Source organism: Pseudomonas sp. 1 R 17, from assembly GCF_900067035.1.
Lineage (GTDB): Bacteria > Pseudomonadota > Gammaproteobacteria > Pseudomonadales > Pseudomonadaceae > Aquipseudomonas > Aquipseudomonas marginalis.
In genome coordinates, this window is record NZ_FKLB01000006.1 from 1 (window position 1) to 56,177 (window position 56,177).

Sequence of the window (56,177 nt, forward strand, 5' to 3'; positions counted from 1 at the left end):
CCGGCGCCGCTGCCAAGGCCGGCGGTGCTTCGCGCTGGTTGGGCCCTCTGGCCGGTATCGCGGCCGGTGGCCTGCTCGCTTCCATGTTCATGGGCGGCGGCTTCCAGGGCATGCAGATCTTCGACATCCTGATCATGGCGGTCATCGCCTTCCTGGTCTTCCGTTTCATCGCCGCCCGTCGCCGCAAGCAGCAGGAGCAAATGGCTCCGGCCGGCGCGCCGATGCAGCGTGAAGTGTTCGAGCAGAAGCCAGCCATGGGTTCGATCTTCGGTGGTTCGGCAGCGCCTGCCGCAGCCCGCCCGGTGATCAACGCACCGGCGTGGTTCAACGAAGAGCGTTTCGTCGAAGCGGCCCGCAGCCACTTCCAGTCCCTGCAGCAGCACTGGGACGCCAACGAAATGGACAAGATCTCCGAGTTCGTGACCCCGCAACTGCTGGAGTTCCTCAAGCGCGAACGCGCCGACTTGGGCGACGGCTTCCAGTCGACCTATATCGACGACCTGCACGTGCAACTGGAAGGTGTGGATGATCGCGCCGACAAGACCATCGCAACGTTGACCTTCAGTGGCGTGTCGAAGACTTCGCGTTTCGACCAGGGTGAAGTGTTCAGCGAAAGCTGGAACATGGAACGTGCCCAAGGCGACAACCAGCCATGGCTGGTCGCCGGTATCCGCCAGAACGGCTGATACCCACGCGCTTGAGCAAGCCGTAACAAAACCCCGGACCTGTCCGGGGTTTTCTATTTCACGGTTGCACTTATGGCGAGCTACTGTATAAAACGCCCCTATAAACCGCGCCATCAGCAAGAGGATCCCGGCCGTGGAAGAAATCATCGAACAATTGCGTGAAGCCAATGAACCGGTTCCGGTTCCTCTGGAGTTGCCTGACGAAGATCAATTGGTGGAAATCGAGGAACAGCTGTTCATCGACATCCCGTTTGTCTTTCGTGAATTCCTGCTGACCGTCAGCGATGTGGTGTACGGCAGCCTGGAGCCGGTGACCGTCACCGACCCGCAATCCCACACCTACCTGCCGGACGTGGCTGCCAACGCCTGGGATGCCGGTGTTGACCGCAGCATGATCCCGATCTGCCAGGACGGTGACGATTACTACTGCGTCGAAGAAGACGGCACCGTGGTGCTGTGGTCCGGCGAAGAAGAACTCGTCACCGAAGAGACCTGGGAATCGGTGTGGCACTGGGCGCGGGACGTCTGGCTGGAAAGCTGAGACCTGACCCCCGTGGCGAACGGGCTTGCGGTGGTGAGCGGGCTTGTCCCGCGCCGGGCCGCATAGCGGCCCCCACTAGTGTTCCGGCGTATCCTTATGGTTATCCAGCGTCTCCAGCAAGGCGACCTGCATCCGCGTATGCACACGGATGAACCATCGCCAGAGCACGGCCGCCACCGCCGCCGTGACCACGGCAATCAGTACCAGCAACTTGTTGGTCGGCAGAATACTGGCCGACAAGGCTGCCAATAGCACAAAGATCACCAGCAGCGACAAAATCGGGATCAGCTCCGCAATCACCCGTCGCACACGCTGGGTATGTCGCCCGGCCATTTCCGGCTTCACGCTCATCTCCGCCAGCAACATCGACAGCGCCTTGAGCTTGCGGTACGCCGCAATCAGGAACGGCAACGACAACAGCAATGCCCCACCCCAGATCAACGCCTTCTGCCAGCTTGGATCAGTGATCCAACCTTCCAGGTACCCACCAATGCGCACCGCGAAAAAGCTTCCGGCGAAGAAAATCGCGATCACCAGCGCCAGGTTCACGCCCACCTGCAGGATGATCTTGCGGATCATCGACGCCAGCATGGCGCCCTCGCCTTGCGGCTGAATACTGCGTAACCATTCGCCGTACATGCCAAACACCCGGCTCATACGCTTGGGCATCACGGCGGCGATCTTCAATGACAAAGGGTCGGCGCCGCGAATCAGGTACGGCGTGAGCAGCGTAGTGATCGCCGAAACGGCCACCGCCACCGGATACAGGAAGTCGCTGGTCACCTGCAAGGTCATGCCCAGCGCGGCGATAATGAAGGAAAACTCGCCAATTTGTGACAGCCCCATGCCTACCCGCAGTGAGGTACGACCATCATTGCCGGCGATAAAGGCACCCAGGCCGCAGGACAGCATCTTGCCCAGCACCACGGCCACGGTGATCACCGCGATCGGCCAGGCGTATTGCAGGAGGATCTGCGGGTCGATCATCAAGCCGATCGCCACGAAGAAGATCGCGCTGAACATGTCGCGAACCGGCTCGATCAGGCGCTCGATCTTAACCAATTGCCGGGATTCGGCCATGATCGCGCCGATCAGAAACGCCCCCAGCACCATGCTGTACTCCAGCTTGACCACCAGCAGGCAGAAACCGAAACACAGGCCCAGTACGGTGATCAGCAGCATTTCGTTGCTTTCGAATTTGGCCACGTAGGCCAACAGGCGCGGCACCAGCAAAATACCGATGACCAACGCGACGATCATGAACAGCGAGAGCTTGCCGACCGTGGAGAACACCTCGCCGGAGCTCACCGTACCGCTGACGGCGATGCTCGAGAGCAAGGCGATGATGCCGATGCCAAGGATGTCTTCCACAATCAGCACGCCAAAAATAAGTTGGGCGAAGCGCTGGTTTTTCATCTTCAGGTCATTGAGTGCCTTCACGATGATGGTGGTGGAGGAAATCGCCAGGATCGCGCCGAGGAACAGCGAGTCCATGGTGTTCCAGTCGAACCAGCGGCCAATCTCGTAGCCGATCCAGATCATCAGGATGATTTCCAGGAAGGCCGCGATAAACGCCGTGGCCCCCACCTTGAACAGCTTGCGCAGGCTGAACTCCAGGCCCAGGCAGAACATCAGGAAGATCACCCCCAGTTCGGCGAGGGTCTTGATGGTGTCTTCGTCGTGGATCAGTCCGAACGGCGGGGTGTGCGGGCCAATGATGAAGCCGGCGACGATGTACCCCAGCACCACGGGTTGCTTGAGGCGGTGAAACAGGACGGTGACCACCCCTGCCACCAGCATGATCACAGCCAAGTCCTGGATAAAGCTGATGGCGTGCATGGCGAGGGGCTCCTTGAGGGTACTGGCGCTTTTCCCACTTCCGCACGCGCCTTTGAAAAATCGCAAAATGCGGAAGGAAAAGTCTGCCTTTATAGTAAGAAATGCCCTGAGATGGGCTTTTGAAGGTTAACACCGCGACTTCCGCCGGAAAGCCGGTGCAATATATGGAAACAGATCGGTGAACGCGTGACGGCAAGCCGCCCACCGGCGTCCCGTAAGGGATGGCGCTGCAAAGATCCCAGCACCCGCAGAGGTGCCACCCAACCAATGCCTACAACCCGTGAGTGTGCTATGGAACCCGGAAACGCCCAGCTGTCGATGACGGTATTGATGACCCCTGACATGGCCAACTTCTCAGGCAATGTCCACGGCGGCACCTTGCTCAAGTACCTCGATGAAGTGGCCTACGCCTGCGCGAGCCGTTATGCCGGTCGCTATGTGGTGACGCTGTCGGTGGATCAGGTGATTTTTCGCGAACCGATCCATGTCGGCGAGCTGGTGACATTCCTTGCGTCGGTCAACTACACCGGCAATACGTCGATGGAAGTGGGCATCAAGGTGGTAACCGAGAACATCCGCGAGCGCTCGGTGCGTCATACCAACAGCTGCTTCTTCACCATGGTGGCCGTGGACGACCAGCGTAAACCCGCTGCCGTGCCACCGCTGCAACCCCATAACAGTGAAGACAAGCGCCGGTTCGTGCAGGCCCAGCAGCGCCGGCAGATCCGCCAGGAGCTTGAGAAGCGCTACCAGGAAATCAAGGCTGACGCGCTGTAAGTCCAACCAAAAAATGTGGGAGGTTTGCCCCCCTCTCACATTGGGTTCTGTGTACTTACAGGCTGATCGGCGTCGCCTCGAAACGTACGCGAGGATGGGCGATGCGGTCCTGGGCGCGGACCAGTTCCAGCTCGTAACTGGCGCAGGCCTGGGTTTCCAGCAGCACTTCGTGCACCGCCGCGGCCGTGAACTCAAAAGCCGCCAACAGGCTGTCGCCCAGCAACACCCGCGCCAGGAACAGCCCCGACGTCAGGTCGCCCACGCCCACCGGCTGGCGCGGGAACGCCAGCAGCGGCCGACGCAGGTGCCAGCTGCCCTCGGCAGTTACCAGCAGCATCTCGAAACCATCCGGCAACTTGCCCGGGTAATCCAGGTGCTTGACCAGCACCGCCTTCGGGCCACGGGCCAGCAATGCCTTGGCCATGCCCAGGCAGTCGAACAGCGATTGCGGCTTGCGCCCGGCAAAGCTGTCCAGTTCCAGTTGGTTGGGGCACAGGAAGTCGGCCATGGCCGCCGCTTCATCCAGCAGGAAATCGCTGACGTCCTGCGGCACGATGCAGCCCTTTTCCGGATGGCCCATCACCGGGTCGCACAGGTACAGGGCCTTGGGGTTGATGGCCTTGATGCGCGCCACACCGGTAAGAATCGCGCGGCCCTGATCCGCACTGCCCAGGTAGCCAGACAGGATCGCATCGCAGTTGCCCAGCTCCCCGATGGCGGCAATGCCTTCCACCAGCGCAGGAATCTGCTGCGGCGCCAGCACTTCGCCCGCCCACTGACCATACTGGGTATGGTTGGAGAACTGCACCGTGTTCAGCGGCCAGACGTTCACCCCGACCCGCTGCATGGGGAACACGGCGGCGCTGTTTCCGGCGTGGCCAAAGACCACATGAGACTGGATCGCAAGCAGATGAGGTGTGCGTTTCATGCAGGAGATTTCCGTAAAGCCATTGAAATTCTGGCCGCGCAGTATGCGACTAAACGCAGCCTGTACGACAGACCGACGACACAGTTAAGCTGCTCTCACTTTGTTGGAGTTTTTCGCATGCTGACCCTGGGAAACATCTTCGTGTTGATGCTGCTGGCGACCGGCGCCGCCTGGGTATGGCACAACCACGGCCTGCGAGAGCGGGCGTTGGCGCGGGTCAAGCAGCATTGCGCCAAGCTCGATATCGAATTGCTCGACGGCGCCGTGGCGTTGAAGCGCATCGGTTTTGTGAAGGATGCCAACGGTCGGCGGCGTCTGGCGCGTATCTACAATTTCGAGTTCACCGTCACGGGCGAGACCCGTCACAGCGGGACCATCACGCAATTCGGCGCCCACAGTGCGCAGATCGAACTGGCGCCCTACCCGTTCGAGGTCAAGGAAGCACTGCCCAGCGCCAATGTGATCGAGCTGAGCCAATGGCGCCAGGACCACGCCACCAAGAACCGTCAGTAACGGCAGGCGGCCAGTGCAATCTGCAACGCGGCCACGTCCTGTGGTGCGCTGAAGATCAGTTCGATACGTGAGTCGCGACGCCATTCGCTGGGTTGCCAGGCGAACCGGCTGTTATCCACAGCGTTGGCCGAGATCCACCCATCACGGCTGTGGATAACCAGTTTGGCGCGGCGCCACTCAAGGGATGTCAGCCACAGATGCAAACGCTCGGAATCGAATTGCTGGCTCGGGTGCCAGCGCCAACCGATACTCCAACCGCCCTCCTGGGCCTGGCTCAGGCAAATCGGCACGCTCGGATCACTCCAGATAGCCGGCAATTGAGCCAGCCCCTTGGGCACCACGAAGTTATCCACAGCCGCTTCAGCCTGCGCATTCAAGCCTGGCAGTTTGCCGAGTGGCACGTACGCCTGCTGCGTCCAATAAATGTTCCGATCGGGTAGCTGTCGTTCGACGGCCTCGCGTTGCGCAGCATCCAACCCCTCATCCTTGTTCAACACCAACAGCCCGGAACTGGCCAACGCTTCCTGCTGCGCTGGCGGCAAGGGTTTGCCCGCTGCCAGCGCCTGGGCATCCAGTACCAACACACAGGGCTGAACCGCCAGCACCTGCTGCCACGGCGCTTCGCGCAACTGCTTGAGCAACTGCGCAGGATGCCCCAGGCCCGAGGGTTCGATAAACAACCGATCCGGCTTGGCCTTACGCAGCAACCGGCCCAGGCCTACTTGGAACGGCGCGCCATTCACACAACAAAGGCAGCCACCGGCGACTTCACCCAGGGCAATGCCATCGTCATCCAGGGTCAGCAATGCAGCGTCCAGGCCGATCTGGCCGAACTCGTTGATCAACACCGCCCAGCGCTCGTTGGCCGGACGTTGGGCAAGCAGGTGCTTGATCAGGCTGGTCTTGCCGGCGCCCAAGGGCCCGGCAATCACGTGGGTGGGAATGTTCTGCAGCATGGGTGCCATCGTTCGGACCGTGTAGAGGGTTTGATCCTACGCGGTTACGCGAGCCAATCCAGCGTCAGAATCAATCGGCGCTCATTCGCTTTCAACGCCGGGGAGCGATGGATGAGGCCGTGGTTTTCGTTGCCGTGCCATTTGGTGCCTTTGAGCAGGGCCACTTCACCGCACTGGATCTGTTCGATGCGCTGGCGCGGTTCGGCGTCCGGTTGGCTGAGCTTGCGTCGGTCCATCACCCCTTCGCGCAACCACTGGCTACCGATGCCGGCATAGGTGGTGATCAGCCGTACCGGCACATGGTCAACGTGGAAACGCGGGCACATGGCTTTATCCAGCAGCCGCAGGCGCACACCGATGCGCTTGGCGCCGAGCAGGCACGCAAAGGCGCTGACCAGCCACGACACATCGGCGATAAAACCTTCGTAGCCTTCAAGATCGCGGCAGCTGGACGCCAGACCGCACAGGTTCGGCTCGGCGTCTTCGTTGTTGAGTTCGATCACCAAGGACTCGGCCAACGGCTCATTCAGCGCAACCAGCAAGGCGCCGAACTCGGCGATATGCAACGGCAATTGGCGCTGCCACAGCGCCAGGTTCACGCCGTCTTCGAGAATATCGGACAGCGCCAGCGGGGTTTCACCACGGGTCTGGCGAACCACCTGGCGCAAAGGGATAAGCGGTTCCAGCATCAGGCGGCCTCTTCATACCAGGGACCAAACGGATCAGCCAGCAGGCGCCAACCTTCGACACCCAGGGCCAGTTCTTCATCGGTGAGCAAGCACGCGTCCAACTCGGCACGCATCCGCGCGAAGTCGATGTTTTGTCCGATAAACACCAGTTCCTGACGGCAGTCGCCAGTACTGAGCTGCCAGTTGCCCATGATGGCGGCGACGCTTTCTTCGTCCTGGGGCCATTGGCTTTTCGGCACAAAGCGCCACCAGCGTCCGGCAAACCCATGGCGCATCAAGCCACCGGCCTGGGACCAACTGCCCGCATCCTGATGCTTGCTGGCCAGCCAGAAAAAGCCCTTGGAACGCAGCAATTTGCCGTTGACCCAAGGCCGGTCGATAAAGTCGAAGAAGCGTTGCGGGTGGAAGGGACGACGTGCGCGGTAGGCCGTGGAGGCGATGCCGTACTCTTCGGTTTCCGGTACATGTTCACCTCGCAACTCCTGCAACCAGCCCGGCGCCTGCGCGGCACGTTCGAAGTCGAAGCGGCCGGTGTTGAGGATCTTGTGCAGCGGCACCTCGCCCATGACCATCGGGATGATTTCCGCCTGGGCGTTGAGACGTTCAAGGATCGCCATCAGTTCCTCGCGCTCATGGCTGCTGATCAGGTCGATCTTGCTGATCAGGATCACGTCGGCGAATTCGATCTGCTCGATCAACAGGTCGGTGATCGAGCGTTCGTCCTCCTCTCCCAGGGTTTCGCCCCGTGAGGCGAGGCTTTCGGCAGCCTGGTAGTCGAGCAGGAAGTTCATGCCGTCGACCACGGTGACCATGGTGTCCAGGCGCGCGATATCGGCCAGGCTTTGCTCGTTTTCATCACGGAAGGTGAAGGTTTCAGCCACCGGCAACGGCTCGGAGATCCCGGTGGATTCGATCAGCAGGTAATCGAAGCGACCTTCCTTGGCGAGTTTTCCGACTTCTTCGAGCAAGTCTTCACGCAAGGTGCAGCAGATACAGCCGTTGCTCATCTCCACCAGTTTTTCTTCGGAACGGTTGAGGGTGACGTCACGCTGCACCTCGCTGCCGTCGATGTTGATTTCGCTCATGTCGTTGACGATCACCGCCACGCGCAGGTTTTCGCGGTTGCGCAGGACGTAGTTGAGCAGCGTGCTTTTACCGGCGCCGAGAAAGCCGGACAACACGGTAACGGGGAGACGATTGGGCATCAGGTAATCCTCATCAGGGTTGGCCGGTCAAATCGCCCGTTTATGGCGTTCGCGCAGCTCTTCACGTTCTTTGGCTTCGATACACAGGGTGGCGGTGGGGCGCAGCAGCAGGCGTTGCAGGCCGATGGGCTCGCCCGTTTCGCGGCACCAGCCGTATTCGCCGCGGGCCAGCAGTTCGAGGGCGTCGTCGATTTTGTCGAGGAGCTTCTTTTCCCGCTCCAGCAGGCGCAGTTGCCACTGGCGCTGTTCTTCGGCGCTGCCCACATCGGCCGGGTCGCTGTTGGGCTCCTGCTCGCGCAGCACCAGGAATTCGCCCTCGATGCGCGCTTGCAGTTCATGGCGCTGAGTCAGCAACAGTTCGCGGAAAAAGCCCTGCTGGGCTTCATTCATGTAGTCGGCGGGCGGTTGGGCCAGCAGGTCTTGTTCGGTCATGGGGATCGGTTCACGGGCCAGGCTGTGTTTTTTATGTTATAGTATAACAATGCAAATAAGCCAATCCCCCTTGCTCGTTACGACGAAGGGCGCAATGCTTGAACACTTCCCAGTCCCGAGACACCCTATGAAATACCTGGTGTGCGCCCTGTTACTGGCAGTCGCGGGGCCTGCCTGTGCCGAAGCGCCAAGCTTGCTGGCCAAGTGCACGCGCAGCGCCAACCTGTTGGCCTGTGTGGACCCCCTGGGCAATGCCTACAGCGTGGCGACGGTGGGCACCACCACGTATTTGCGTGGTTTCGAGGTGATCGGGAAACGTTATTGGGCACAAACCAACAGCCGCTACGGGCAACTGACGTTCTTTACCGGTTTGGCGTCGGATGGAGAAGCATGGGTTGGCTACACGCGGCGCGTGGGCTGGACCACGATCAACCGGTTTTCCAGCTCCGGGGGCGCCACTGCCAAATTCACGTGCAGCCGAATTACCGGCTGTTAGGCCTGGGCATTCTTCTGTTCCTGAACCCAGGCCATGTAGCTGTTCATCGGCGGGTTCTTCTGGAAGTAATTTTTCAGGCCTTCGAACAAGCCATCCGCAACCGCCTGTTGATGGCGCGCCGTCACCAGGCGCTGGGCGTCCTGGGCATTGGAGATAAACCCGGTCTCCACCAGGATCGACGGCACATCCGGTGACTTGAGCACCGCGAACCCCGCCTGTTCCACACGCTTCTGATGCAGGCTGGTGATGCTTTGCAGGCTCCCCAGCACCGAGCTGCCCAGTTGCAGGCTGGAGGCGATGGTGGCGTTCATCGACATATCAAGAATCACCCCGGCCAGCATCGGGTCCTTATCCTTGAGATTGAGCAACGTGGTGGCGCCCAGCAAATCCGCGCCGTTTTCACGCTGGGCCATAAAGCGCGCCGTGGCCGAGGTCGCGCCGCCCTCCGACAGCGCATACACCGAGGCGCCCGAGGCCGTGAGCCGTGGCGCGGCATCGGCATGCACCGAGATGAACATATCGGCCTTGTGCTGACGGGCGATGTCCACGCGCTTGCGCAGCGGCACAAAGAAGTCGTCGTTACGCACCAGTTTCACGTCAAAACCCTTTTCGCGCTTCAAACGCTTGGCCAGCAGTTGGGCGATAGACAACACCACGTCTTTTTCGCGCTGGCCCTTGGACCCGACAGCGCCGGGGTCTTTGCCGCCGTGGCCGGGGTCGACCACCACGATAATGTCGCGCTTGGGGTGCGCCTTGTTCACCGCGGCCACCAAGGGCACCGCCTCAGCCGCGATTTGACGCGGTGCACGGGTGGCGCTGGTCAGGTCCAGCACCAGGCGATGGCCCTGCCCGTCCTGAGGCGGCAATACAAAGCTGTTGAGCTGCATCGGCGCGGCCAGGTCGAGCACGATGCGCGTATCCGCCTTGCCGAAATGCCCCGAGCGAATCGAGGTGATCCCGCTGTTCTTCAGCTCAAGTTGAGAAAAGTCACCACTGAGACCCGCGCCGCTCAGGTCGATGATCAGGCGTTCCGGGGCAGTCAGAGAGAACGTCTTGTATTGCACTGGGCCGCTAAGGTCGAACACCAGGCGCAGCTTGTCGTCCGAACGCCATAGGCGTGCATTGCGGATCTGGGTCGCGTGGGCGGCGAACGGCAAAGCAAACAAAGGGCTGGCCAGGAGCAGGTTGAGGAGCTGACGTCTGTGCATGACAAATACCGCAAATAGAGGAGTGTCCGTACTCCACATGAGTGAAAAAAGGCCGGGGCAGAAAATTCATCGTCGACTCTATTGTTATACTATAACATGTCGAATTATTTCCAACGATGGACCTGCTTATGAATGCGCTGACTCTGCCGGATATTGCCGCGCAGGCTTCACGCCAAGCCTTGCCACTCGACTGGGTGGGCATGTGCGGCATCGCCCTGCCGATCCTCATTGACGGCCAACGCCTGAGCGCCAGCGCCGATGCCGGCGTCAGCCTGGACGATGGCACCGCTCGTGGCATTCATATGTCACGCCTGTACCTGGCACTGGAGATGCTCGAACAGCAGCCCGTTACGCCTGCACTTCTGCGCAATGTACTGCAGCGGTTTCTCGACAGTCATGAAGATTTATCTAAGAACGCCTACCTGCGTCTGCACACGAATTTACTGCTGAAACGCCCGGCGCTGGTCAGCCCATTGGCCGGCTGGAAGGGTTACCCGGTGAGCATCGAAGCGCGCCTGGAAAACCAGATGTTCCACGTGGAACTAAAAATTGACGTTACCTATTCTTCAACCTGCCCCTGTTCCGCCGCCCTCGCCAGGCAGTTGATTCAGCAGCAATTTCTCCAAGACTTCGGCAACACGCCGTTGCAGCATGAAGATGTGCTGACCTGGCTCGGCAGCGCCAACGGTATCGTCGCCACGCCCCACAGCCAGCGCAGCAGCGCGCAGTTGCACGTGCACCTGCAAGGCGAGCATCTGGCGCTGACGGAGCTGATCAACGCTGCCGAAGCCGCCCTCGGCACCGCCGTACAAACCGCCGTAAAACGCGCGGACGAACAAGCCTTTGCCTTGGCCAACGGGCAGAACCTGATGTTCTGCGAAGACGCCGCCCGCCGCCTTAACCTCGCCTTGAAACGCTCGGATGCGGTCAAAGCCTTCCACCTCAAAGTGATCCACGCCGAAAGCCTGCACGCGCACGATGCCGTGGCTGAAAGCCGCTGGACGAGAAACCCTGCATGATCACCTGCACTGCTTTGCGCTGGGGCGCCCCTGGCCAACCGCTGACACCCGCCGTGGATTTCACCCTGGAAAAAGGCAGCCTCACCGGCGTGATCGGCCCCAACGGCTGCGGCAAAAGCAGCCTGCTCAAAGTCATCGCCGGCCTGCAAAAACCGTTGGCGGGCAAAGTGACCGTGGATGTTCCACGCCGAGGTGGCCTGTCGTTCCTGCCCCAGCAACAGCACCTTGATCGTCAGTTCCCCATCAGCCTGCAAGAACTGGTCGCCGCCGGTTTCTGGGGCACGCGGCTCACCCCGCAACAACGCAGCCAGCGCCTGCAGAAGGTGCTGGAAGAATGGTGCCTCAGTGGCCTGGAACAGCGCCCATTGATGGCGTTGTCAGGCGGCCAACTACAACGCGCATTGCTCGCTCGCATGAGCCTTGCCGAGTCGCCAGTGTTACTGCTTGACGAGCCCCATGCCGCTCTGGACGAAGAAGGCCAGGCGCTGTGCTGGAGCCATATCCACGCCTGGCACGCCGAAGGCCGAACGTTGGCGGTGGTGTGCCATGACTTGGCCTCCGTACGCCAACACACCCAACAAGTGGTGCAAATCAAAAGCAGTGGCTGTGTATTCGGCCCCAGCAAAGAGTTGATCCGCCCGCAGCCGCACATGCAGGTGGCCTGATGCACTTCACCGCCCACCTGTGGATGCCCTTCCTCGACTTCGTCTTCATGCGTCGCGCCCTGATCGGCGGTCTGGTGCTCGCCTGCAGCACCGCCCCGCTCGGCGTATTTCTGATCCTGCGCCGTATGAGCCTGATCGGTGACGCCGTCGCCCACGGCATATTGCCCGGCGCCGCACTGGGCTTCTGGTTCGCGGGCTTGAGCCTGCCCGCGTTGACCATCGGCGGCCTGGGCGCTGGCCTGGGCATGGCCGGCCTGTCGGCGTGGATCACCCGCCGCACCGGCCTGCGCGAAGACGCCAGCCTGGCGGCCATCTACCCCATCTCCCTCGCCGCCGGCGTGTTGATCCTGGGCCTTGCCGGCAAGCGCCTGGATTTGCTGCACCTGCTGTTCGGCTCTGCCCTGGCCGTCGACGAAACCACCCTGACCGGCATGCTCTGGGTCTCCGGGTTCAGCCTGATCGCCATGGCGCTGATCTACAAACCGCTGCTGCTGGACACCCTCGACCCGCTGTTCCTGCAAACCGTCAGCCGCCTTGGCCCCCTGGCCCACGGCTTGTTCCTGACCCTGGTGGTCCTGAACCTGGTGATTGGCTTCCAGGCCATCGGCGCCTTGATGGTGGTGGGTTTGATGATGTTGCCGGCCATCGCTTCACGCTTCTGGAGTCGGCGCCTGCCGGTGTTGATCGCGGTATCGGCGGTGCTGGGATGCCTGTCGGTGTGGTTGGGTTTGTTGCTGTCGTTCTACTTCTCGCTGCCCAGCGGCCCGGCGATTGTGCTGGTGGCTGGCGGTGGGTACCTGCTGTCCGTGGTCTTCGGTCCGGTGCACGGCTTGCTGCGCCGCCCGCCTTTGCTTACATCCCAATGAGGTGTTTCCCGATGCGCGCTCTACTCGTGCTGTTCAGTTTGCTGCTGCCGTTGTCGATGGCCCAGGCCGCCGACAAACTCCAGGTGGTTACCAGCTTCAGTATTCTCGATGACATCACCCACCAGATCGGTGGCGATCACATCCAGATCAGCAACATGGTCGGCCCCGACGCCGATGCCCATACCTACGAACCCTCCCCGGACGATGCCAAGGCGCTGCTCAAGGCCAAGCTGATCATCAAGAACGGCCTGGGCTTCGAGCCGTGGCTGGACCGCCTGGTCACCAGCACCGAAACCAAGGCCACGGTGGTCACCGCCAGCAAAGGTGTGATCTCCCACACCATGGAGGAAGACGGCGAAACCATCCCCGACCCGCACGCCTGGCACAACCTGGCCAACGCCGAAATCTATGTGAACAACATCACCAAGGCACTGGTGGCCGCCGACCCGGCCAACAAGGCCGACTACCTGCGCAACAGCCAGGCCTACCTGAAAGAAATCTACCGCCTGCTGGCCGAAGCCAAGACCAAGTTCGGCGCGCTGCCACCGGGTAACCGTCGCATCGTCACCTCCCATGACGCCTTCGGTTACCTGGGCCAGGCCTATGGCATCCAGTTCCTGGCGCCACAAGGCCTGTCCACCGAACGTGAACCTTCGGCCGCCGAAGTTGCCGCGCTGATCACCCAGATCCGCAAGGACAAGGTCAAGGCGGTGTTCATGGAAAACATCAAGGACTCGCGCCTGCTCAAGCAGATCGCCGATGAAAGCGGCGCGCAGATTGGCGGCACGCTGTACTCCGACGCCCTGGCTGCCGAAGGGCCGGCGAGCACCTTCACCGGGCTGTTCGAGTACAACCTCAACACCCTGTGCGCAGCGTTGAGCAGGCCGTGACCCTGAGCATGCTCGAACTGGAAGGGGCTGCCGTCGGCAGCCGCTTTCCACTCGCCGCCGTGCTCGACGCCCTGCCGTGGAACAGCGATGGCCTGATCGCCGCCATCGCCCAGCAACATGGCAGCGGCGAAGTGCTGATGCTGGCCTGGATGAATCGCCAGGCCCTCAACGAAACACTGGCTACCGGGCAGGTCTGCTATTGGTCGCGCTCGCGCCGACAGCTGTGGCGCAAAGGCGAACGCTCCGGCCACTGGCAACAGTTGGTGGAAGCGCGCCTGGATTGTGACGGCGACGCGGTACTGCTGATCGTCGACCAGCAAGGCCCGGCCTGTCACACCGGCCGCCACACCTGTTTCTACAACGCCATCGAGGGCGCCTACGTTCACATCATGACGGAGCCATTTGCATGATCCGCAAGAACCCTTCCGGTGATCTGCCGGTGATTGCCGAATCGGCCTACGTCGACAAGACCGCGATCATCTGCGGCAAGGTCATCATCGGCGAGAACGTGTTTGTCGGCCCCTACGCCGTGATCCGCGCCGACGAAGTCGACGCCGGCGGCGCCATGGACCCGATCACCATCGGCGCGAATTCCAACATCCAGGACGGCGTGGTCATCCACTCCAAGTCCGGCGCGGCGGTGACGATAGGCGAATTTACATCCATCGCCCACCGCTCCATCGTCCACGGCCCCTGCACCGTCGGCGACCGGGTGTTTATCGGTTTCAACAGCGTGCTGTTCAACTGCGCCGTCGGCGATGGCTGCGTGGTGCGCCATAACTCGGTGGTCGACGGCCGTGATTTGCCCGCCGCCTTCTACGTGCCCTCCACCACCCGCATCGGGCCGAATACCGACCTGTCGCAATTCCCGCCGGTGAGTGTCAGTGCCTCGGAGTTTTCCGAAGACGTGGCACGTACCAACGTCGACCTGGTGCGCGGTTACAAAGCCCTGCAAAACGAGTTCTGAGCCATGAGCCGCCTGCTGATCCGCAACGCCCGCCTGGTGACCGAGGGCCAGGAATTCGATGCCGACGTGCTGGTCGCCCATGGCCGTATCGAAAAGATCGCCAGCAGCATCGGCGGGAACGCCGCGCCCGTGTCCATCGACGCCCACGGGCAGTGGCTGCTGCCGGGCATGATTGACGACCAGGTGCACTTTCGCGACCCCGGCGCGCCGGACAAGGGCAGCTTCTACAGCGAGTCCCGCGCAGCGGTAGCCGGCGGCATCACCAGCGTCATGGACATGCCCAACACCAACCCGGCCACGCTGAACCTGGAAGCCCTGGCCGATAAAAAGCGCCGCGCGGCCCTGCACTCGGTGGCCAACTACGGCTTTCACTTCGGGGTCAGCAACGACAACCTCGACACCGTCGCCGCCCTTGACCCGCGCGAAGTGGCCGGGGTCAAAGTATTCATGGGCGCCTCCACCGGCAATATGCTGGTGGACGACCCACGGGTCCTGGAACGGCTGTTTGCCGAAGTGTCGACCCTTCTGCTGGCCCACTGCGAACACACGCCGAGCATCCAAGCCAACGAGCAGCGCATGCGTGAGCGCTTCGGTGACAGGATCCCCGCCGTCGCCCACCCGCTGATCCGCGATGCCGAAGCCTGCTATCGCTCATCCTCCTTCGCGGTGGAACTGGCCAAGCGTCACGGCACGCGCCTGCATGTACTGCACCTGACCAGCGCCCGCGAGTTGGCATTGTTCGAAGACAAACCCCTCGCACAAAAACGCATTACTGCTGAGGTCTGCGTGCATCACCTGCTGTTCGATGACCGTGACTATCACCGCCTCGGTCACCAGATCAAATGTAACCCGGCGATCAAGACCCGCGCCGACCGCGACGCCCTGCGCCTGGCCTTGCTGAGTGATCGTCTGGATGTGATTGGCACTGACCATGCGCCGCATACCTGGGCGCAAAAACAGTTGGAGTATCGTGAGGCGCCCTCGGGTTTGCCCTTGGTGCAACACGCGCTGCCGGCGTTGTTGGAGTTGGTGGCCGATGGGCTGCTGCCCCTGGCCACCCTGGTGGCCAAGACCAGCCACCGTGTCGCCGACCTGTTTGCCATCCCCGACCGGGGTTACCTGCGCGAAGGGTATTGGGCCGACCTGGTGCTGATCAAACCGGAGCCCGAGGGAAAGCCGGTCAGGGATGAGCCGATTCTTGCCCGCTGCGGCTGGACACCGTTCGCCGAACGCAGCTTTCGCCACAGCGTGAGTACCACCCTGGTCTCCGGCCACCTGGCCTGGCACAACGGCCAGGTGGTCGACAGCTGCCAGGGTTTACCGCTGCATTTCCTAAGGTAGGCGCGAGCTTGCTCGCGAAGAGCGTTAACGATAACGCAGGGGACCTGACACCCGGTGGCGCTCTCCGGTTTTTCGCGAGCAAGCTCGCTCCTACAGGTTAAGCGCGAGGCTTGACCGTGCCGCAATCGGTGCCCAGCCATTGGGCGTGGGTATCCAGGCTGCCCTTCTGCTGAACGCCGGTGGCATTGAAGGTGCCGTTGACGGTGGTGGTGAATTCTTTCTGGCTCTGGAAGGTAGCGACGCCGGTGCCCTGGGCTTTGGGGCAACTGAAGCGGAATTTCCACTGGTTGCCGGTCTTGTCGGTCACTTCCTGCTTGCAGCCCGATTGGGGGTCGGTCAGGGGGATCGAATCAGAGGCGACTTGTGCCGGGGTGAGGCACACCTGCACGCCTTTGCCGGCCATGGTGATGCCTTGTTTTTCCAGCATGGCGCGCTGTTCGGGGGTCATCTGCTGCTTGAGCTGACCGAGGATCAGCGACAGGTCCGGCAGGTCCTGGTTATCGACTTTCATGTTGCTGGTGGTCAATTCCCACAAGCCCGGCGCCAGCATCTGCGCCTGCGCTGCCAGCGGCAACGACAAACCAACAACCATGGCCAAACCAAGCAGACGAGCATTCATTGGGTAACTCCTGGGGAATTGTGGGCGTTAGACGCCGCAAAAGTGCCAGTGTTGCACGCCAAATAAAATAGCGACATTCGCAGCCGTTCATGGTCTGTTAGGCATTGGATTGCCTGGAGTACCGTCGTCCATGGATTTCTTTGGCCCGCACCTGCTCGCCTACTTCATCGCCACGCTGCACTTTCTCGGGACTCTCGCCGCGATCCACGCGGTGCTGACCGTCAGGACCGCCCAAGGCTCGATCGCCTGGGCCCTGTCACTGATGTTCATGCCCTATCTCACCCTGATCCCCTACCTGATCTTTGGCCGCAGCACCTTCGACGCGTATATCCAGGCCCGTCGCCAGGCCAACCAGGAAATGCACACCGCGATCACCGAGCTGAACTGGCGCCCCTGGGTCGAGGAGGCTCTCGCTGCGCGCAACTCCAGCGCCTACGCCTCGTTACGCGCCATGCCCAAGCTGGGGCGCATGCCGTGCCTGGCAAACAATGAAGTGCGCTTGCTGATCAACGGCGAGGCCACTTTCAGTGCAATCTTCGACGCCATTCGCAGTGCCAAAACCGCCGTGCTGTTTCAGTTCTTCATCATTCATGACGATGAACTCGGCCGTCAGTTACAGGCGCTGTTGAAGGAAAAGGCCGCCCAAGGCGTGGGCATCTACGTGCTGTACGACCGCATCGGCAGCCACGCCCTGCCCCATCAGTACGTGCAATCGCTGCGCGACGCCGGGGTGCAGGTCAAGGCATTCGCCACCCGCAGCGGTTGGCTCAATCGTTTCCAGGTCAACTTCCGCAACCACCGCAAGATCGTGGTGGTGGACGGTGTCACCGGGTTTGTCGGTGGGCACAATGTGGGCGATGAATACCTGGGCAAAAAACCGCCATTGGCACCATGGCGCGATACCCATGTGCAAGTCACCGGCCCGGTGGTGGCGTGTTTGCAGGAGTCGTTTGCCGAGGACTGGTTCTGGGCCGCGCGCGAGCTGCCGCCGCTGATCCTGCCGGACGCCTACCCCGAAGACGGCGTGCTCTGCCAATTGCTCGCCAGCGGCCCGGCCGATCCGTATGAAACCTGTTCGCTGTTTTTCGTCGAGGCCATCCATGCGGCCACCGAGCGGGTGTGGATCACCAGCCCATATTTCATCCCCGACGAAGCGGTGTTCGCCGCCCTGCGCCTGGCGGTCCTGCGGGGCGTGGACGTGCGCCTGTTGCTGCCATCGCGGCCCGACCACCGCATCGTGTACGCCGCGTCCAGCCTGTATGCGATCGAAGCGGTGCGCGCCGGTGTCCGGGTGTTCCGCTATACGCCGGGTTTTTTGCATCAGAAGGTGGTGCTGGTGGACAACGAGATCAGCGCCATCGGCAGTGCGAACATGGACAACCGTTCATTCCGGCTGAATTTCGAAGTGATGTTGCTGACGGTCGACGAAGCCTTCGCCAAGCAGGTGGAACAGATGCTGCTGGACGACTTCGCCCAGGCCCATGAAGTGAGCCAGGAAGAAAGCCGCGAGACCCGCCGCCTGCAGCAACTGGGCATGCGGGTGGCGCGCTTGATCTCACCGATTCTCTAACGGCCAATGCGGTAAAAAATGTGGGAGGGAGCAAGCCCCCTCCCACAGTTGGATCTCCACTTTTCTGGAACATCAGCTCAGCGATAGATGTCTTCCCGCGTCCACGGCAGTTCATGGCTGCCATCCGCGTGAGGCTTCACCGCGAGGATCTGGTGCAGGTTGATCCAGCCCCGCGCAAACGCATAGGCACACCCGGCCAGGTACAGCCGCCAGATGCGTAACGCCTGCTCCGGCACCAGCTTCGCCGCCGCTTCCAGGTTGTCTTCCAGGCGCTCGCTCCAATGGTCCAGGGTGCGCGCGTAATGCAGGCGCAGGCTTTCGACGTCGACCACTTCCAGCCCGACTTCGCTGATCTCGGCGGTCATCATCGCCAAATGGGGTAGTTCGCCGTTGGGGAACACATAACGCTCGATAAACTCCCCGGCGCCACGGCCAACAGGCCGGCCGTCGGTGTGCTTGGCGGTAATGCCGTGGTTCATCACCAGGCCGCCTTCGCGCACGGCACCAAACAGGGTCTTGCAGTATTGCGCCAGGTTGGCGTGGCCGACGTGTTCGAACATGCCTACGCTCACCACTTTATCGAAACGACCATCCTGGGGCAGATCGCGGTAGTCGAGCAGTTGCAGGTCGATCTGGTCTTCCAGGCCCTCGGCTTTCACCCGCTCCTTGGCCAATGCCAGCTGTTCCTTGCTCAGGGTGATACCAAACACTTTCACCCCGAACTCACGCGCTGCGAAACGTGCCAGGCCGCCCCAGCCACAGCCTACGTCGAGCAGGTACTCGCCTGGCTGCAAGCGCAACTTGCGACACAGGTGGCGGAATTTGTCTTGCTGGGCCTGGTCGATGGATTCGCTGCCGGTTTCGAAATAACCGCAGGAGTACGCCATGTCCTGGTCCAGCCATAGCTGGTAGAACTCGTTGGACAGGTCGTAATGGTAGGAAATAGCCGCGGCGTCGGTGGCCTTGTCGTGGATCGAGCGCACCGGCAGACTCGCGCCGTCGTCCTCGACCAAGGCATGACTCAACTCATCACAGACCCGGATCACTTCGCTGATGGAACCTTCCAGCTCCAGTTTGCCCTCGACGAAGGCTTCACCCAACGAGTCGAGTGTGGGATGGGTCAGTTGGGGCACGACCGTGGGGTCCTTCACCACGATGGTCACACTGGGCTCGGGGCCCAAGTTGAATTCATGGCCATCCCAGAGTCGAAGACGCAGCGGCAGCTGAAGATTCTGTAAGGCCGGTGGAAGTTGCGCGAGCATGAGTAGTCCCCCCTTGTTTCAGACGTCTGGAATGAGGGTAGACCATCCCGAGAAAAAGTAGGAGGCTATCGATTTGATAGCGTTCTTCTATGGGGCCCGGCGCTGGAGCAAACCGTCCTGGATCCACTGTTTCAGCCATGTCACCGCTTGCAGTGGTGCACCCTCTCCATAAGTGACTGCCAGTTGCGCACACAGTTCTGCGAAGCGCCAACCGGTCGTCACCATCCCCGCCAGCGCAAACGCCTCGGCCGGTCCCAGGCTTCGATAACGGCACACATTCTGATCGCGCCATACCAGGCAGATCTGTGCGAAGTCCAAGGTGTGGCTGTCGGGGAAATCCGCGCCATCCTTGCTGGCACGCCAGATGGCCACGGTGTTGAAGTGGCAAAGTCGCTGCTGTACGGATGGTGTCAGGGAGACCTGCAAACCGGGCCAATCCTCGGGCGGCAGCACCGCCATATCATCCTGGGTCAGCGGCTCACCCTGCGGCGCATCGAACGCCAGGGTGAAGGCCCACTCCAACTGGGCCAGTTCAACCAGCGGCGCACTTTGCTCGGCCACCAGGTGCTCGTGGATAAACGCCGGAAACCGCTCGCCCAACCAGCGCAGGCTGTAGTGGGCCGACGGATAACGACGCACATAGGCTTGCGTCAGCAGCGCAAACTCATCATCCCCCAGCCAATACCGGATGGCGCTGAAGTCGTGCCGCAACACCTCCTGCAGCCGTGCCAGATAAGCGTTGTGATAGATCGCCAGGCCAGTGTCTACATCCAGCGTCGGTCCGCCCAATAACGTGGCGGCAAAGCCACTGTTGGCATCAGGCGTCTGCGCTGACAAGTGCTGTTCAAAGGCCAACTGCCAGTCGGTCAGGCGCATAACGACCTCCGGGCCAAGGCTGCGGCGCCCAGCTTCCGGGCCTTTTCCAGCTCGGTGAGCAGCGCTTCGAACGGCGGGAAATGGTCATCGCGCTCCAACAGCGTCGAGACCGGCCCCAAATGCTCCAGGGTCTGTTGATACAACGCCCACACCGGGTCGCACACCGGATGGTCGTGGGTATCGACCACGTAGTCGCCGTAATCCATATGCCCGGCCAGATGCAGCTGGCGGATGCTGTCGGGCGGCAGGTTGCGGATAAAGGTCCAGGCATCGAAGCCATGGTTGCGCGCACTGACATACACATTGTTAACGTCGAGCAGCAACTGGCAGCCCGACAGGTGGGCCAGGGCATTGAGGAATTCCCATTCGGTGAATTCATCCGCCTTGGCACGCACATAACTGGATACGTTTTCCAGCACCAGCGGGCGCTGCAACACATCCTGCACTTGGCGAACGCGAGCAGCTACGTAGTAGAGGCTTTCTTCGGTGTAAGGCAGGGGCAGCAGGTCATGCAACTGGTGCGCGCTGCCACGGCTCCAGCACAAATGATCGGAAATCCACGCGGGCTGGATACGCTCCGCGAGCTGCTTGAGGTGTTTCAGGTAGTCCATGTCGACGGGGTGGGGGCCGCCGATGGACAGGGACACACCGTGCATCACCAACGGGTAACGCTCGGCTATCGCATCCAGGTAGTACAAGGCTTTACCGCCCTGCACCAGATAGTTCTCGGAGATCACTTCGAACCAATCCACGGCCGGCGCTTGTTCAAGGATCTGCTGGTAGTACTCACTGCGTAAACCCAGGCCGTAACCCAGACTTGGAAGGGACGCGGACATGACTCGCTCCTGGGCAAAGTGTCCGCAGCGGTGGGGACTGCCACTGCGGTTGCACTCGTTTGCCGGTTATTCGCCGACTTTGCCGCCCGCTGCGTCACAGGCGGCCTTGGTCATGGCCTTGAAGCCGTGGCCCTTGCACACCGCCTGGCCCTTGCAGGCGTTTTCAGCGGTTTTGCAGTCGTTCATGCCTTTGCAGGACGTCACGCCGTAGCAATGCACTTGCGCATCGGCGGCTTGTACCTGGGTCGCAACACCAGCAAACATGGTGGCGGCGGCCATCGCCAGGGCAGCACCAGCAGCAGCGGATTTAATCTTCATTCTCGTATTCCTCGTGATCGGTAGTGGCGTCGGTCTGAACGGATTGCCCAGTCTCGACACAGCACTAGAGTGAGGCCCCTTATCGGCGTTACAGCCGTATGCAAATATTTCTGAAATTAATCCTCAAGCTTCGACAGCGGCTCCTGAAACCGCAGCAAACGCCCGGCATTGCCCAGTACCAGCAAGGTGCTGAGGTTATGCAACACCGCCGCAATCATCGCCCCCGCAGCACCCAACCAGCCAAAGGCGGCAAACACCACGATGGCCAAGGTCCAGCCCAGGCCGATGACCACGTTGACCTGCAACGTACGCCGGCACTGGCGACTCAAGCGCACACAGGTGCCCAGGCGCCGTAGGTCGCTGCCGATCAACACCACATCCGCCGAGGCCAGCGCAATGTCCGCCCCACCCGCGCCCATGGCCACCCCAACCACGCCAGCCTTGAGCGCCAGGGAATCGTTGATCCCATCACCGACCACCATGGGCCGGAAGCCGCTGCCGATTTCCCCAAGCACGCGGTTGAGCTTGTCTTCCGGCAACGCCTGGGCTTCGACATCGCTGATGCCCACGTCCAGCGCCAGGCTGTCGGCCACGCTTTGACGGTCGCCAGTGAGCAGCAGTTGACGACCCAGGCCCAAATCCCGCAACTCTTGCAGGGCCTGGCGCGCCTCCGGCTTGACGCTGTCGGCCAGCAGCAGCCAGGCCAGGAACTGCCCGTTCAGAGCCAGCCCGGCAATCGGGCCGTCATGGTTCGGCACCGTCGTCGTGACAATACCCAATTGCTCGAACAACTCGGGACGGCCCAACGCCGCTTCGCCCTGCTCGGTCTGTGCCACAACGCCCAAGCCCTGGCGCTCGCGAATATCCGTGAGCGCCAGCATTTGCGCCTGAGTCGCCAACCCCGCCAACGCACGGCTGACCGGGTGGCTACTGGCCGAACCGAGGCTGGCCGCAAGGTTGAGCAGCGCCTGGCGGTCGGTCGACGAGGTCTCGATGGACTGCAAACGCAGGGTGCCAAAAGTCAGGGTGCCGGTCTTGTCCACCACCAGCGAGGTCAGGTCCGCCAACTCCTCGAGGAACGCCGAGCTGCGAATCAGGATCCCATGCCGGGCCGCCACGGCGATCCCGGCAATCGCCGTCGCCGGTGCCGACAGCACCAGGGCGCATGGGCACGCCGCCACCAGCACCGCGAGCATCGCCTGGGCGTCATTGGTCACAAACCAGGTCACTGCCGCCAGCAGCAACACCAACACCATATAGCTGCCCGCGTAACGCTCCAGCAGCCGCGTGATCGGCGGCTTGGAACGTTCGGCGTTCTGCATCAGCGCGATGACTTTGCCCAGGGTCGACTCGTTGCCGGTGCGCGTCACTTGCAGGCGCAACAGGCCATCGAGGTTGATCGCCCCGCCAAACACCTGCACACCCACACTGGCTTCCAACGGTACCGACTCGCCGGTGATCGGCGCCGTGTCCAGGCTCGCCTGGCCCGACAGCACCACGCCATCGGCGGGCACCCGATCACCGGCACGCACCTCGACGATATCGCCGGTGCTCAGCGTTCCGTTATCCACTTCGATGATGCTGCCGTCGACCTGCACCCGCCGCGCATGGCTGCGGGTCAGTTTACCCAGGGCATGAATCGCCTCCTGGGAGCCGATCACGCTGCGCTCTTCCAATACGTGGCCGAAGATCATGATGATCGGCAGCAGCGCGGCGGTCAGCAGATCGCCGGTGGCCCAGGCGCCGAGCATCGCCAGGGCGATCAGTTGGTCGGTAATGCCATGCAGGCTGGGAAAACGCAGGCTGTACCAGGCCGAGCGCATCACCGGCACCGCCACCAGCAACGAGGCCACACCGAGCAGCAACTGGCTGACGCCCGTCTGGTCCGGCGCCAGCCAGCGCCATACCAGCCCCAGCATCAGCAAGCCAAGGGCGAGCATGGCCAGGGTCAATTGCCGGGCAGCGCTGCGCTGCTCGGCGGAGGTCAGCATGGGTGCGCTCATTGTTCGGCTCCCTGGATGATCAAGCGGGAGTCGTCTTTAGGATCGACCGTGGTCACCGAACCGGCCTGGCCGAGAATCTTCGGCATACGCTCGCGGTACAGGCGCAACAGCAAGCCCGGGTCTTTGACCTGGGCCAGGCTGGCGACCGTGGCCGTTTGCGCCTGGGCATTGGCCAGGCGTTCACTGGCCTGGGCGTGGGCGACCTGCACCAGGCGGTCGGCCTGCTGGTTGGCGGTCTGGGTGAGTTTTTCCGCTTCGGTCCGGGCGTTTGCCACGGCTTTGTCGGCTTGTTGACTGGCGGTGAGTACGGCGTTGAATGCGTTCACCGCCGGGCCCGGCAGGCTCGATTGCACATCGACCCGCGTCACCTCGATGCCCAGCCCCAGACCGGTGGCAGCCAACTCGGCCAGGCGCTTGTTGACGCCTTGCACCAAGTCACCCCGCAGCCGCTCGCGACGCTCGGCGGCGCCGTTGTCGGTACCGATCAATTCGGGGCGCGCCACCAGGATCGTGTCCAGATCGCGCGCCGCCGTCAGGACCACGGCGCTGCGGGTCACCAGGCGATCCAGGGCGGGCAGCACATGCGCGCCCTGCAACACAAAGGCGTAGGGTTCGGTGACCTTGTAGAACACCCGCACATCCAGCTGCACCACTCCGGCATCGCCGGTCAGCAGGTAGCCGGAGCCGGCCAGGGCATCGCTCAAGGGCGTGGCGAAACTGGCCACACGATCAGCCTGCACCGCCGCATCGGAACGTAACAGGTTCTCCACCCGACGCTCGATCACCCGGTCGGCCGCCGGCAATAACACCACCTGCTCGAACGGCTGCGGCCAGGCCAGCAGCAGCCCGGCATTCTGGATGCGGTCGAGGGCGCCGAAGTGCAGCACCACCGCACGGTTCTGCGGGTCGATCTGCCGCACATTGGAAAACGCCCATGCCAATGCGGCCAACACCGTCACCGCGTACAACGCCAGGAACGTCAGGCGCCCGGCCTGGATCCAGGGGCTGTCCGGGCTGTCACGCTCGGTCATGGCTGAACGTCCTTGGGCCCGTCCACCAACGCGCGAAAGGGCGCGGCGTCGGTGCGCAGGATGATTTTGGTGCCGGGGGTCACGACCGTGCCCAAGGTATCCAGGGAACGCAGCAAGTTATACAGCTGCGGATTGCCGGCGTAGGCACGCCCATAAATCTGCGCGGCTTCGACCCGTGACTGGGCTTCGATGTCGGCGGCTTTCACCGTGGCATCGGCCTGCACGATGCGCGCGTCACGCTCAGCCGCGGAGCGAATCTGCGCGGCCTCGCGCTTGCCCACGGCCGTGCGTTCGGTGGCGATGGTTTCGCGCTCGGCACGCATGCGGTCGACGGTGGCGGTGAGTGTGACCGACGGCAACGTCAGGCGCTCGATCCCCACCTGCGCCACGCGCACGCCATAGGTGGTGAGCAATTGTTGATCAATCTGCTGGCGCAGCTGCGCCTCGAAATCGGCAATGCGCACCTGGCTGGCCTCAGTGTTGATCAAGCTGGACAAATCAAAGCTGGCCGCCGTGGTTTCCAGCGCCGAGCCGACGAAGGTGCGGATCTGCCGCGCGGCCTCATCCGGCTGGTTCTGCACGGCGCGCATAAAGCGCTGCACATTGTCGGCATCGCCCTGCACCTGCCACGCCACATAGGCCTGCACGATAATCCGCAGGCCGTCGCGCGTACCCACATCCTGCAAGCCGCTGGAGGTGGTGCGCAGGCGCAAGTCCACCGGGATCGCCGCCTCGAACGGCGCCGGCCAACGCCAGCCCAGGCCCGGTTCCAGCAACACCCGCGACGGGTTGCCGAAGCGGGTAATCACCGTGGCCTCGCCGGAGCGCACCTGCACCAGGCTCGCCGCCGCCACCGCGAACAGCACCAGCAACACCGCCCAGGCCATACGCCGCCAAGGGAAAGGACCCGCCGCCTGTTCATCACCGTGATGATGGTGATGGTGGCCGTGGTGGTGACCATGATCGTGAGAATGAGCGCTCAACAGACAGACTCCTTATTGAACGGCTTTACGCGGCAGCGAAGGGTCGGCCGGCAAAGTAAAAGAACGCAGATCAATCGTCGGCGCGCCATCGGCGCCCAGGCGGTGATCCAGAATAAGCAGCTTGGCGTGGGCCAGACCCAGGCTGAGTTGGCCCAGGTACTGTTCCAGCACAAAGGCCCGACCGGCCGCGGCGTAGGCCTTTTGTTCGGCGGTAAAGCGCAGGTCGGCCGCTTGGGCACCGGCATTCACTTCGCGGGCGGTGGCCAAGGCCTGGTCGCGGGCGGTGCTGGCTTGCAGCAAGGCCTGGTTGGTGTGTTCGCTGGCGGCGCCGCGCTCGCGGGAGATCAGGGCCTGGGCGCCGATCTGCGCGGCTTGCACGCCGTGGTAGGCATTGGCGGCGCCGGCCGGTGGGTGGATGGCTTCCACGACAGTGGCGAGGATTTCCACACCGCTGTCGAGTGTCTGCAAATCCGCCTGCACGGCGCGGCCGATTTCGTCGGCCAGGCGCGTGCGTTGTTCGCCGAGCAATTCGTCGAGGGTACGCGAGGCAAAATCGTGTACCAGGATGCGGCTGGCGGTGCTGCGGATCAGGGTCGGCACATCCGCGCTGTTATAGGTGGCGGCGAGTGCGGCCTGGTCGGTGAGGCCGATGCGGTAAACGAAGCGCACATCCATATTGACGATCTGGAAGCTCTGCTTGTCGCCGCTGCTGCTGGCGATCACCTGGGATTTGTCATTCACATGGCTGGCATCCCACAGCCGATTGGCAACCAGCGGTGCCGGGCCTTCGGCAGGCGCCAACTCCGGTGCGGCGGCCTCGCTGACGCTGGTGGCCAACTCATGCACCACGCCGTTCTCGATGCTTAACACACGGCCCAAAGGCCACGGCAACCCGGCATGCAGGCCAGGGCCGAACACCTTGACGGGTTTGCCAAAGCGCTCATAAATCCCACGGCCTTGCAGGGGCACTTCATGCACACCGGTCAGCGCCCAGCCGACCGCCAGCACCACCAGCAACACCGGCAAAAACGCGCGGCGCATGTAGGTAAACGCCCAGATCTGGCGCAGGTCGATGCCGAAACGGTTGTGTAATTCGTGCTGCAACGCCAGCAGCGGTTGTGGCGGCCAGCGCAGCAACCCGGCGATGAAACTCTGCGCCATCAGGCGTGGTTCAAGGCGCGGCTGGCGCGGGCTGAACAGCGACAGCAGGCCTCTTAATAGAAACTCCACCGCCACCAGCGCCGGCAACAGCCCCACCAGCACCGCCAGGCGCAACGGCCAGACCGACTCGGCCCCGGCAAACAGCAGGCAAATGGCACTGACCACCAGGCAGATAATCGCCACCCGACTCAACTGCGCCAGTTGCGCGGCTTCCGGCCACTGGGCCGTGGTTTCCTGAGCCAGGCGCCGTTCGAACACCAACAAGCCAAACGCCAGGGCCAAGGCCAACGCAGCCCCCACGCTGGCCGCTTGGCCGACAGGCGCCGAGGGCAGGCCCAGGTTCCAGAATTCGATGATGCTGACCAGCGCCAGCAGCGACCAGCCGCCCAGCCACAAGACAGGGGCGCCGATCTGCCGGCCAAAGCGCTCCACAAGGCGTGCGTAGCGGCCCGTTTCTTCAACAGGTAATTCGGCCGCCGGCGCCTCCAGCCCCTGGGCCCGCCAATCGGCCACCCACCACGCCGACTGCAGCCCTGCCACCAGCACCAGCAGGGCCGATGCGCAGTTGATCAACACCACCGGCCAGATCGACAACGGTGCAAACAGCGCGACAAACAACGCCAGCACCCAACCGACTACGGCCAGTACTGTCAGGCTGATACCGGCTTGCCGCAATCGGCGGGCATGGAACAGCCCTTGCTGAAAACGCGGCAGGCCTTCAACCGAAGCGCCGTCCGCCTCTAGATCCACTTGCATCCACTCACGCCCGCTTGTACACAATTCGTTACGATATAACACGTGGCGTGAAATTTTTGTTCGTTAAACAGGGTTTTTGAACATGGCAAAAATCTCCTGTGGAAGGGGGCTTGTTCCCGATGGCTGTGAGTCAGCCGGCATATGCATCAACAGGTAGACCGCCATCGGGGCAAGCCCCCTCCCACATTTGTCCCTCAGTGCTTTCCAGATCGTGACTAAACCCCCATAAACACGCGCCATCACTGGTATAGGCCATGAATAATCGGCACACTCCAGACAGTTTTTCGCGGGCTCTCGGACAAGGAAGCGTCACCCCCATGATTTCGATCTATCAGCTCAAACCGCGGTTTCAGAACCTGCTGCGCCCACTCGTGCAGCGCCTCTATGACAATGGCACCACGGCCAACCAGATCACCGTGCTGGCCGGGGTTATTTCTCTGCTGGTCGGCCTGTTGATCGCCAGCTTCGCCCAACACCTGTGGCTGTTTGCGCTGATCCCGCTGTGGATGATCCTGCGCATGGCCCTCAACGCCATCGACGGCATGCTCGCCCGGGAGTTCGGCCAGCAGTCGCGCCTGGGTGCCTACCTCAATGAATTGTGCGACGTGATTGCCGACAGTGCGCTGATCCTGCCCTTCGCGCTGATCCCCGGCGTGAGCCTGGTGCCGGTGCTGCTGGTAGCGCTGCTGGCGGTGTTCAGCGAATACGCCGGGGTGCTGGGGCCAATGGTCGGCGCGTCACGGCGCTATGACGGGCCGATGGGCAAGAGTGACCGCGCGTTTGTCCTCGGCGTGCTGGCCACTGGTGTGGCGCTGGGCTGGCTCGGCGCCGGTTGGATCGACACGGTGATGTGGCTGGTCGCCGCCCTGCTCGCCTACACCCTGGTCAACCGGGTGCGCCAGGGCTTGAAAGAAGAACAACCTATCTCCCCTTCTGCATAAGGATTTTGCAATGCGCGAACAGCAAGAGCACACCTTCAGTACCCATGACGGCGTCGAGCTTTTCTACCGTCATTGGCCGGCCAGCGCGCCGGCGGACGGCGAGCCGCGCAAGGCGATCCTGCTGTTCCATCGCGGCCATGAGCACTCGGGGCGTATCGCGCACCTGGTGGATGAACTGGACTTGCCGCAGTTCGACTTCTTCGCCTGGGACTCCCGCGGTCACGGCCAATCGCCCGGCGAACGCGGCGACAGCCCGAGCTTCGCCACCAGCGCCCGTGATGTGCAGACCTTCCGCGACCATATCGGCGCCACCTATGGCATCGAGGAAGAAGACTGTGCCGTGATTGCCCAAAGTGTCGGCGCGGTGATCGCAGCCACCTGGGTGCATGACTACGCGCCGAAAATCCGCGCCCTGGTGCTGGCGTCCCCGGCGTTCAAGGTCAAGCTGTACGTGCCCTTTGCCCGGCCGGGCCTGGCGCTCATGCGCAGGTTTCGCGGCAACTTCTTCGTAAACAGCTACGTCAAGGCCAAGTTCCTCAGCCATGACCCGGAGCGCGTGGCGTCCTACGACAGCGACCCGTTGATCACCAAGGCCATCTCGGTGAACGTGCTGCTGGGCCTGTACGAAGCCGCCGACCGGGTTGTCGCCGATGCCCAGGCGATCCAGGTGCCGACCCAACTGCTGGTCTCGGGCGCCGATTTTGTGGTGCACCGCAAACCCCAGCAGCAATTTTTCGACCGCCTTGGCAGCCTGAAAAAAGAACTGCATATCCTCCCCGGTTTTTTCCACGACACCCTCGGCGAGCGTGACCGCGCGGTGGCCGTGAGCAGCGCCAGGCGCTTTATCCTGCAGAACTTCGCACACCCGCTGGACCGTGCGTCCCTGCTGGACGCCGACAAACTGGGTGCCACCTGCGCCGAATCCGAATCCCTCGCTGCGCCCTTGCCGCGCAATTCCCTGCGCGACCTGTACTGGCGCCTGACCCGCGCCAGCATGGGCCTGGGCAAGAACCTGTCGGACGGCGTCAAGCTGGGCTTCGACACCGGCTTCGACTCCGGCAGCACCCTGGACTACGTGTACCGCAACACGCCCACCGGCAAAGGCAGGCTGGGCCGCATGATCGACACCAACTACCTCAACTCCATCGGCTGGCGCGGTATTCGCCAGCGCAAGCTGAACGTCGAGGAACTGCTGCGCCTGGCCATGGCCAAGCTGAGGGATGAACAGCGCGAAGTGCGCATCGTCGACATCGCCGCCGGCCACGGGCGCTACATTCTTGAAGCCTTGCAGGGCGTGTCGCCGCTGCCGGAATCGATCCTGCTGCGCGACTACAGCGACATCAACGTGCGCGACGGTGGCGCGCTGATTCGTGAGAAGGGCCTGGGAGACGTCGCGCAGTTCGTCAAAGGCGATGCGTTTGACCGCTTGGATTTGGCGGCACTGCAACCCAAGCCGACGCTGGCGGTGGTGTCCGGGCTGTATGAATTGTTTGCCGATAACGCCATGGTCGGCGGTTCGTTGGCCGGCCTGGCCGAAGCCGTGGAGCCCGGCGGTTACCTGGTCTACACCGGCCAGCCATGGCACCCGCAACTGGAACTGATCGCCCGCGCACTGACCAGCCATCGCCAGGGCCAGGCCTGGGTGATGCGCCGTCGCAGCCAGGCGGAAATGGACCAACTGGTAGAAGCCGCGGGCTTTCGCAAGATCACCCAACGTGTGGATGAGTGGGGCATCTTTACCGTGTCCCTGGCCCAGAAGATCTGACCATGCGCGAACCCGGTCTATTGAAACCAGCGGTGCTGTGGCTGCTGCTGTTGGCGCCGCTGTTTTTCAGCACCTACGGCTTCGCCACCTGGGTCACCAGCCAGCGCAGCGATGTCGGCACCCTGGTGTTCGGCTGGGAAACCCATATGCCGTTCTGGGCCTGGACCATCGTGCCCTATTGGTCCATCGACCTGCTTTACGGTTTCTCCCTGCTGCTGCCCAACAGCCGCCATGAGCTGAAGCAACACGCGCTGCGCCTGCTGAGCGCGCAGGTCATCGCCGTGAGTTGCTTCCTGATCTGGCCGCTGCGCTTCACCTTCGAGCGGCCGGAGCTGGATGGTGTGTTCGGCTGGCTGTTTGCCGTGCTGGCGGGTTTCGACAAACCGTTCAACCAGGCGCCCTCGCTGCATATCGCGCTGCTGGTGATCCTGTGGGTCATGTATCAGCGCCACACCCAAGGGTTATGGCGCTGGCTGGTGCATGGCTGGTTCGCCTTGATCGGTATTTCGGTGCTGACCACTTATCAACATCACTTTATCGACTTACCCACAGGCGCCCTCGCCGGCTGGATATGCGTGTGGCTGTGGCCGGTGGAACACCCCAGCCCCTTGCTGAATGCACGGCTGACCCGGGATTCGAAGCGCTGGCGCGTGGGCCTGCGCTACGGCCTGGGAGCCTTGGCACTGGCGATTCTGGCGTTTTCCCTGGGCGGCGGCTGGTTATGGCTGCTCTGGCCGGCGGTGTCCCTGGGCTTGATCAAGGCGAATTACCTGGTGCTCGGCGCGTCGGGCTTTCAGAAACGCAGCGATGGCCGGCTCACACCCGCGGCGCGCTGGCTGTATGCCCCCTACCTGGCCGGTGCGTGGATAAATTCGCGCCTGTGGACACGCAAACATCCACAGCCGGACCTGATTGTGGATAACGTGTGGCTTGGTCGGATTCCCAGTGCGAAAGAGCAGAATTCATTCAGCGCCATCGTCGACCTCTGTGCCGAATTGCCGATTAATCCACAGGGCCGCGCGTATCAAAGCATCCCGGTGCTGGACCTGATCGCCCCGACACCCGCCGACTGCCAGCAAGCCGCCGAGGCCATCGAGCGCCTGCGTGCAAGCGGCCCGGTGCTGGTGTGCTGCGCCCTCGGCTATTCGCGCAGTGCCACCGCCGTCGCCGCCTGGCTGCTGCACAGTGGGCGCGCTGCCACGGTGGACCAGGCGCTGGCTATTATTCGTACAGCGCGGGCCCATGTGGTCCTGCATCCTGCTCATCGTCAAGCATTGGAGGGTTTGCCCCATGCCCGCTGATATGGAACTCCAGGTGGTCGCCAGCCTGCTGCGCCGTGGCCGTTCACTGGATCAGTTATCCACAGGCCTGACCGTGGCCGGGGTGTTATTCGGCCTGGCCCAGTTGCTGATGGCGAGTGTTTCAAGCATCTGCCTGCTGCTCAGCCTGTGGATGATTATCCTGGGGCTGCTGCAAAAGTACTGGGCGCTGCGGGTGGCCTTTGATGCCGACCTGTTCGCCCTGCTGGCCCGCGACATAGAGCGCACGGCGGACCTCGATCAAGCCCTGCAAACCCTTGGCCTGCAATCGCCCAAGCGGGCCGACCGGCCCTGGGACGAGCGCCGTCGCGGCGCCCTCAAATTGCTGCGCAAACAAGCCTGGCTGCTGGGCGCGCAAGCGCTGCTGACCCTCGCCGTGATCCTCGCCAGCCCCTGGCTGCCTTTCGCCGCATAAGGAATCCCCATGTTCGAACCCGTGGTCGCCACGCTGATTACCTCCATGGCCCGCACCGTCACCGGCGCCCGCAGCCTGTGGCTGGGTTGCGCGCCAGTGCCGGTGCAACGTATCTATTTCGCCAACCACAGCAGCCACGGCGACTTCGTACTGCTGTGGGCCTCGCTGCCGCAGAACCTGCGCAAATTCACGCGCCCGGTGGCCGGCAGCGATTACTGGAATAAAAGCGCCCTGCGACGCTACATCATCAACCGCGTGTTCAATGGCGTGCTGATCGACCGCGAGCGCAAGGACCCTGTGGATAACCCCCTGCAGCCCATGCTCGCGGCGCTGGAAGGCGGCGACTCGCTGATCATCTTTCCCGAGGGCACGCGCAACCTGGAGGACGGCTTGCTGCCGTTCAAAAGCGGCATCTACCATCTGGCCAAAAGTTACCCACAGGCCGAATTGATCCCGGTGTGGATCGCCAACCTCAACCGGGTCATGCCCAAGGGCCGCGTGCTGCCGTTGCCTTTGCTGTGCACCACCAGCTTCGGCGCTCCCTTGCAATTGGAAGAAGGCGAAGACAAAGCCGCGTTCCTTGCCCGAACCCGCGACGCCCTGCTCGCCCTCGCCCCGGAGCATTCCTGAGATGGATAGCCAAACCCTGATGTTATTCGGCGGCATCGGCGCGATACTGGTGCTCGCCTCGCTGATCGGCCTGATCCTCAAACTGCGCACCCGTGGCACCCCCAATGCCGTGATCGACAACCTCAACGCCCGCATCAACGCTTGGTGGGTGATGGTGGTGGTCATCGGTATCGCCTTCTGGCTCGGTACCGGTGCGGTGATCCTGCTGTTCTACGCGGTGTCGTTCTACGCCCTGCGCGAATTCCTCACCCTCACGCCGACCCGGCGCAGCGACTACCCGGCCCTGGTGGCCGCGTTCTACCTGGCATTGCCGTTGCAATACCTGCTGATCTACTCGGACTGGTACGGGTTGTTCTCGATCTTTATCCCGGTGTACGTGTTCCTGCTGCTGCCGATCCTCGCCTCCCTGGGCGGCGACACCACGCACTTCCTCGAACGCGCCTCCAAAGTGCAATGGGGGCTGATGATCGCAGTGTTCTGCGTGTCGTTCGTGCCCGCCCTGCTGACCCTCGACATCCCCGGCTACGAAGGCCGCAACCTGCTGCTGATCGCCTACCTGGTGATCGTGGTGCAACTCTCGGACGTGCTGCAGTACGTGTGCGGCAAGCTGTTCGGCAAACACAAGATCGCGCCCAACCTGTCGCCATCCAAAACAGTGGAAGGCTTTGTCGGCGGGATTTTGCTGTCATCCCTGATCGGTGCGGCGCTGTGGTGGACCACGCCGTTCAACCCGTGGCAGTCGTTCCTGATCGCCTTGCTGATCAACCTGCTCGGCTTCGCTGGCGGCATCGTCATGTCGGCGATCAAGCGCGACCGGGGGGTGAAGGATTGGGGGCATATGATCGAAGGCCACGGCGGGATGCTGGATCGGCTGGATTCGGTGTGTTTTGCGGCGCCGATTTTCTTCCACCTCGTGCGCTACTGGTGGACCTGAACTTCTGAAAGCTAACAAATGGAATTGCTTTGTAAGCCTATAGGCAAACAGAATCCTGTATTTTGTTAGCTTATAGGCTTATTTTTTGTGCTTACTGTATGCCTATAGGCTAATATTTATTTCAATATTGATAGCCTATAGGCTTACAAAGGTCTTTCACCATGGGTACTTCCAACCTCTACAAGCTGCGCCTTTCTCAAGTAGAACGCGCTATTGAAACCTTTAACACCGTTAAAGGCGCACCCGTTCCGCCAGGCGGATGGTTGCGGTCTATCAGAGAATCGTTGGGTCGCTCATTAAGAGCCCAGGCCGAAATGGCGGGCGTGTCTTCAGTGACGTTGACCAAGTCCGAGCGTTCCGAAGCTGAAGATCGGATATCGCTTGCACAGCTGAGAAAGCTAGCAGCAGCACTGGACTGTGAACTCGTGTACGGCCTGGTCCCCAAAAAGCCCCTGCATGAAGTCATCCGAGACCGAGCTGAACTCATGGCCAAGCAAGAAATCCTAGGCGTCGCACATTCCATGAGCCTCGAAGATCAACGTCCTTCTGATGCCTTCATCGAACGTCAGATTGATGAACGTCGCAAAGAATTGCTCGACGGTCCATGGACACGCCTATGGCAATAGAACTGGAACTTAAACCAGGTCAAACCCCGCTCGATCCGGACGAAGTCGCTGGGCTGAAACCGAGACACATCGCCACCCAAGGCGAATTGGATGAATGGGAGGCGCAAAACATCCTCAAAGCCTCGCGTTGGGTAGCTCGGCAAAAAAAGCTGGATGTGCTGAATGATCATTTCTGCCGCGAACTCCACGTGAAAATGTTCGACGACACTTGGAAGTGGGCCGGTACTTTCCGAAAATCAGATAAAAACATTGGCTGTGACTGGACACAGATTGCCGTCAACTTGCGTCAATTGCTCGACAACGTGGCTTACTGGCTGGAGCACAACATATTCCCGCCAGAAGAGATTGCCGTGCGCTTTCATCATCGACTTGTGTGGCTACACGCTTTCCCCAATGGCAACGGTAGACATGCTCGCCTCATGACCGATTGCCTGCTGAGGCAATGTGGTCTTGCTCCCTTCTCCTGGGGGCGCGGTAACCTGGTGATCGTGAACGAAGTTCGCCAACGCTACATCCAGGCGCTTCGCGCTGCCGACGCCAATGATTACGCGCTGCTGTTGGCATTCGTGCGCAGCTGACTCGGTAAACATCCCCGCCGTGCGGCGTATCGGTGTCATCTTTTGTATCAAAGACGCGTGTAAGATACGCCGCACTTAGCCAGGGATGCTCACCATGTTCGATTCGCTCAAAGCCATCAGCCGTCGTGTTGTCGGTGTGTTTCTGACTGTGGTGGGGGCCGTTTTCGGCCAATGGCATCCGCCGCTGTGGCTGCGCGCCATCGGCCGTGGCCTGGCGAACCTGGGTAACAAAGCCCGCGCTTATCCGCGCCAGGCCGGTGCCGGCGTATTGGGCCTGGTGCTGCTGGCGGCCGCTGGCTTCTACGGCTGGCACTGGTACTCCAACCTGCCGCAGCCCCATACCGTGGGCTATTCGCTGCACAAACCCAACCTGACGGACTACACCCAGCAACCGCCGGTTGTGGATAACTTGCAAGTGCGTTTTGCCGAATCGGTGGCCCCGCTGGCCGCCATTGGCAAGCCGGTCACCGAAGGCATCACCCTCAAACCCAATGTGGCCGGGAGCTGGCGTTGGTCCGATGACCGCACGCTGCTGTTCGTGCCGGAGAAAGACTGGCCTATCGAAGCGGGTTACACCCTTGATCTGGCCAGGAAAGGTTTGCTGGCCGATGGCGTACTGCTCAGTCAGTACAGCAGCCAGTTCTCCACCCAGCCGTTCCGCGCCACCCTGACACACAACGAGTTGTATCAAGACCCGTCGAACCCGACGATGAAACAACTGGTGGCGACCTTCCATTTTTCCCACCCGGTCGATGAAGACAGCCTGCGCAAGCGCGTTTCGGTCACCCTCGGCAAAGGCCTGGCCTACCGCGACGCCCAGTTGCCCAACCGCCCGGACATCAGCTTCGACGAGACCAGGCTGAACGCCTACGTGCGCTCCGCCGCCCTGGCCACACCGCTGGAAAGCACGCCGGTCAGCGCCAAGCTGGATGAAGGCATCAAGGCCCGCGACGGCGGCAACGCCAGCACCGCGCCGCTGGTGGCGGAAGTCACCGTGCCCGGCCGCTATCGCCTGACCTTTACCGGCGCCGAAGTGAGCTTTGTGGATAACGAACGCGGCGAGCCTGAGCCGGTGTTGATGTTCAGCAGCTCCAGTGCCGTGGCCGATGAGACCATTGCCGGTAAGGTCCAGGCCTGGCTGTTGCCGGAAAAGGCCCAGGACGACACCCGTCCCTATAACAGCAACGACATCGACGACGCCCTGCTGGCCCGCAGTACCAAGGTCACGCTGACCCACGTGCCCAGCGTCGAACCACTGAATACCCTGCATGCCTTCAAGTTCAAGGCCCCGGCCGGCCGTGCGCTGTATGTGCGCGTGCCCGCCAACCTGGAAGCCATCGGTGGCTACCTGGCGAAAAACCCTACGGCCTCGCTGATCAGCATGCCGGCTTATCCGCGCACCTTGCAGTTCCTCTCCGACGGCGCGTTGCTCAGCCTCAATGGCGAAAAACGCCTGGGTTTCATGGCCCGTGGTGTACCTGGCGCCCATGTGGAAATCGCGCGCTTGCTGCCCAACCAATTGCAGCACCTGGTGGACCAGAGCAGCGGCAGCTTTGCCCGGCCCAATTTCGGCAACGAGTACTTCGACCGCATGGTTGAACGCCAGTCCCTGGATATTGCGCTGTCGTCCTCGGACCCGGCGAAAACCGTCTATGACAACGTCGATCTGAGCCACTACCTCACCGCCAACGGAGGCCGTCGCGGCATTTTCGTGCTCAAGCTCAGCCCTCAGGATGAGCCGGCCGAGCGCACGTTCGACTATTCGCGCAGCACCACCTCTGACCTGCGCTTTATCGTGGTCACCGACCTCGGCATCATCGCCAAGCGCTCCAGCGATGGCAGCCATGACGTGTATGTGCAATCCATCGGCAACGGTTCGCCGGTGTCCGACGCCCAGGTCGACATCATTGGCCGCAACGGTCTGCCCGTGAGCAGCGGCCACACCGACGGCGAAGGCCACGTGCATTTCGCCAAGCTGGATGAACTGCGCCGTGAGAAAACGCCGCTGATGTATGTGGTCACTCGCGGCAACGACCAGTCGTTCCTGCCGATCGCCCGTCAGTCCCAGCAGCTGGATTTGTCGCGCTTCGACGTAGGCGGTTTGGAAGAAGACGGCGCGATTGATCGCCTCAGCGCCTACCTGTTCACCGACCGTGGCCTCTACCGCCCTGGCGAGACCGCGCACCTGGGCATGATCGTGCGCAGCGGCAACTGGAAAGGTGCCCTGCAAGGCCTGCCCGTGGAGCTGCAGATCACCGACCCGCGCGGCCTTGAAGTGATTCGCCAGCCGCTGAAGCTGTCCGCCAGCGGTTTTGAAACCTTTGATTTCCCCAGCAGCGAAGTCGCCCCCGCCGGTGACTACACCGCGACCTTGCAGTTGATTGGCCAGAAACAGACCCGCACCGACCTCGGCAGTGTCAGCTTCAAGGTCCGCGATTTCGAACCGGACCGCATGAAGGTCAGCCTGAGCCTGCACGACACCCCGGTACAGGGCTGGATTCCACCGGACCAGGTGGTGGCCAAGGTCACCGCGATGCACCTGTTCGGCGCCCCGGCGGCCGGCCGTCGCGTCACTGCGAAGATGTCCCTGAGCCCGACGCTCGCGGCATTCGAGCGTTACCCCGACTACCGTTTCCGCCTCAACGATTCCCTGGAAGAGGCCAGCACCGAAGACCTGGCCGAAACCACCGTCGACGACAACGGCCAGGCCGTACTCGACCTCAACCTGCAACGCTTCGCCAACAGCACCTATCGCTTGCAAGTGATGACCCAGGTCTTCGAGGCCGAAGGGGGCCGTAACGTGGCGGCGCAAAGTGCCTTGCTGGTGTCGTCCGCGCCCTACCTTGTGGGTGTGAAAAGTCAGGACTCGCTGTCGTACGTCGCCAAGGACGCCCCGCGCCAGGTGCAATGGCTGGCCGTCGCGCCAGACCTCACCCCGCTGGCGGTGGATGGCCTGACCAGCGAAGTGGTCGAGCACCGCTACGTGTCGGTACTGGTGAAACAGTCCAACGGCACCTACAAGTACGAGTCGCGCATCAAGAACATCAGCCAACCGGCCTCTCCGCTGGTGATGACCAAGGACGGCGCCAGGCAGGCCCTGAACACCGCCACCCCTGGCGATTTCACCCTCCAAGTGAAGGACGCCAACGGCAACCTGCTCAACCAGATCGACTACAGCGTGGCCGGACGCGGCAACACCTCGCGCTCCCCGGAGCGCAATGCCGAGCTGCAACTGCGCCTGGATAAACGCAGCTACGCCACCGGCGATGAGATCGCGATCAGCATCCGCGCGCCTTACACCGGTGCGGGGCTGATCACCATCGAGCGGGACAAGGTCTACACCCAGCAGTGGTTCAAGGCCGACAGTACCAACAGCGTGCAACATATCCGCGTGCCTGCGGGGCTTGAGGGCAATGCCTACGTCAACGTGCAGTTTGTGCGCGACATCGGCTCGTCCGAGGTCTACATGAGCCCGCTGTCCTACGGGGTGGTGCCGTTCAGCATCAACCTGGATGCGCGGCGCATGGCGTTGAAGGTCGAGGGCCCGGCGAAAATAGAGCCGGGACAGACCCTCGACATCAAGGTCAACGCCGACCGCCCCGGCCGTGCTGTGGTGTATGCAGTGGACGAAGGCATCTTGCAGGTAGCGCGCTACCAGACGCCGGACCCGCTGGGTTTCTTCTTCCAGAAACGTGCGCTGGAAGTCGGCACCAGTCAGATCCTTGACCTGATCCTGCCGGAATTCAGCCGCCTGCTCAGTGGGGCGGCGCCCGGTGGCGATACGGAAGGCGCCCTGGCTAATCACCTCAACCCGTTCAAGCGTAAACATCAGCCGCCAGTGGCCTGGTGGTCCGGGCTGGTGGACTTGCCCGCCGGTGAAACCGTGCTGCATTACCAGGTGCCGGACAGCTTCAACGGCAAGCTGCACCTGTTCGCGGTGGCTGTGGACGCCGACAGCGTGGGCGTCAGCGAGGCCAATACCGAGGTCCGTGGCCCGATTGTCATCACGCCGAACGTGCCGGCTTTCGTGGCGCCGGGTGATGTGTTCAACGTCAGCGCCGGGGTATTCAGCAACCTCGAGGCGGCGGCGAACGTGAAGTTTGAAGTGCAGACCAGCGCCGGCCTGGTGGTGCAGGGCGACAAAGCCAGCACCTTGTCCCTGCAACCGCGCAAGGAGGGCACCGCCGAGTTCAAGATCAAGGTCGGCGAAACCCTCGGTTCGGCGGATTTGCGCTTTGTCGCCGTGTTGCCGGATGGCAAGCGGATCCAGGTGGCGGAAACCACTTCGATTCGCCCTCTGAGCGAGCATCGCGTGGCCCTGAGCCTGGGTCGTTTCGACAGCGCCAGCAAAGAGCTCAAGCCCACCCGTGAACTGTTCAGCCAGTTGCGCGATGTGCAACTGGGTGTGGCGGCCTCGCCGCTGGTATGGGCCAACGGCCTCAAGCATTACCTGGATGACTACGGCTATGCCTGCACCGAGCAACTGGTGTCCAAGGCCATGCCGGCGTTGATCTGGGGCGGTACCGCACCCGAGGCAGAACAGGCCTTCAGCAGCGCGGTGCGCATGTTGCGCCAGCGCCAGAACCAGGCAGGTGGTTTCGGTTTGTGGGCCGCCAACCCGGACGTAGCGCCCTACGCCAGCCTATATGCCACCGATTTCCTGATCGAAGCCAAGGAACGCGGGCTACCGGTGCCGGAAGACCTGCTGGTGCGCGCCAACAGCTATCTGACGGACCTGGCCAACGGCCCGAGCGAAGGCCTGTCTGAATTGCGCAACCGCGCCTACGCCAGTTACTTGTTGAGTCGTCAGGGGATTCTGGTGAGCGGCGCCTTGAGCGATATCCGCGAACGCTACGAAAGCTACTTCAAGGACAGCTGGCAGAACGACTTGGGCGCCGCCTACTTGGCGGCCAGCTACAAACTGCTCAAGCAGGATCGCCAGGCCGACACCTTGTTCCGCAAGATCCCTTGGCGTTCGCTTGTGGATAAGTGGGACAGCGACGGCCTGTATTACGACCCGCTGGTCCACGATGCCGAGCACCTGCATCTGCTCGCTCGCCATTTCCCCGAGTTGCTGGACAATGTTCCTACCGCCCTGCTGGATAAACTCGGCAAGCGCCTCAACGAACAGCGCTACAACTCGCTGTCGGCGGCGCTGTTACTGCGGGCCTTGGACAACTACGGCCAGCGCGCGCAAAGCGATATGACCCTCAAGGCCACTGCCTGGCTGGGCGACAAGCAGCAACAATTGCTGGAAATGGCCGGCCAGCCACCCCGCGCGGCGGTACCGGGCGCCACGCAAAAACTGCTGATGGAAAAATCCGACGGCCCGGCGGCGTTCTACATGCTCAGCGAAGCCGGTTTCGATAAGGGTGCCAAGCTCAAGCCGATCAACAACGGGCTGGAGATCATCCACGAATACCTCGACCTCAAAGGCGAGCCGGTGAGCACAGTGGCGGTGGGCGATGAGTTCCTGGTGCGCTTGCGCCTGCGGGCCACCGACCGTGACCAGGTGCAGCAAGTGGCGGTGGTCGACCTGCTGCCCGGTGGCGTCGAGCCTGTGTATAACTTGCCGCCGGAGCCGGAAGCCGCCAGCAGCGAGGAAAGTGAAGGCGAAGCGTCCGAATACGTAGAAGAAAGCGAACAAGAAGCCGATGCCTGGCAAGCGCCCATCGGCGAAACCGAGCTGAGCAACTGGCAGCCTGACTATGTGGATGTGCGTGATGATCGGGTGGTGTTGTACGGCACGGCACTGCGCGACGTAGGCACCTTCGTCTATCGCGTGCGCGCCACCAACGCCGGCACGTTCAATACGCCACCGGCCTACGCCGAAGGCATGTACGAACCCACCCTGCAAGGGCGCGGCAAAGTAGGCCAGCTTGAAATTACCAAGCCTTAAACGCCTGGCGCCGCTGCTGGCAGCGGCGCTGGTGCTGGCGGGGCTGCGGCTGTGGCCCCACGCTCCGCTGGAACAGGCTGTTACGTCGTCACGGGTGGTGCTGGCCGATGACGGTTCGCTGCTGCGCATGACCCTGGCGGATGACGGCCAATACCGCTTATGGCTGCCGCTGGAGCGCATCTCGCCGTCACTGGTGGAGGCCTTGCTGCTCAAGGAAGACCGCAATTTCCATTGGCACCCGGGGATCAATCCCCCGGCGTTGCTGCGCGCGGCCCTGGCCACCTACAGCGGCGGCCAACGCCAGGGCGGCTCGACCTTGAGCATGCAACTGGCACGGCGCCTGTGGGATCTCAACACCCGTCAGGTACCCGGCAAATTGCAGCAGATGGCGTTGGCCTTGTGGCTGGAAGCGCGCTACAGCAAGCACGACATCCTCGAGGCGTACCTGAACCTGGCGCCCATGGGCGGCAATATCGAAGGCGCCGAAGCGGCCAGTCGCATCTACTTCGGCAAGGCGGCAGCGCAGTTGTCGTTGTCCGAAGCCTTGGCGCTGGCGGTGATTCCCCAGCAGCCGGGGCGGCGCGCGCGCTTCGGGCCGTCGCTGCAAAATGCGCGACTGCGCTTGATGAATGACTGGCGCGAAACTTATCCACAAGACCCGCGTAACGCCAGTTTGCTCGAGCTGCCCCTGGAAGCCCGCAACCGCCAGCAGATCCCGTTTCTGGCGCCGCATCTGAGCGAGCAGCTGTTGGCCTCCCAGCCCGGCAACGAACTCAACAGCACCCTCAACCTGCCCCTGCAGCAACTGCTCGAACGCCTGATCAGCGGCTTTATAGCCGAGCGGCGCAGCACCGGTGTGGAAAATGCCACGGCCATCCTGATCGACAGCCGCGACCAAAGCGTCAAGGCGCTGGTGGGCTCGGCGGATTACTTATCCACAGGCATCCACGGCCAGGTCAACGGCGTATTGTCACGCCGTTCTCCAGGGTCGACCCTCAAGCCGTTTCTCTACGGGCTGGCGCTGGATCAAGGGGTGATCCACCCCATGAGTATCCTCAAGGATTTGCCCAGTAACTTCGGCTACTTCCAGCCGGAAAATTTCGACGGCAGTTTTGTCGGGCCTCTGACCGCACGGGATGCGTTGATCCGTAGCCGGAATATCCCGGCGGTGTGGCTGGCCAGCCAAGTGAAGTCGCCGTCGTTGTATGGCTTGCTGCAACGCGCCGGAATCAAGGGCCTGCGCGGTGAAAGCCATTACGGCCTGGCCTTGGCCCTCGGTGGCGGTGAGATGACGCCGGAAGAGCTGGCGCGACTGTATGTGATGCTGGCGGGCGACGGCCATCTGCGGCCGTTGCGCTATCTGCAGGAGCAGCCCCAGGCCACCGGCCCGCAACTCCTCACCCCGCAGGCGGCCTTCATGGTGCGCGACATGCTGCGCCGCAACCCGCGACCGGATGGCCTGCCCGCGCGGCACTGGCGCACCGCCTGGAAAACCGGCACGTCCTGGGGGTTCCATGATGCGTGGAGCGCGGGCCTGGTCGGCCCTTACGTGCTGGTGGTGTGGGTGGGCAACTTCGATGGTCGCCCCAACCCGGCGTTTATCGGTGCCAAGACCGCCGCGCCGCTGTTCTTCCGTATCGCCGACGCCCTGCCCCTGGCCTTGCCCAACGTCGTGATCAAGGCCGACAAACCACCCGCCGGCCTGGTGCGCATCGACGTCTGCGCCGCCTCGGGCGAGTTGCCCAACCGCTGGTGCCCGCAAACCCGCAAGACCTGGTACATCCCCGGTGTTTCACCGATTCGCGTGTCCAACCTGCACCGCCCGGTACTGATCGACACCCGTACCGGCAAAGCCGCGTGCCCGCCGTTCGAGGCGCAATACACCCGCGAGGAAGTCTTCGAATTCTGGCCCAGCGACATACAACGCCTGTACCGCGCCGCCGGCCTGCCCCGCCGCACGCCACCCAACGTGCTGAAAAACTGCCAGCCCAACCGCATCAGCGACCAGAGCGAAGCCCCGCAGATCCGTTCGCCGCTGACTCAAGTGAGTTATCAGTTGCGCCTGTCCGCCCCCCAGGAAAGCATCCCGCTGAACGCGAATGCGGCCAGCGATGCGGCGACGCTGTACTGGTTTGCTGATCAAACCTTGATCGGGCAGGGCCCGCCGCAAGCCACATTGAACTGGCGGCCGGGCAAGTCGGGGGAGTATCGGCTGCGGGTCAGTGATGATCAGGGACGCAGTGCGAGTCGGGGGTTGAGGGTGGAGTTTGTGCCTTAGGAGTGGCCATCACACTCTGCAAGCTCCACGTAGTTCGACTCCCCACCTCCTGTCGCCCCCGACAACCAACCCCACACGAAACTCAGCGTGGTACGCCCGGCAGCATCGACACCGATGATGCCCCGCGACCAGCCGGCCAGCAGCTCACCTTCCAGCGTCAGGCACTGATACAGCAGCTCGATAGAGTCTGGGCCTGTGACGCGGCCGACCTGCGTACCCAGGCAAATTCGGCCGCCTTGGTAGGTACCGGAAATGGCATCGCCCTCGACAAGGTAATGAAACACCGTACCCGCGCCGGATAGCCCGTGGGTGTTATTGGCGACGGTGAATCGGCGGTTGTGCAAACGCTCGTGGATTTGCGAGGGGGTGTTCATCGAAGGCGCGTCCTTTCGCGGGTACCTGGAGACCCGGGCGGGCCTCCAGGGTGGAGCGGGTTACTCCACCGTCACCGACTTCGCCAGGTTGCGCGGCTGGTCAACATCGGTGCCTTTGAGCACGGCGACGTAGTACGACAGCAGTTGCAGCGGGATGGTGTAGAGGATCGGCGACAGGGTGTCGTGGATGTGCGGCATGTTGATGACGTGGGTGCCTTCGCCGTTGGTCATGCCGGCTTTTTCGTCGGCGAACACGATCAGTTGGCCGCCACGGGCGCGGACTTCCTGCAGGTTGGACTTGAGCTTCTCCAGCAGTTCGTTGTTCGGCGCTACGGTGACCACCGGCATGTCGTCGTCCACCAGGGCCAACGGGCCGTGCTTGAGCTCACCGGCCGGGTAGGCTTCGGCGTGGATGTACGAAATTTCCTTGAGCTTCAGCGAGCCTTCCATCGCCACCGGGTACTGCGCGCCACGGCCGAGGAACAGAGTGTGGTTCTTGTCGGCGAACAGCTCGGCGACTTTTTCCACGGTGCTGTCCATGGCCAAGGCTTCGCCCAGGCGGGTCGGCAGGCGGCGCAGTTCTTCCACCAGGGTGGCTTCGACGCCAGCAGCCAAGGTGCCGCGAACCTGGCCCAGGGACAGGGTCAGCAGCAACAGGCCAACCAACTGGGTGGTGAACGCTTTGGTGGAGGCCACGCCGATTTCGCGACCGGCCTGGGTCAGCAGGGTCAGGTCGGACTCACGTACCAGGGAGCTGATGCTGACGTTGCAGATCGCCAGGCTGGCGAGGAAGCCCAGTTCCTTGGCGTTGCGCAGCGCGGCCAGGGTGTCGGCGGTTTCGCCGGACTGGGAAATGGTCACGAACAGGGTGTCGGGCTGCACCACTACCTTGCGGTAGCGGAACTCGCTGGCGACTTCGACCTGGCACGGGATGCCGGCCAGTTCTTCCAGCCAGTAACGGGCAACCATGCCGGCGTGGTAGCTGGTGCCACAGGCGACAATCTGCACATTGCGCACTTTGGCGAACAGCTCGGCGGCTTTCGGGCCGAAGGCATTGACCAGCACTTGCTTGTCGCCAAGGCGGCCTTCCAGGGTGCGTTGCACCACGGATGGCTGTTCGTGGATTTCCTTGAGCATGAAGTGGCGGAACTCGCCTTTGTCGGCGGCCTCGGCACCGTCGCGATATTGCACGGCTTCGCGTTCGACGGAATTACCGTTCACGTCCCAGATCGCCACGCTTTCACGGCGAATGTCAGCAATATCGCCCTCCTCCAGGTACATGAAGCGGTCGGTCACCTGGCGCAGGGCCAGTTGGTCGGAGGCGAGGAAGTTCTCTCCTAGGCCCAGGCCGATCACCAGCGGGCTGCCACTGCGGGCGGCAACCACGCGGTCCGGTTGGCTGGCGCTGACCACGGCCAGACCGTAGGCGCCGTGCAGTTCCTTGACCGTGGCCTTGAGGGCGGTGGTCAGGTCGCTGTGGTCCTTGAGCTTGTGGTTGAGCAGGTGGGCGATGACTTCGGTGTCGGTGTCCGAGGTGAACACGTAGCCCATGCTCTTGAGTTGTTCGCGCAGCACTTCGTGGTTTTCGATGATGCCGTTGTGCACCACCGCCAAGTCACCGGAGAAGTGCGGGTGGGCATTACGCTCGCACGGTGCGCCGTGGGTAGCCCAGCGGGTGTGGGCAATCCCCAGGCGACCTACCAGCGGCTCGCCGGCCAACGCCTGCTCCAACTCGCTGACCTTGCCTGGGCGGCGCATGCGCTCAAGCTTGCCCGCGTTGGTGAAGACGGCCACGCCCGCGCTGTCGTAGCCGCGGTATTCCAGGCGCTTGAGGCCTTCAAGCAGGATGGCCGTTACGTTACGTTCGGCGACTGCGCCAACAATTCCACACATGGTGCTTCTCCTAGATGATTGCCGCGCATATCAGCGTAATGCCGCGGGCTTGGATCTGGTCGCGGGCCTCAAGCGGCAGGCGATCATCGGTAATAAGGGTATGGACGCTGCTCCAGGGCAGTTCCAGGTTGGGAATCTTGCGGCCGATCTTGTCGGATTCGACCATCACCACCACTTCACGGGCGACCTCGGCCATCACACGGCTCAGGCCCAGTAATTCGTTGAAGGTGGTGGTGCCACGCTGCAGATCGATACCGTCGGCGCCGATGAACAGTTGATCAAAGTCGTAGGAACGCAACACCTGCTCGGCGACCTGGCCCTGGAACGAGTCCGAATGCGGGTCCCAGGTGCCGCCGGTCATCAACAGCACCGGTTCGTGTTCCAGTTCGCTCAAGGCGCTGGCCACGTGCAGGGAGTTGGTCATGACCACCAGGCCGGGCTGGTGGCCCAGTTCCGGGATCATGGCGGCGGTGGTGCTGCCGCTGTCGATGATGATGCGGGCGTGTTCACGCAAACGCATCACCGCAGCACGGGCGATCGCACGTTTGTAGGCCGAGACCGGTTGGGCGGGGTCGCCGACCAGTTCCTGAGGCATGGTGATCGCGCCACCATAACGACGCAGCAACAGGCCGTTACTTTCGAGCGCGGCCAAGTCCTTGCGGATAGTGACTTCCGAGGTTTCGAAACGCTTGGCCAGTTCGTCCACGCTGACTTCGCCCTGTTCGTTGAGCAAGGTCAGGATGTTGTGGCGTCGTTGGGGTGTATTTCGTTTCGACATGGCGATGATAAGTTTCGTTTCGAAAGATAACGAAGGCAATCAAAACCTATTGAGAAGATATCGTCAAGCGTCGGAAACAGATTTTTCAAGCAACGCACGACAAATGTGGGAAGGGGCTTGCCCCCGATTGCAGGAGATCAGTCGACTAAAACATTGACTGAAAATCCGCCATCGGGGGCAAGCCCCTCCCACATTTGGATAGCGCTGCTGATGAGGCTGTGGATAACTCAGGTCTTTTTGATTTTGACCGGGCGTTTCCAGCCATCGATGTTACGTTGGCGTGCACGGGCCACGGCCAGTTGGGACTTATCCACATCCTGGTTGATGGTTGAGCCCGCGGCAGTGTTCGAACCATCGCCGATCGTTACAGGTGCAATCAGCGAATTATTCGAGCCGATGAATACGTCCTCGCCAATGGTGGTCTGGTACTTGTTGGCACCGTCGTAGTTGCAGGTGATCGCGCCAGCGCCGATGTTGCTGCGCGCACCGATCACCGCATCCCCCAGGTAAGCCAGGTGACCGGCCTTGGCGTCGTCGCCCATTTGCGCGTTTTTCAGTTCGACGAAATTGCCGACGTGCGCCCTGGCGCCCATCACAGTGCCCGGACGCAACCGCGCAAACGGACCGGCATCGCTGCCCTCGCCCATTACGGCGCCGTCGATATGGCTGTTGGCCTTGATCACCACGCCCTTGCGCAGGGTGCTGTCCTTGATCACGCAGTTCGGGCCAATGACCACGTCGTCTTCGATGATCACGCGGCCTTCAAGGATCACGTTGATGTCGATCAGCACATCGCGGCCCACGGTGACCTCACCGCGGACGTCAAAACGCGCAGGGTCGCGCAGGGTCACGCCCTGGGCCATCAGGCGGCGGCCTTCACGCAGTTGGTAGTGACGCTCGAGCTCTGCAAGCTGCTTGCGATCATTGGCGCCCTGCACTTCCATGGGGTCGTGGGGCTGTTCGGTGGCGACCAGCAGGCCATCACTCACGGCCATCTCGATCACGTCGGTGAGGTAGTACTCGCCCTGGGCGTTGTTGTTGGACAGGCGGCTCATCCAGTCGGCGAGCTTATTGGCAGGCACCGCAAGGATGCCGGTGTTGCCTTCGGTGATAGCCCGCTGGGCTTCACTGGCGTCCTTGTGCTCGACGATCGCCGCGACCTTGCCGTCGGCACCGCGCACGATGCGCCCGTAACCGGTGGGGTCATCCAGCTCAACGGTGAGCAGGCCCATCTGGCCGGGCGCCACATGCTTGAGCAGGCGTTGCAGGGTTTCCACTTCGATCAGCGGCACGTCACCGTAGAGGATCAGCACGGTGTCAGCGGTAATGAACGGCACAGCTTGCGCGGTGGCGTGGCCGGTGCCCAGTTGTTTGTCCTGTAATACGAAATTCAGGTCATCCGCCGCCAGGCGCTCGCGCACCACATCAGCACCGTGGCCGATCACCACGTGGATACGTTGTGGGTCCAATTGACGAGCGCTGTGGATAACATGCCCAAGCATGGAATTGCCCGCGACCGGGTGCAGCACCTTGGGCAAGGCCGAACGCATGCGGGTGCCCTGGCCTGCGGCGAGAATGACGATTTCAAGAGACATGAATGGCTACCAATCCTGGGCGGTCCGGCTTCAGACCAAAGATGTGTTTTGCTAAAAAAGAAAAAGGGTAGCCGAGGCTACCCTTTTTAATCAATCGCGCATAAGCGTCACGGCTTCGCCGCTTACTTCTTGCGGATCTGCTGGAGCGTGCGCAGCTGAGCTGCAGCCTCGGCCAGACGTACAGCAGCAGCACTGTAGTCGAAGTCCGCACCCTTTTCGTTCAGGGCCTTCTCGGCAGCCTTGACGGCTTCCTGAGCGGAGGCTTCATCCAGGTCGCCAGCACGTTGCACGGTGTCGGCAAGTACCTTGACCATGTTCGGCTGAACCTCAAGGAAACCACCGGAGATGTAAAACACCTCCTTTTCCCCGCCTTGCTTGGTCAGAGTGATCGGACCTGGCTTCAAGCTGGTGATCAATGGCGCGTGGCCCATGGCAATACCCAGGTCACCGAGTTCGCCGTGTGCAATCACCATTTCTACCAGACCGGAGAAGATTTCCCCTTCCGCGCTGACGATATCGCAATGGACTGTCATAGCCATCTGATTGCCTCAACCTGATGAGCGCCCGTTTCCGGGCGCCTGGATTACAGTTTCTTGGCTTTCTCGATCGCTTCTTCGATGCCGCCGACCATGTAGAACGCTTGTTCTGGCAGGTGGTCGTAGTCACCGTTGAGGATGCCTTTGAAGCCAGCAATGGTGTCTTTCAGGGAAACGTATTTACCCGAAGCACCGGTGAAGACTTCAGCCACGAAGAACGGCTGCGACAAGAAGCGCTGGATCTTACGAGCACGGTTTACCAACTGCTTGTCGGCTTCCGACAGCTCGTCCATACCCAGGATCGCAATGATGTCCTTCAGTTCTTTGTAACGCTGCAGCACGTACTGAACGCCGCGAGCGGTGTCGTAGTGCTCCTGGCCGATCACGTTCGGGTCCAGCTGGCGCGAAGTCGAGTCGAGTGGATCGACCGCTGGGTAGATACCCAGGGAAGCGATGTCACGGGACAGAACGACGGTGGCGTCCAAGTGGGCGAAGGTGGTCGCAGGCGATGGGTCGGTCAAGTCATCCGCAGGTACGTATACCGCTTGGATCGAAGTGATCGAACCTTCCTTGGTCGAAGTGATACGTTCCTGCAGAACGCCCATCTCTTCAGCCAGGGTCGGCTGGTAACCTACTGCGGAAGGCATACGGCCCAGCAGTGCGGATACTTCAGTACCGGCCAGGGTGTAACGGTAGATGTTGTCGACGAACAGCAGAACGTCGTTACCTTCGTCACGGAACTTCTCGGCCATGGTCAGGCCAGTCAGTGCCACGCGCAGACGGTTTCCCGGCGGCTCGTTCATCTGACCGTAGACCAGTGCCACTTTGTCCAGAACGTTGGAGTCCTTCATCTCGTGGTAGAAGTCGTTACCCTCACGAGTACGCTCACCCACACCGGCGAACACGGAATAACCGCTGTGCTCGATGGCGATGTTACGGATCAGTTCCATCATGTTTACGGTCTTGCCTACACCGGCACCACCGAACAGACCGACTTTACCGCCCTTGGCGAACGGGCAAACCAGGTCGATAACCTTGATGCCGGTTTCCAGCAGGTCGTTGCCGCCAGCTTGTTCCGCGAACGAAGGTGCTGGACGGTGAATGCCCCAGCGCTCTTCAGTGTCGATCGGGCCAGCTTCGTCAATCGGGTTGCCCAGTACGTCCATGATCCGGCCCAGGGTCGCTTTACCGACCGGTACGGAGATGGCAGCGCCGGAGTCGATAACGTCCAGACCGCGCTTCAAGCCTTCGGTGGAACCCATCGCAATGGTACGAACTACGCCGTCGCCCAGCTGCTGCTGAACTTCCAGAGTAGTTTCCGCGCCTTGTACTTTCAGCGCGTTGTAGATGCTCGGTACGCTGTCGCGTGGAAATTCCACGTCGATAACGGCGCCGATGATTTGAACGATACGTCCGCTACTCATAGCTGGATCCTCTGAATATTTGAACCGTTAAACCGCGGCAGCGCCGCCGACGATTTCCGAGATCTCTTGGGTGATCGCAGCCTGACGCGCCTTGTTGTAGATCAGCTGCAAATCGCTGATCAGATCACCGGCGTTATCGGTAGCGTTTTTCATCGCGATCATCCGCGCCGCTTGTTCAGCTGCGTTGTTCTCGACCACCGCCTGGTACACCTGCGACTCCACGTAGCGCACCATCAAGCCGTCAAGCAGCTCTTTGGCGTCTGGTTCGTAGAGGTAGTCCCAGTGGTGCTTGAGTTCCTGATCCGGAGTCGCCACCAGTGGAATCAATTGCTCCACGGTTGGCTGCTGGGTCATGGTGTTGATGAACTTGTTGGATACCACGGAGAGGCGGTCAATCCGGCCTTCCAGGTACGCATCCAGCATCACCTTCACACTGCCGATCAAATCATTGATCGACGGCTCTTCACCCAGGTGGCTGATAGCTGCAACGACGTTACCGCCGAAGTTGCGGAAAAAGGCCGCACCCTTGCTACCAACAACACACAGATCGATCTCGACGCCGTTTTCGCGGTTTACCGCCATGTCCTTGACCAGGGCCTTGAACAGGTTGGTATTCAAACCACCGCACAAACCACGGTCACTGCTCACTACCACATAACCCACACGCTTGACGGCGCGTTCGATCATGAAAGGGTGGCGGTATTCCGGGTTGGCGTTGGCCAGATGCCCAATTACCTGGCGGATACGCTCCGCATAAGGACGGCTAGCAGCCATGCGCATTTGTGCCTTGCGCATTTTGCTGACCGCCACTTTTTCCATGGCGCTGGTAATTTTTTGCGTGCTTTTGATGCTCGCAATCTTACTGCGAATCTCTTTTGCGCCTGCCATGTAACACCTATCAGGTTAGCAAGCGGGAGCCTTGCGGCTCCCGCTGCGGCTTACCAGGTTTGGGTGGCCTTGAACTTCTCGATACCGGCTTTCATGCCAGCGTCGATATCGTCATTGAAGTCACCCTTCACGTTGATCTTCGCCATCAATTCGGCGTGATCGCGGTTGAAGTAAGCAATCAGCGCTTGTTCAAAGCTGCCGACCTTGGCGATTTCAACGTCGGTCAGGAACCCACGCTCAGCGGCATACAGCGACAACGCCATGTCAGCGATCGACATTGGGGCGTATTGCTTCTGCTTCATCAGCTCGGTAACGCGCTGACCATGCTCAAGTTGCTTACGGGTCGCTTCGTCCAGGTCAGAAGCGAACTGGGCGAATGCGGCCAGTTCACGGTACTGAGCCAGAGCGGTACGGATACCACCGGAGAGCTTCTTGATGATCTTGGTCTGAGCGGCACCACCCACACGGGATACCGAAACACCGGCGTTCACTGCAGGGCGGATGCCCGAGTTGAACATGGCCGATTCCAGGAAGATCTGACCGTCGGTGATGGAAATCACGTTGGTCGGAACGAACGCGGAAACGTCGCCAGCCTGGGTTTCGATGATCGGCAGTGCGGTCAGGGAACCGGTTTTGCCGGTCACTGCGCCGTTGGTGAACTTCTCTACGTACTCTTCCGAAACGCGGGATGCGCGCTCCAGCAGACGGGAGTGGAGATAGAACACGTCGCCTGGGTAGGCTTCACGGCCTGGTGGACGACGCAGCAGCAGGGAAATCTGGCGGTAAGCCACTGCTTGCTTGGACAGATCGTCATAAACGATCAGCGCGTCTTCACCGCGGTCGCGGAAGAATTCACCCATGGTGCAACCGGAGTACGGTGCCAGGAATTGCAGCGCAGGAGATTCCGAAGCACTGGCAGCCACGATGATCGTGTTGGCCAGGGCGCCGTTTTCTTCCAGCTTGCGAACGACGTTGGCGATGGTCGATTGCTTCTGACCGATCGCTACGTAGACGCAGAAAATGCCGCTGTTCTTCTGGTTGATGATCGCGTCGATCGCCAGAGCGGTTTTACCGATCTGACGGTCACCGATGATCAGCTCACGCTGGCCACGGCCGACTGGGATCATGGCATCGACAGCCTTGTAGCCAGTCTGTACAGGCTGGTCTACCGACTTACGCCAGATCACGCCTGGAGCAACTTTCTCGACCGCGTCGGTCTCGGTGTTGCCCAGTGGACCTTTACCGTCAACAGGGTTACCCAGTGCGTCGACTACGCGACCCAGCAATTCCTTACCAACCGGAACCTCCAGGATGCGGCCAGTGCACTTGGCGCTCATGCCTTCAGCCAGACTGGTGTACGCGCCCAATACAACGGCACCTACGGAGTCTTGCTCCAGGTTGAGGGCCATACCGTAGACGCCGCCCGGAAACTCGATCATCTCGCCGTACATAACGTCGGCCAGACCGTGAATCCGCACGATGCCGTCAGATACGCTGACGACAGTGCCTTCGTTACGGGCTTGGGAGGTCACATCGAGCTTGTCGATGCGGCCCTTGATAATTTCACTTATTTCGGAAGGATTGAGTTGCTGCATTGCTCTGCTGCCCCTTCAAACTCAAGATTTCAATGCTTCGGCAAGATTCGCGAGTTTGCCGCGAATCGAGCCATCGATAACCAGGTCGCCGGCGCGAATGACAACACCCCCAATAAGGGATGGGTCTTCCGCAACTTGCAGGCGCACTTCCCGGTCGAGTCGTGCACTGAGAACCTTGGCGAGTTTGTCTTGCTGTTCTTGGTTCAATGCAAAAGCACTGGTCACTTCAACGTCTATCGATTTCTCTTGCTCGGCCTTGTACAGGTCGAACAGAGCGGCAATCTCCGGCAAAAGCAGGAGACGGTCGTTTTCGGCGATGACATTGATGAAGTTCTGCACTTTCACATCAAACTTGTCGCCGCACACTTCAATAAAAGTGGCGGCCTTGTCTGCGCTCGTCAGTCGCGGGGCCTTGAGCACGCGCTGCATGGTGCCGTCTTGCGACACTGCTGCAGCCAGGCCGAGCATGGCTGACCAAGAGGCCAGCTGCTGGTGGGCCTGGGCGTGCTCGAAGGCTGCCTTAGCGTAAGGTCGGGCCAACGTGGTCAATTCTGCCATGATCGCCCTCGCTTAAATTTCAGCAGCCAGTTTGTTAACCAGCTCCGCGTGCGCGTTTTGATCGATTGTGGCACCCAGGATCTTCTCAGCACCGCCGACGGCCAGAGCACCCAGTTGGGCACGCAGCGCATCTTTGACACCGTTCAGTTCCTGCTCGATCTCGGCTTGAGCCTGAACCTTCACACGGTCAGCGTCGATACGGGCTTTTTCAACAGCCTCTTCAACAATCTGGTTACCGCGTTTCTTGGCTTGCTCAATGATTTCGGCTGCTTGAGCTTTCGCTTCGCGCAGTTGCTGACCCGCTTTATCTTGGGCCAACTCCAGGTCGCGAGCTGCTCGTGCGGCAGCGTCCAGTCCATCCGCGATCTTCTTTTGACGTTCGTGCAAAGCCGCGATGACCGGAGGCCATACGAACTTCATGCAGAAAACGACAAAAATCAAGAACGCTAAGGACTGACCAATAATGGTTGCATTAATGTTCACGCCAATACCTCGCTCATTCGTTGCACAACACACCAATCACTCGAAAAACGAGTGATTAACCGGCGAGTTGACCAACGAAGGGGTTCGCGAAGGTGAAGAACAGAGCGATACCAACGCCGATCATGGTCACGGCGTCGAGCAGGCCGGCAACGATGAACATTTTAACTTGCAGCATTGGAACCATTTCTGGCTGACGCGCTGCGCCTTCCAGGAACTTGCCGCCCAGCAGGCCGAAACCAATGGCAGTACCCAGGGCGCCCAGGCCGATCAACAGTGCAACAGCGATAGCGGTTAGACCAACTACAGTTTCCATCTTTCCTCCCGACTTTTACGTCGTATGGTTTAGGTTTTTTAGATTTTAAAGCGGTAAAACAAATCGTTTCATAGCCCTGGTGGGCCACCTTCCCGTTTCACCGGGAAGGACATCAGACTAGTCGAGACTGGCCTTAATGGTTCTCTTCGTGCGCCATCGACAGGTAGACGATGGTCAGCATCATGAAGATGAAGGCCTGCAGGGTGATGATCAGGATGTGGAACACAGCCCACGCCCACTGCAGAACAATGCCCAGGCCGCTAAGCCAGAGCAGGCCGCTGCCGAACATCACAGCGATCAGAATGAACACCAGCTCGCCGGCATACATGTTGCCGAACAGTCGCAGGGCCAGGGAGATCGGCTTGGCGATCAGGGTGACGAATTCCAGCAGGAAGTTCACCGGGATCAGCAGGGCTTGAACGAAGATGTTCTTGCTGCCGAACGGGTGCAGGGTCAGTTCGCCGATGAAGCCGCCGATGCCCTTGATCTTGATGCTGTAGAAAATGATCAACGCAAATACCGACAGGGCCATGCCCAGGGTAGCGTTCGGGTCAGTGGTCGATACGGCACGGAATGGAATGTGCGGGTCGCCGGAAATCGCCATGGCCAACTGAGGGATCCAGTCAACCGGGATCAGGTCGACGGCGTTCATCAGGAACACCCAGACGAAGATGGTCAGTGCCAACGGTGCAATCACCGGGCTACGGCCATGGAAGCTGTCTTTCACGCTGCCATCGACGAATTCGACCAGTACTTCAACGAAGTTCTGCAAAGCACCTGGCTGACCGGAAGTCGCCTTCTTTGCCGCCATGCGGAAAATCAGGACGAAGATCAGACCCAAAGCGACCGACCAGCCCAGAGTATCCAGGTGGAAAGCCCAGAAGCCCATTTCTTTGGCTTCTGCTGCGGAGTGGGCAAAGCCCCAGCCGCCGTTGGGAAGCTGACCGAAGGTCAGGTTCTGCAAGTGGTGCTGGATATAGCCCGAAGCGGTTGTTTCTGCCATGGTTGCCTCAAACGCCCTAAGGTTTCGAAAGTCTTGTTTTCATCAGCAGGGGAGCGAACCAGCTGACCAGTTGGGTCAACACGAAGACGCCGAATACAGCCAGCGGCGCCAATGGCTTCACACCTGCAAAGGTCAGTGCAAACAGCACTGCCGTCAAAATCAGTTTCCCCGCCTCGCCGGCATAAAAAGACCGGACGATAGCCTGGGCTGCTCGGGCGCCGGAAAACCGAAAGGCCCTGTGAGCAAAATACATATTGGGCAGCAAGGCTATCAGGCCTCCGCAAAGTCCTGAATATCCGGCTACGACTCCATGCCAGTACCAAAGCGCCAATGCGGCGATCAGCAAGATGACAAATTGAGCCAATAAAACCGGAAAAACAGCCAAGCGATGGAAGGGCAACGTGTTTGGCGTGCGGGTTTCCATCACTCTTGCTCCTCAATAGTCGGCTGCCGGAAATCAATAACTTGGCATAATTTGTGCCGACAAAATGCGCGCAGAGTATAGGGGCGGTTCTGCCCCTATTCAACTGCCGGGTAGTGATTTCCGATCACGCGCTACATAAGCAAATGTTTCAGCGGATGTGGGCAAGGACGCCCTGAAGCTCATCAAGGGAGTTATATCCGATGACCAATTGCCCTTTGCCTTTCTTGCCGTGGCGAATTTGTACCGCAGAGCCCAGGCGCTCGGCCAGGCGCTGCTCGAGACGCGCGATATCCGGATCAGGTTTGGCCGTTTCGACCGGTGCAGGTTTGCCGCTGAGCCACTGGCGAACCAGGGCCTCGGTCTGACGAACGGTGAGCCCTCGTGCGACAACGTGTCGCGCCCCTTCAACCTGTTGATTTTCCGGCAAACCGAGCAAAGCACGGGCGTGGCCCATCTCGAGGTCGCCATGGGACAACATGGTCTTGATGACTTCCGGCAGCGCGATCAGGCGCAGCAAGTTGGACACGGTGACACGGGATTTACCCACGGCCTCGGCGACCTGTTGCTGGGTCAGCTGGAATTCCTGCTGCAAACGCTGCAAGGCGATCGCTTCCTCGATCGGATTGAGGTCTTCACGCTGGATATTCTCGATCAACGCCATGGCGATGGCGGTTTCATCCGTTACATCGCGCACCATCGCCGGGATGGTGTCCTTGCCTGCCTGCTGGCTGGCGCGCCAGCGGCGTTCACCGGCAATGATTTCAAAGCGGCCGCCGCCGATCGGGCGCACCACAATCGGCTGCATCACGCCCTGGGCCTTGATCGAATTGGCCAGTTCCTCCAGCGCCTGGGGGTCCATGTCCCGGCGTGGCTGGTATTTGCCGCGCTGGATCAGGTCCAGGGGCAGGTGCTGCAGCTCGCGTTCGTCAGCCTGCACCGCTTGTTCTTCAAGCGATGTGACGGTCGGACCACTCAGCAGTGCATCCAGTCCACGTCCGAGACCTCGTTTCTTGACGGCCATGGGGATTCCTTAAGTTGGCTGGGCTGCAGCGGTGCGTGAGTTGCGGCGTTGACGACGAACCATCTCGCCGGCCAATGCCAGGTAGGCAATGGCACCACGGGATGATTTGTCGTACGCCAGCGCGGGCATGCCATAGCTTGGCGCTTCGGCCAGGCGGATGTTGCGTGGAATCACGGTGTCGTACAGCTGGTCGCCAAAGTGTTCCTTGAGCTGCGCCGACACATCGTTCATCAGGCTCAGGCGCGGATCGAACATGGTCCGCAGCAGGCCTTCGATCTGCAGGTTCGGGTTGAGCAGCTCGGCGATACGCTTGATGTTATCCACAAGGTCGCTCAACCCTTCCAGCGCGTAGTACTCGCACTGCATGGGGATAATCACCCCATCGGCAGCCACCAATGCGTTAAGCGTGAGCATCGACAGCGACGGTGGGCAGTCGATCAAAATGTAGTCGTAATTCTCGCGGATCGGTGCCAA

Annotated in this window: 54 protein-coding genes (1 of these 54 running past the window's edge); 23 read left to right on the plus strand and 31 right to left on the minus strand. The window is 61.5% G+C overall.

Going from position 1 to position 56,177, the window contains the following annotated elements; genetic code table 11:
* Both BFP99_RS00075 and BFP99_RS00080 read left to right on the plus strand, forming a co-directional pair.
* A partial coding sequence (locus tag BFP99_RS00075) for a Tim44 domain-containing protein (RefSeq protein WP_065946434.1) occupies positions 1–686 on the plus strand: 686 nt, incomplete at its 5' end.
* Between the two features lie 133 nt (positions 687–819).
* The gene (locus BFP99_RS00080) at positions 820–1,227 is read left to right on the plus strand and encodes an SMI1/KNR4 family protein (RefSeq protein ID WP_017739032.1); all 408 of its coding nucleotides are present in this window, start codon (positions 820–822) and stop codon (positions 1,225–1,227) included.
* Between the two features lie 75 nt (positions 1,228–1,302).
* Here BFP99_RS00080 and BFP99_RS00085 read toward each other — a convergent pair whose 3' ends face one another.
* Entirely contained in the window at positions 1,303–3,066 is a 1,764-nt protein-coding gene (locus BFP99_RS00085; RefSeq protein WP_065946435.1) for a cation:proton antiporter, read from the minus strand.
* 291 nt (positions 3,067–3,357) lie between these two features.
* Here BFP99_RS00085 and BFP99_RS00090 point away from each other — a divergent pair, with 291 nt between their 5' ends.
* Positions 3,358–3,843: an acyl-CoA thioesterase gene (locus BFP99_RS00090; protein WP_003177014.1), complete on the plus strand. Its 486-nt coding sequence runs from the start codon at positions 3,358–3,360 to the stop codon at positions 3,841–3,843.
* Positions 3,844–3,898: 55 nt separating this feature from the next.
* On the opposite strand, the gene pdxY is transcribed toward BFP99_RS00090, so the two are convergent.
* On the minus strand, positions 3,899–4,771 hold the full coding sequence (gene pdxY / locus BFP99_RS00095) for a pyridoxal kinase PdxY (protein ID WP_065926771.1): 873 nt from the start codon (positions 4,769–4,771) through the stop codon (positions 3,899–3,901).
* A 117-nt stretch (positions 4,772–4,888) separates the two neighbouring features.
* On the opposite strand from pdxY, the gene BFP99_RS00100 reads away from it, so the two are divergent.
* A complete protein-coding gene (locus tag BFP99_RS00100) occupies positions 4,889–5,284 on the plus strand; it encodes a DUF3301 domain-containing protein (protein WP_065926772.1) in 396 nt (131 codons plus the stop codon).
* On the opposite strand, the gene BFP99_RS00105 is transcribed toward BFP99_RS00100, so the two are convergent.
* From BFP99_RS00105 to dksA, 4 genes are read right to left on the minus strand one after another with little or no spacing between them, the layout of a single operon-like run.
* Positions 5,278–6,240, minus strand: coding sequence for a CobW family GTP-binding protein (locus tag BFP99_RS00105; RefSeq protein ID WP_065926773.1), 963 nt, complete (start codon positions 6,238–6,240; stop codon positions 5,278–5,280). The genes BFP99_RS00100 and BFP99_RS00105 overlap by 7 nt on opposite strands.
* A gap of 44 nt (positions 6,241–6,284) precedes the next feature.
* Complete coding sequence (locus BFP99_RS00110) at positions 6,285–6,929, minus strand: DUF1826 domain-containing protein (RefSeq protein WP_065946436.1); 645 nt, start codon at positions 6,927–6,929, stop codon at positions 6,285–6,287.
* The gene (gene zigA / locus BFP99_RS00115; protein WP_065926775.1) at positions 6,929–8,134 is read right to left on the minus strand and encodes a zinc metallochaperone GTPase ZigA; all 1,206 of its coding nucleotides are present in this window, start codon (positions 8,132–8,134) and stop codon (positions 6,929–6,931) included. Before zigA ends, BFP99_RS00110 begins: the two co-directional genes overlap by 1 nt.
* Positions 8,135–8,161: 27 nt before the next feature.
* Positions 8,162–8,566 (minus strand): RNA polymerase-binding protein DksA, encoded by a 405-nt coding sequence (gene dksA / locus BFP99_RS00120; RefSeq protein WP_065926776.1) that lies wholly within the window; start codon positions 8,564–8,566, stop codon positions 8,162–8,164.
* A 127-nt stretch (positions 8,567–8,693) separates the two neighbouring features.
* Between dksA and BFP99_RS00125 the strand changes: the two genes are divergently transcribed.
* A complete protein-coding gene (locus tag BFP99_RS00125) occupies positions 8,694–9,062 on the plus strand; it encodes a glutamine synthetase (RefSeq protein WP_065926777.1) in 369 nt (122 codons plus the stop codon).
* Here BFP99_RS00125 and BFP99_RS00130 read toward each other — a convergent pair.
* The gene (locus BFP99_RS00130) at positions 9,059–10,270 is read right to left on the minus strand and encodes an N-acetylmuramoyl-L-alanine amidase (protein ID WP_027608208.1); all 1,212 of its coding nucleotides are present in this window, start codon (positions 10,268–10,270) and stop codon (positions 9,059–9,061) included. The genes BFP99_RS00125 and BFP99_RS00130 overlap by 4 nt on opposite strands.
* 128 nt (positions 10,271–10,398) lie before the next feature.
* On the opposite strand from BFP99_RS00130, the gene folE2 reads away from it, so the two are divergent.
* Genes folE2 through BFP99_RS00165 form a run of 7 tightly spaced genes read left to right on the plus strand, consistent with a single transcriptional unit; the run spans position 10,399 to position 16,018 of the window.
* Positions 10,399–11,289, plus strand: a complete 891-nt coding sequence (folE2, locus tag BFP99_RS00135) for a GTP cyclohydrolase FolE2 (RefSeq protein WP_065926778.1) — start codon at positions 10,399–10,401, stop codon at positions 11,287–11,289.
* The gene (locus BFP99_RS00140; protein WP_065946437.1) at positions 11,286–11,954 is read left to right on the plus strand and encodes a metal ABC transporter ATP-binding protein; all 669 of its coding nucleotides are present in this window, start codon (positions 11,286–11,288) and stop codon (positions 11,952–11,954) included. Before folE2 ends, BFP99_RS00140 begins: the two co-directional genes overlap by 4 nt.
* Positions 11,954–12,820 (plus strand): metal ABC transporter permease, encoded by an 867-nt coding sequence (locus BFP99_RS00145; RefSeq protein WP_065926780.1) that lies wholly within the window; start codon positions 11,954–11,956, stop codon positions 12,818–12,820. The genes BFP99_RS00140 and BFP99_RS00145 overlap by 1 nt, the downstream gene beginning before the upstream one ends.
* An 11-nt stretch (positions 12,821–12,831) precedes the next feature.
* Positions 12,832–13,710 (plus strand): metal ABC transporter substrate-binding protein, encoded by an 879-nt coding sequence (locus tag BFP99_RS00150; protein ID WP_065926781.1) that lies wholly within the window; start codon positions 12,832–12,834, stop codon positions 13,708–13,710.
* Entirely contained in the window at positions 13,707–14,120 is a 414-nt protein-coding gene (gene hisI / locus BFP99_RS00155) for a phosphoribosyl-AMP cyclohydrolase (protein ID WP_083221117.1), read from the plus strand. The genes BFP99_RS00150 and hisI overlap by 4 nt, the downstream gene beginning before the upstream one ends.
* Positions 14,117–14,677: a gamma carbonic anhydrase family protein gene (locus BFP99_RS00160; RefSeq protein ID WP_027608202.1), complete on the plus strand. Its 561-nt coding sequence runs from the start codon at positions 14,117–14,119 to the stop codon at positions 14,675–14,677. The genes hisI and BFP99_RS00160 overlap by 4 nt, the downstream gene beginning before the upstream one ends.
* A 3-nt stretch (positions 14,678–14,680) precedes the next feature.
* The gene (locus BFP99_RS00165) at positions 14,681–16,018 is read left to right on the plus strand and encodes a dihydroorotase (RefSeq protein WP_065946438.1); all 1,338 of its coding nucleotides are present in this window, start codon (positions 14,681–14,683) and stop codon (positions 16,016–16,018) included.
* A 97-nt stretch (positions 16,019–16,115) separates the two neighbouring features.
* Here the strand turns inward: BFP99_RS00165 and BFP99_RS00170 are convergent, their stop codons facing one another.
* Positions 16,116–16,637, minus strand: a complete 522-nt coding sequence (locus tag BFP99_RS00170) for a DUF3617 domain-containing protein (RefSeq protein ID WP_027608200.1) — start codon at positions 16,635–16,637, stop codon at positions 16,116–16,118.
* Positions 16,638–16,767: 130 nt separating this feature from the next.
* On the opposite strand from BFP99_RS00170, the gene cls reads away from it, so the two are divergent.
* Entirely contained in the window at positions 16,768–18,207 is a 1,440-nt protein-coding gene (gene cls / locus BFP99_RS00175) for a cardiolipin synthase (RefSeq protein ID WP_065926783.1), read from the plus strand.
* A gap of 77 nt (positions 18,208–18,284) precedes the next feature.
* Here cls and cfaB read toward each other — a convergent pair whose 3' ends face one another.
* From cfaB to hflK (BFP99_RS00215), 8 genes are all read right to left on the minus strand, one after another.
* On the minus strand, positions 18,285–19,469 hold the full coding sequence (gene cfaB, locus BFP99_RS00180) for a C17 cyclopropane fatty acid synthase CfaB (RefSeq protein ID WP_065926784.1): 1,185 nt from the start codon (positions 19,467–19,469) through the stop codon (positions 18,285–18,287).
* Positions 19,470–19,556: 87 nt separating this feature from the next.
* Positions 19,557–20,345 carry an HvfC/BufC N-terminal domain-containing protein gene (locus tag BFP99_RS00185; protein ID WP_065926785.1) on the minus strand — a complete coding sequence of 263 codons (789 nt, stop codon included), beginning with the start codon at positions 20,343–20,345 and terminating at the stop codon, positions 19,557–19,559.
* Complete coding sequence (locus tag BFP99_RS00190) at positions 20,336–21,181, minus strand: MNIO family bufferin maturase (protein ID WP_065926786.1); 846 nt, start codon at positions 21,179–21,181, stop codon at positions 20,336–20,338. Before BFP99_RS00190 ends, BFP99_RS00185 begins: the two co-directional genes overlap by 10 nt.
* Positions 21,182–21,247: 66 nt before the next feature.
* On the minus strand, positions 21,248–21,499 hold the full coding sequence (locus BFP99_RS00195; RefSeq protein WP_027608195.1) for a BufA2 family periplasmic bufferin-type metallophore: 252 nt from the start codon (positions 21,497–21,499) through the stop codon (positions 21,248–21,250).
* Positions 21,500–21,615: 116 nt separating this feature from the next.
* On the minus strand, positions 21,616–23,502 hold the full coding sequence (locus BFP99_RS00200; protein ID WP_065926787.1) for a cation-translocating P-type ATPase: 1,887 nt from the start codon (positions 23,500–23,502) through the stop codon (positions 21,616–21,618).
* Positions 23,499–24,533 (minus strand): protease modulator HflK, encoded by a 1,035-nt coding sequence (gene hflK / locus BFP99_RS00205; RefSeq protein ID WP_065946439.1) that lies wholly within the window; start codon positions 24,531–24,533, stop codon positions 23,499–23,501. The genes BFP99_RS00200 and hflK (BFP99_RS00205) overlap by 4 nt, the downstream gene beginning before the upstream one ends.
* A complete protein-coding gene (hflC, locus tag BFP99_RS00210; protein ID WP_161985718.1) occupies positions 24,530–25,519 on the minus strand; it encodes a protease modulator HflC in 990 nt (329 codons plus the stop codon). The genes hflK (BFP99_RS00205) and hflC overlap by 4 nt, the downstream gene beginning before the upstream one ends.
* 9 nt (positions 25,520–25,528) lie before the next feature.
* Complete coding sequence (gene hflK / locus BFP99_RS00215; RefSeq protein WP_065926790.1) at positions 25,529–27,433, minus strand: protease modulator HflK; 1,905 nt, start codon at positions 27,431–27,433, stop codon at positions 25,529–25,531.
* 317 nt (positions 27,434–27,750) lie between these two features.
* Here hflK (BFP99_RS00215) and BFP99_RS00220 point away from each other — a divergent pair, with 317 nt between their 5' ends.
* The 10 genes from BFP99_RS00220 to pbpC all read left to right on the plus strand — a co-directional run bounded on the left by BFP99_RS00220 (position 27,751) and on the right by pbpC (position 42,818).
* A complete protein-coding gene (locus tag BFP99_RS00220) occupies positions 27,751–28,374 on the plus strand; it encodes a CDP-alcohol phosphatidyltransferase family protein (protein WP_065926791.1) in 624 nt (207 codons plus the stop codon).
* A gap of 10 nt (positions 28,375–28,384) precedes the next feature.
* The gene (locus tag BFP99_RS00225; protein WP_065946440.1) at positions 28,385–30,139 is read left to right on the plus strand and encodes a bifunctional alpha/beta hydrolase/class I SAM-dependent methyltransferase; all 1,755 of its coding nucleotides are present in this window, start codon (positions 28,385–28,387) and stop codon (positions 30,137–30,139) included.
* A gap of 2 nt (positions 30,140–30,141) precedes the next feature.
* Complete coding sequence (locus BFP99_RS00230; RefSeq protein WP_065926793.1) at positions 30,142–31,440, plus strand: phosphatase PAP2/dual specificity phosphatase family protein; 1,299 nt, start codon at positions 30,142–30,144, stop codon at positions 31,438–31,440.
* Positions 31,430–31,873 (plus strand): hypothetical protein, encoded by a 444-nt coding sequence (locus BFP99_RS00235; protein WP_065926794.1) that lies wholly within the window; start codon positions 31,430–31,432, stop codon positions 31,871–31,873. Before BFP99_RS00230 ends, BFP99_RS00235 begins: the two co-directional genes overlap by 11 nt.
* A 9-nt stretch (positions 31,874–31,882) precedes the next feature.
* Positions 31,883–32,503 carry a lysophospholipid acyltransferase family protein gene (locus tag BFP99_RS00240; protein WP_027608186.1) on the plus strand — a complete coding sequence of 207 codons (621 nt, stop codon included), beginning with the start codon at positions 31,883–31,885 and terminating at the stop codon, positions 32,501–32,503.
* 1 nt (position 32,504) lies between these two features.
* Positions 32,505–33,437 (plus strand): phosphatidate cytidylyltransferase, encoded by a 933-nt coding sequence (locus BFP99_RS00245; RefSeq protein WP_032885177.1) that lies wholly within the window; start codon positions 32,505–32,507, stop codon positions 33,435–33,437.
* A 161-nt stretch (positions 33,438–33,598) separates the two neighbouring features.
* Entirely contained in the window at positions 33,599–34,063 is a 465-nt protein-coding gene (locus tag BFP99_RS00250; RefSeq protein ID WP_065946441.1) for a helix-turn-helix domain-containing protein, read from the plus strand.
* On the plus strand, positions 34,054–34,641 hold the full coding sequence (locus tag BFP99_RS00255) for a mobile mystery protein B (protein ID WP_065926796.1): 588 nt from the start codon (positions 34,054–34,056) through the stop codon (positions 34,639–34,641). The genes BFP99_RS00250 and BFP99_RS00255 overlap by 10 nt, the downstream gene beginning before the upstream one ends.
* Positions 34,642–34,735: 94 nt before the next feature.
* Positions 34,736–40,540, plus strand: coding sequence for an alpha-2-macroglobulin (locus BFP99_RS00260; protein ID WP_065946478.1), 5,805 nt, complete (start codon positions 34,736–34,738; stop codon positions 40,538–40,540).
* Positions 40,521–42,818, plus strand: a complete 2,298-nt coding sequence (pbpC, locus tag BFP99_RS00265) for a penicillin-binding protein 1C (RefSeq protein WP_065946442.1) — start codon at positions 40,521–40,523, stop codon at positions 42,816–42,818. The genes BFP99_RS00260 and pbpC overlap by 20 nt, the downstream gene beginning before the upstream one ends.
* On the opposite strand, the gene BFP99_RS00270 is transcribed toward pbpC, so the two are convergent.
* From BFP99_RS00270 to BFP99_RS00340, 15 genes are all read right to left on the minus strand, one after another.
* Positions 42,815–43,192 (minus strand): hypothetical protein, encoded by a 378-nt coding sequence (locus tag BFP99_RS00270; RefSeq protein ID WP_065946443.1) that lies wholly within the window; start codon positions 43,190–43,192, stop codon positions 42,815–42,817. The two genes, pbpC and BFP99_RS00270, sit on opposite strands and share 4 nt — an antisense overlap.
* Before the next feature lie 60 nt (positions 43,193–43,252).
* On the minus strand, positions 43,253–45,085 hold the full coding sequence (gene glmS / locus BFP99_RS00275; RefSeq protein ID WP_065946444.1) for a glutamine--fructose-6-phosphate transaminase (isomerizing): 1,833 nt from the start codon (positions 45,083–45,085) through the stop codon (positions 43,253–43,255).
* Between the two features lie 10 nt (positions 45,086–45,095).
* Positions 45,096–45,863: a DeoR/GlpR family DNA-binding transcription regulator gene (locus BFP99_RS00280; protein ID WP_027608178.1), complete on the minus strand. Its 768-nt coding sequence runs from the start codon at positions 45,861–45,863 to the stop codon at positions 45,096–45,098.
* A 227-nt stretch (positions 45,864–46,090) separates the two neighbouring features.
* A complete protein-coding gene (gene glmU / locus BFP99_RS00285; RefSeq protein ID WP_065926801.1) occupies positions 46,091–47,458 on the minus strand; it encodes a bifunctional UDP-N-acetylglucosamine diphosphorylase/glucosamine-1-phosphate N-acetyltransferase GlmU in 1,368 nt (455 codons plus the stop codon).
* A gap of 122 nt (positions 47,459–47,580) precedes the next feature.
* Positions 47,581–47,997: a F0F1 ATP synthase subunit epsilon gene (locus tag BFP99_RS00290; RefSeq protein ID WP_003177061.1), complete on the minus strand. Its 417-nt coding sequence runs from the start codon at positions 47,995–47,997 to the stop codon at positions 47,581–47,583.
* Between the two features lie 44 nt (positions 47,998–48,041).
* Positions 48,042–49,418: a F0F1 ATP synthase subunit beta gene (atpD, locus tag BFP99_RS00295; protein ID WP_003177062.1), complete on the minus strand. Its 1,377-nt coding sequence runs from the start codon at positions 49,416–49,418 to the stop codon at positions 48,042–48,044.
* Positions 49,419–49,445: 27 nt separating this feature from the next.
* On the minus strand, positions 49,446–50,306 hold the full coding sequence (gene atpG, locus BFP99_RS00300; protein WP_003195829.1) for a F0F1 ATP synthase subunit gamma: 861 nt from the start codon (positions 50,304–50,306) through the stop codon (positions 49,446–49,448).
* 50 nt (positions 50,307–50,356) lie between these two features.
* The gene (gene atpA / locus BFP99_RS00305; protein ID WP_003177064.1) at positions 50,357–51,901 is read right to left on the minus strand and encodes a F0F1 ATP synthase subunit alpha; all 1,545 of its coding nucleotides are present in this window, start codon (positions 51,899–51,901) and stop codon (positions 50,357–50,359) included.
* 21 nt (positions 51,902–51,922) lie between these two features.
* Entirely contained in the window at positions 51,923–52,459 is a 537-nt protein-coding gene (locus tag BFP99_RS00310) for a F0F1 ATP synthase subunit delta (protein WP_065926802.1), read from the minus strand.
* Positions 52,460–52,471: 12 nt separating this feature from the next.
* Positions 52,472–52,942 (minus strand): F0F1 ATP synthase subunit B, encoded by a 471-nt coding sequence (locus BFP99_RS00315; protein ID WP_008439543.1) that lies wholly within the window; start codon positions 52,940–52,942, stop codon positions 52,472–52,474.
* A gap of 55 nt (positions 52,943–52,997) precedes the next feature.
* Positions 52,998–53,255: a F0F1 ATP synthase subunit C gene (atpE, locus tag BFP99_RS31600; RefSeq protein ID WP_002555987.1), complete on the minus strand. Its 258-nt coding sequence runs from the start codon at positions 53,253–53,255 to the stop codon at positions 52,998–53,000.
* A gap of 133 nt (positions 53,256–53,388) precedes the next feature.
* Complete coding sequence (atpB, locus tag BFP99_RS00325) at positions 53,389–54,258, minus strand: F0F1 ATP synthase subunit A (protein WP_017736231.1); 870 nt, start codon at positions 54,256–54,258, stop codon at positions 53,389–53,391.
* A 16-nt stretch (positions 54,259–54,274) separates the two neighbouring features.
* On the minus strand, positions 54,275–54,682 hold the full coding sequence (locus tag BFP99_RS00330) for a F0F1 ATP synthase subunit I (protein WP_010565865.1): 408 nt from the start codon (positions 54,680–54,682) through the stop codon (positions 54,275–54,277).
* Between the two features lie 148 nt (positions 54,683–54,830).
* Complete coding sequence (locus BFP99_RS00335; RefSeq protein ID WP_027608174.1) at positions 54,831–55,703, minus strand: ParB/RepB/Spo0J family partition protein; 873 nt, start codon at positions 55,701–55,703, stop codon at positions 54,831–54,833.
* Between the two features lie 9 nt (positions 55,704–55,712).
* Positions 55,713–56,177, minus strand: partial view of a ParA family protein gene (locus tag BFP99_RS00340; RefSeq protein ID WP_016978715.1) — the 3' portion only. It continues 333 nt past the right edge of the window; the window shows 465 of its 798 coding nt (coding positions 334–798); the start codon falls outside the window, past its right edge; the stop codon is at positions 55,713–55,715.

What these genes read in the sequence shown, in the direction of transcription:
- BFP99_RS00250 (WP_065946441.1), top strand. Translation starts at nt 33,599, where the DNA reads ATGGGTACTTCCAACCTCTACAAGCTGCGCCTTTCTCAAGTAGAACGC.
- BFP99_RS00085 (WP_065946435.1), bottom strand. Translation starts at nt 3,066, where the DNA reads ATGCACGCCATCAGCTTTATCCAGGACTTGGCTGTGATCATGCTGGTG.
- atpB (WP_017736231.1), bottom strand. Translation starts at nt 54,258, where the DNA reads ATGGCAGAAACAACCGCTTCGGGCTATATCCAGCACCACTTGCAGAAC.
- BFP99_RS00310 (WP_065926802.1), bottom strand. Translation starts at nt 52,459, where the DNA reads ATGGCAGAATTGACCACGTTGGCCCGACCTTACGCTAAGGCAGCCTTC.
- zigA (WP_065926775.1), bottom strand. Translation starts at nt 8,134, where the DNA reads ATGCCCAATCGTCTCCCCGTTACCGTGTTGTCCGGCTTTCTCGGCGCC.
- BFP99_RS00335 (WP_027608174.1), bottom strand. Translation starts at nt 55,703, where the DNA reads ATGGCCGTCAAGAAACGAGGTCTCGGACGTGGACTGGATGCACTGCTG.
- cls (WP_065926783.1), top strand. Translation starts at nt 16,768, where the DNA reads ATGGATTTCTTTGGCCCGCACCTGCTCGCCTACTTCATCGCCACGCTG.
- BFP99_RS00125 (WP_065926777.1), top strand. Translation starts at nt 8,694, where the DNA reads ATGAAATACCTGGTGTGCGCCCTGTTACTGGCAGTCGCGGGGCCTGCC.
- atpA (WP_003177064.1), bottom strand. Translation starts at nt 51,901, where the DNA reads ATGCAGCAACTCAATCCTTCCGAAATAAGTGAAATTATCAAGGGCCGC.
- BFP99_RS00190 (WP_065926786.1), bottom strand. Translation starts at nt 21,181, where the DNA reads ATGTCCGCGTCCCTTCCAAGTCTGGGTTACGGCCTGGGTTTACGCAGT.
- BFP99_RS00230 (WP_065926793.1), top strand. Translation starts at nt 30,142, where the DNA reads ATGCGCGAACCCGGTCTATTGAAACCAGCGGTGCTGTGGCTGCTGCTG.
- folE2 (WP_065926778.1), top strand. Translation starts at nt 10,399, where the DNA reads ATGAATGCGCTGACTCTGCCGGATATTGCCGCGCAGGCTTCACGCCAA.
- BFP99_RS00105 (WP_065926773.1), bottom strand. Translation starts at nt 6,240, where the DNA reads ATGCTGCAGAACATTCCCACCCACGTGATTGCCGGGCCCTTGGGCGCC.
- BFP99_RS00185 (WP_065926785.1), bottom strand. Translation starts at nt 20,345, where the DNA reads ATGCGCCTGACCGACTGGCAGTTGGCCTTTGAACAGCACTTGTCAGCG.
- hflK (WP_065926790.1), bottom strand. Translation starts at nt 27,433, where the DNA reads ATGCAAGTGGATCTAGAGGCGGACGGCGCTTCGGTTGAAGGCCTGCCG.
- glmU (WP_065926801.1), bottom strand. Translation starts at nt 47,458, where the DNA reads ATGTCTCTTGAAATCGTCATTCTCGCCGCAGGCCAGGGCACCCGCATG.
- dksA (WP_065926776.1), bottom strand. Translation starts at nt 8,566, where the DNA reads ATGACCGAACAAGACCTGCTGGCCCAACCGCCCGCCGACTACATGAAT.
- BFP99_RS00200 (WP_065926787.1), bottom strand. Translation starts at nt 23,502, where the DNA reads ATGAGCGCACCCATGCTGACCTCCGCCGAGCAGCGCAGCGCTGCCCGG.
- BFP99_RS00225 (WP_065946440.1), top strand. Translation starts at nt 28,385, where the DNA reads ATGCGCGAACAGCAAGAGCACACCTTCAGTACCCATGACGGCGTCGAG.
- BFP99_RS00140 (WP_065946437.1), top strand. Translation starts at nt 11,286, where the DNA reads ATGATCACCTGCACTGCTTTGCGCTGGGGCGCCCCTGGCCAACCGCTG.
- atpD (WP_003177062.1), bottom strand. Translation starts at nt 49,418, where the DNA reads ATGAGTAGCGGACGTATCGTTCAAATCATCGGCGCCGTTATCGACGTG.
- BFP99_RS00195 (WP_027608195.1), bottom strand. Translation starts at nt 21,499, where the DNA reads ATGAAGATTAAATCCGCTGCTGCTGGTGCTGCCCTGGCGATGGCCGCC.
- BFP99_RS00255 (WP_065926796.1), top strand. Translation starts at nt 34,054, where the DNA reads ATGGCAATAGAACTGGAACTTAAACCAGGTCAAACCCCGCTCGATCCG.
- BFP99_RS00110 (WP_065946436.1), bottom strand. Translation starts at nt 6,929, where the DNA reads ATGCTGGAACCGCTTATCCCTTTGCGCCAGGTGGTTCGCCAGACCCGT.
- BFP99_RS00150 (WP_065926781.1), top strand. Translation starts at nt 12,832, where the DNA reads ATGCGCGCTCTACTCGTGCTGTTCAGTTTGCTGCTGCCGTTGTCGATG.
- pdxY (WP_065926771.1), bottom strand. Translation starts at nt 4,771, where the DNA reads ATGAAACGCACACCTCATCTGCTTGCGATCCAGTCTCATGTGGTCTTT.
- BFP99_RS00290 (WP_003177061.1), bottom strand. Translation starts at nt 47,997, where the DNA reads ATGGCTATGACAGTCCATTGCGATATCGTCAGCGCGGAAGGGGAAATC.
- BFP99_RS00280 (WP_027608178.1), bottom strand. Translation starts at nt 45,863, where the DNA reads ATGTCGAAACGAAATACACCCCAACGACGCCACAACATCCTGACCTTG.
- BFP99_RS00165 (WP_065946438.1), top strand. Translation starts at nt 14,681, where the DNA reads ATGAGCCGCCTGCTGATCCGCAACGCCCGCCTGGTGACCGAGGGCCAG.
- BFP99_RS00160 (WP_027608202.1), top strand. Translation starts at nt 14,117, where the DNA reads ATGATCCGCAAGAACCCTTCCGGTGATCTGCCGGTGATTGCCGAATCG.
- hflK (WP_065946439.1), bottom strand. Translation starts at nt 24,533, where the DNA reads ATGACCGAGCGTGACAGCCCGGACAGCCCCTGGATCCAGGCCGGGCGC.
- BFP99_RS00090 (WP_003177014.1), top strand. Translation starts at nt 3,358, where the DNA reads ATGGAACCCGGAAACGCCCAGCTGTCGATGACGGTATTGATGACCCCT.
- BFP99_RS00245 (WP_032885177.1), top strand. Translation starts at nt 32,505, where the DNA reads ATGGATAGCCAAACCCTGATGTTATTCGGCGGCATCGGCGCGATACTG.
- BFP99_RS00260 (WP_065946478.1), top strand. Translation starts at nt 34,736, where the DNA reads ATGTTCGATTCGCTCAAAGCCATCAGCCGTCGTGTTGTCGGTGTGTTT.
- BFP99_RS00220 (WP_065926791.1), top strand. Translation starts at nt 27,751, where the DNA reads ATGATTTCGATCTATCAGCTCAAACCGCGGTTTCAGAACCTGCTGCGC.
- cfaB (WP_065926784.1), bottom strand. Translation starts at nt 19,469, where the DNA reads ATGCTCGCGCAACTTCCACCGGCCTTACAGAATCTTCAGCTGCCGCTG.
- BFP99_RS00130 (WP_027608208.1), bottom strand. Translation starts at nt 10,270, where the DNA reads ATGCACAGACGTCAGCTCCTCAACCTGCTCCTGGCCAGCCCTTTGTTT.
- atpG (WP_003195829.1), bottom strand. Translation starts at nt 50,306, where the DNA reads ATGGCAGGCGCAAAAGAGATTCGCAGTAAGATTGCGAGCATCAAAAGC.
- BFP99_RS00270 (WP_065946443.1), bottom strand. Translation starts at nt 43,192, where the DNA reads ATGAACACCCCCTCGCAAATCCACGAGCGTTTGCACAACCGCCGATTC.
- BFP99_RS00235 (WP_065926794.1), top strand. Translation starts at nt 31,430, where the DNA reads ATGCCCGCTGATATGGAACTCCAGGTGGTCGCCAGCCTGCTGCGCCGT.
- glmS (WP_065946444.1), bottom strand. Translation starts at nt 45,085, where the DNA reads ATGTGTGGAATTGTTGGCGCAGTCGCCGAACGTAACGTAACGGCCATC.
- atpE (WP_002555987.1), bottom strand. Translation starts at nt 53,255, where the DNA reads ATGGAAACTGTAGTTGGTCTAACCGCTATCGCTGTTGCACTGTTGATC.
- BFP99_RS00170 (WP_027608200.1), bottom strand. Translation starts at nt 16,637, where the DNA reads ATGAATGCTCGTCTGCTTGGTTTGGCCATGGTTGTTGGTTTGTCGTTG.
- BFP99_RS00240 (WP_027608186.1), top strand. Translation starts at nt 31,883, where the DNA reads ATGTTCGAACCCGTGGTCGCCACGCTGATTACCTCCATGGCCCGCACC.
- BFP99_RS00145 (WP_065926780.1), top strand. Translation starts at nt 11,954, where the DNA reads ATGCACTTCACCGCCCACCTGTGGATGCCCTTCCTCGACTTCGTCTTC.
- BFP99_RS00330 (WP_010565865.1), bottom strand. Translation starts at nt 54,682, where the DNA reads ATGGAAACCCGCACGCCAAACACGTTGCCCTTCCATCGCTTGGCTGTT.
- BFP99_RS00100 (WP_065926772.1), top strand. Translation starts at nt 4,889, where the DNA reads ATGCTGACCCTGGGAAACATCTTCGTGTTGATGCTGCTGGCGACCGGC.